The following is a 57,671-nucleotide window of genomic DNA, read 5'->3' as shown; positions in this document are numbered from 1 at the left end:
TGTTGGCCGCTTCCTTGGCCGCACTCGTACCCGAATTCATGGCCACACCCACATCCGCGGCTGCCAAGGCCGGCGCATCATTGGTGCCATCTCCTGTCATCGCCACCAGACGCCCGGACTCCTGCTCCGCTTTGATGACGGCCAGCTTGTCCTCCGGGGTGGCTTCGGCAACAAAGTCATCCACGCCAGCCTCGGCCGCAATGGCCGCTGCCGTGATCTTGTTATCGCCGGTGATCATGATGGTCTTAATGCCCATGGCCCGAAGCTCGGCGAACCGTTCCTTCATACCGGGTTTGACCACATCCGCCAAATGAATAACACCCAAAATTTGGGCGCGCTCGCCGTCGTAGCTGGCCACCAGCAGCGGGGTGCCACCGGTTCCGGAAATATTTTCCACCGCCTGGTGGATTTCCGCCGGCAAGGATCCACCGCGCTCACTGACATAGCGTTCGACGGCGGATCCGGCACCTTTGCGGACCTCCCGGACGGTGCTGCCCGGGTTGGCCAAGTGGCCTACAGGCAGGTTGAGCCCGCTCATACGGGTGGTGGCGCTGAACTCTATAACTTCAACATCGGCACTGAGCGCCTGCATGGCGCCGAGTGCACCAGAGTCAAGCCTTTCAGATCCGCCATCAGTTGGGAAGTCGGCCAGTTCCACAATGGAGCGGCCCTCAGGGGTTTCATCGGCCAAAGAAGATAATCTGGCGGTTTCGATCAGCTGGTTGGCGCTGATGCCGTCAGCCGCAATGAATGCCACGGCCCGGCGGTTTCCGTACGTGATGGTGCCGGTCTTATCCAGCAACAACGTGGTTACGTCCCCGGCTGTTTCCACAGCCCGTCCGGAGGTAGCCAGCACATTGCGCTGGATAAGCCGGTCCATGCCAGCGATGCCAATGGCCGGCACCAATGCCCCAATAGTGGTGGGAATCAGGCAGACCACCAGGGCTACCAAGACCACGGGGCTGGGCAGGGCGTTGGCGAACGCGGACATGGGTGCCAGGGTCATGATGGCCACCACAAACACGATGGTCAGTGAGGCCAACAGCACGTTCAGCGCAATCTCGTTGGGTGTTTTTTGACGGGTGGCCCCCTCGACGAGGGAGATCATCCGGTCCAGGAACGTTTTGCCACTGGCTGCAGTAATACGCACCACAATCCGGTCCGAGAGCACCATGGTCCCGCCCGTGACCGAGCTCCTATCCCCGCCAGATTCGCGGATGACAGGTGCTGATTCGCCCGTAATGGCGGATTCGTCAACGCTGGCCAGGCCTTCGATGACGTCGCCGTCGCTGGGGATCAGTTCCCCGGCAACAACAATCACCACGTCCCCCACCACCAGGTCGGTGCCGGGAACCATTTCTTCGCTGTAGCGCTGCTGAGTATCTGCGAACTGGCCGGCGGGCACCAAGGCCGCACTCCGGCGTCGTGCCATGACTGAGGTGCGGGCTGAACGCAGGCTGTCCGCCTGGGCCTTGCCACGGCCTTCGGCAATGGACTCGGCCAGGTTCCCAAACAGTACAGTCAGCCACAACCAGACTGTGACACTGACAGAAAAAACTACTGTGGAGGACCCCAGGATGAGCTGTTGGATGCTCACAGCTGTGCACAGGATGGACCCGATCAGCACGGTGAACATGACAGGAGAATGGATCATGAGACGCGGGTTGAGTTTGGACAACGCCAAGGGCAGCGCCGCACGGAGAGTGGTTAGATTCATTTGAGCAGTCCTTCGGCAGCCGGGCCCAAGGCGAGCGCCGGGAAGTAAGTGAGTGCGGTGAGGATCAGCACAACTGCGCCAAGTAGCACCGCAAAGAGCGGACCGTGTGTGGCGAGGGTGCCGGCAGTATTGGGGATCTTGCGTTGCTTGGCAAAGGAACCGGCCAGGGCCAGCACCAGGGCGATCGGCAGGAACCGGCCAAAGAACATGGCTAGTGCCAACATTGTGGCCAGCGCCGGACCGGAGCTGGTGATGCCACCAAAGGCGGAACCGTTGTTATTCGCTGCCGAGGTGAAGGCGTACAGTACCTCGCTGAAGCCATGCGGGCCTTGCGCCGGGGCGGCAGCGGCGAGCGCAGGAATCGAGACGGTGATGGCCGTTCCAAGCAGCACCAGTGTTGGGGTGACCAGGATATAAATGGCGACCAGTTTCATTTGCGCGGCGCCCACCTTCTTGCCCAGCATTTCCGGGGTTCGTCCCACCATGAGCCCACCGATGAAGACGGCCACTACTGAGAGCACCAGCAGCCCGTAGAGACCCGAGCCCACGCCGCCAGGAGCAATTTCGCCCAGCATCATGTTCACCATGGCCAGTCCACCTGCCAAGGGCGGCAGGGAATCGTGAGCGGCGTTGACGGCTCCGGTTGAGGTCAGCGTGGTGGCGGTGGCGAACAAAGCAGTTCCGTTGGCACCGAACCGTTGCTCAAGGCCCTCGCCCAGACTGGTTCCGGTCCCGGCGAATGCGGCAAGCGCCCAGCCCATCAGTGCCGTTGATATGATCCAGAACGCGGCCATGACACTAAGAAGCGTGTAGCCCTGGCGTTTGTCACCCACCATCCGCCCGTACATGGCGGGTAAGGAGAACGGAATCAGCAAGATCAAGAACACCTCAAAGAGGTTGCTAAGAGCGTTGGGGTTTTCAAAGGGGTGGGCGGAGTTGGCGTTAAAGTAGCCGCCACCGTTGGTGCCTAGGAGCTTGATAACTTCCTGGGAGGCAACGGGACCGCCGGGAACGGTTTGCTGAGCGCCCGTGACAAGGGTGTGGATGTCGGTGCCGCCCCAGTTTTGCACAACGCCGGTGATGATTAGTACCAGGGCGCCAATGATGCTGATGGGCAGCAGTACCCTCAGGGCCCCGCGGGTTAGATCAACCCAAAAGTTGCCCAGGTTAGAGGTTTGGGCGCGCACCAGCCCTCGGATCAGTGCAACCACGACAGCCAGACCCACGGCGGCGGAGAGAAAGTTCTGCACGGCCAGGCCCAGCATCTGTACCCCGAAGCCCAGGGTGGTTTCCGGTGCGTACGTCTGCCAGTTGGTGTTGGTCACAAACGAGACTGCCGTGTTCATGGCCACCCAGGGATCAACGGAGCCTAGGCCCTGGTTGAAGGGCAGCACACCTTGGAGCAGTTGGAACAAGAACAACACCACGATCGAGACCACACTAAAGGCCAACAGTGAGCGCAGATATACCTTCCAATGTTGGTCTGCTTGAGGATCTACACCTGAGAGTCTGTACAGACCGCGCTCCACGGCCAGGTGCTTGTGGCTGCTAAACGTTGCGGCCAAATATTTGCCCAGTGGTTGATGCAGGGCACCGAGAGCCACTATGAGCACAGCGATTTGGGTGGCCAGCGCGAAAGCGTTAAGTTCCATGGCCGCGTTCACCACTTCTCGGGCCGGATGAGGGCCGTGAGCAGGTACACCAGCAGCCCCAGTCCCACCAGCCCCAAAATAATCCATGTAACCAATTCCACTTTTCAGTTCCCCTTTTGCAGTGTGCGTTGATGTCTGCATCTATCGCACACCCAAGGAACGCTCCCAGCGCCTGTTTTTACGGGTTCTTAACACCGTCCCGAGGATTCTTGACGGCTTCCTGATCATCCCCGCTTTGCAACTGCACCCCATATGCCTAGCAATGGTGCGCAGCTCCAATAGTGGCGCACCATTGCCAGGCAAACGGCACGCACCAGTGGTGGTGAGCTACGCCGAGAACCCGCCGTCAGCCTTAATCAGCTGCCCACTCACCCAGCGCCCGCCCGGGGAGAGCAGAAATGCCACGGTGGGCGCCACATCGGCGGGAGTCCCGAGCCGGCCACCGGGCTGCATCGCAGTGAGACTGTCCTTGGTGGCCGCATCCATCCAGCCGGTGTCCACGGGGCCGGGGTTGAGCACATTGGCACTGATCCTCTGCCCGCCCAACTCCCGTGCGGCAGCAATGACAATCCGGTCCAGAGCCCCCTTCGAGGCGCCGTATGGCAGGTTGAACGCTGTGTGGTCGCTGGTCAGCGCCACGATGGCACCGCCGTCAGCTGTGGCTTGGCGGGCAAATGCCGCAATGACCTGCCAACCGGCCCTTGCATTGACGGCGAAGTGACGCTCAAAACTCTCCAAACTGGTGTCCAGAATCCCGGAATCCACCGACTCGCAGTGTGAGAGCACCAGACCAGCCAACGTCCCCACGTCTTGCGCAATCTGCGCCATGAGAAGCCCGACGGCGGCCGGCTCCCCGAGGTCCGCCGGCAGGGACCACACAGTGGCTCCCGCGGCTTCGAGCTCGGCGGTTAGCGCGGTCACGTCATCGGTCTGGACACCCCAGGGCATGCGTTCGTCGTAAGGCTGCCAGTAGTTCAAGACCAAGTCCCAGCCGTCCGCCGCGAGCACCCGGGCAATGGCTGCACCAATCCCGGCGGTTCGGCCAACACCGGTAATGAGCGCTGTTTTCCTTTTCATCCCGATAGCCTACGCTGGCTGCGGTGTGCCCCGGCGTGTGCGAAAACAAACGCGATAGCTTGTAAGTAGTCCACTATTGGTATGCGAAAGGCAGTCATGAGCAGCTCACAGCCCACCCCCAACCCCGGTTTCGTCCCTGGCCGTGTGACGCGCAGAGCTGCCGCTCCCGCAGGGAAACCAGGCTCGGTTCCGGTGCGGCCCGCCACAGGAGTTGGGGCCGGGAAAGCTGGGAAGGCTGGGCAGAGGCCTGTTCCCGCCGCGGCGAAGAAGCCGGATACGGCGTCCATCAGTGCCGCCATCCGCACGGCCGCTGAAGCTGCGAAGAAACGTGTCCTGGCAATCACCAACGCCCATGTGGTGCCGGTGGAAGGCGAGCCTTTTGATGGCACCTTATTAGTTGAGGGCGGGAAGATTTTGGCCTTGGGCGCCTCCCTCCAGGTGCCAGAAGGCGCCGATGTGGTGGACGCCAAGGGCCAGTGGCTGCTGCCCGGCTTTATCGATGCGCATGTGCATCTGGGCATGGACCCCGAAGGCGAGCTGGGCGCCACAAGTGACGTCAATGAGATGACCAACCCCGTCATGGCAGGAGTCCGCGCCGTTGACGCCGTGGATCCCTTTGACCCAGGCTTTGATGACGCTCTAGCCGGTGGCATCACCACCGTGAACGTGAACCCGGGCTCCGGCAATCCGATTGGCGGACTAGCCGTGGCCCTCCACACGCATGGGCGTTACATTGAGGAAATGGTGCTGCGCTCCCCCAGCGGCCTGAAATCTGCGCTCGGGGAAAATCCCAAGGGCGTGTACGGGGAGAAGAAACAGACTCCCTCCACCCGGTTGGGTACGGCGTTGGTCATCAGGCAGGCGTTTATGGAGGCGCAGAACTGGCTGGCCAAGCCGGAACCGCGCCCCCGCGACGCCCACCTAGAGGCCTTGGCCATGGTGCTGCGCCGCGAGATTCCTTGGCGTCAACATTGCCACCGCACGGACGACGTTGCCACCGCGATCCGGCTGGCCGATGAGTTCGGCTACGAACTTGTCATTGACCATGGCACCGAGGCGCATATTTTGGCTGACGTGTTAGCCGCCCGCGGTACGCCCGTGTTGATTGGCCCGTTGTTCACCAGCAAGTCCAAACCGGAATTGCGCGCCCGCTCCCTTGCCAATCCGGGAAAGCTGGCGGAGGCTGGCGTGGAGATTTCCATCATTACCGACCACCCCGTGGTCCCCATCAACTTTTTGGTCCACCAAGCCACCTTTGCGGTGCGTGAGGGCCTGGACCGTGTCACCGCACTGCGAGCCATCACTATCAACCCGGCGCGCGTGTTGGGCTTGGCGGACCGGATCGGCTCGCTGAAGGTGGGCAAGGACGCGGACCTGGTGCTGTGGAGCGGTGACCCCTTGGACGTCATGGCGCGTGCCACGGCCGTGTTCATTGCCGGTAAACCCGTCTACACGTACGACGCCGTCACCCGGGTAGCTGCCGTGGCCTCCCGCGGGTAGCCGGAGCTGTAGGAGACGGCAGAGCTGTAGGGGACAGCAAACCTCTTAGGTCAGCAAAAAGCGCTGGCCCACACCCCAGGACGGGTGCGGGCCAGCGCTTTTTTACTGGGCCTGTGCCCGTTCTGGCACTTAGGCCGGCAGGTTCAGGACTGCACCGGTGAAGATCAGGTCGGGGTGGATCACAGTGTCCACATTGGCCTGGTACAGCTCTTCCCAACCGCCGGTGATATTCAACTTCTCGGCGATGATGCTGAGGGTATCGCCGGATTCAATGGTGTAGGTCTCACCGCTGAGCGCCACCTGGGCTACGGGTGCCTGCTCAAGGGGAGCCTGTTCCAGGGGTGCCTGCTGAAGTGGAGCCTGTTCCACCGGGGCCTGCTCAAGTGGTGCCTGCTCTACCGGGGCTTGCTGCAGGGGTGCAACGTCGGAGGATTGCGCGGCCACCGGAGCAGGGGCTGGCGGCACGGCTGCGGGCGAATACGCCGCTCCGCCGCCTCCGCTCAGACCAAGCTGGGCGGCGCACGCGGGCCATGCGCCCCAGCCTTGGCCGGCCTGTACGTTTTCGGCAACCGCAATCTGCTGCTCCCGGGAAGCACTTTCCGGAGCGCCTGAACCACCAAAGGCGGCCCAAGTACTAGGTGTGAACTGCAGCCCACCGGAGAAACCGTTGCCGGTATTGATGGCCCAGTTGCCACCGCTTTCACACTGTGCCAAGGCATCCCAAGTACTGCCGTCAGCAGCGTTCGCACCTGTTCCAGCTATGGCCAAACCACCGCCGGCAATGGCGCCAACGGCGAGCACACGGGCAATGTTGCGAGTAATTTTAGTATTCTTCATCGATGCGTTCTCCCGAAGGCCACCTGCGCTCCACCCGTCCCCGGACATCTACACGCCACCGTCCAACCTATAAATATGGAGGTTGTTTCCGTAGCCTTCCGCATGACGGTGTGCGGTGTAGGAAGGCCCGGGCAATCGTGGGGGCAAAGCTGCCACCCGCCCCGTAGGGCATAACCCACCATAAAACGATATGCAATCGATACGCAAATCAGGAAACTGTTACCTTTTCGACATACTTTCCCGCAGATAGTTAGTGTATTCAGGGATTCAACTCCTCTTGGCTGCCTGTGCCTGCCTGCCGATCATCCCGCCCACAACGGCAGAAACGCTCCCACACTTTTTAGGTGCGGGAGCGTCCCTGAATTAAGCCCCTAACCTGCGGGACCGTCTGGTGTGGTGGCTAGCGGACGGTGGCTAGCGGCTATCCCAGCGTGTTCAGTGCCTGCTCCAGGTCTGCGAGCAGGTCCTCGATGTCTTCTATTCCCACCGAGAGACGGATCAAGTTCACGGGCACTGCCAGCTCGGTGCCCTTGACGGAGGCGTGCGTCATCTCGGACGGGTAGTTCATCAGCGATTCAATACCGCCTAAGGACTCCGCGAGGGTGAACACGCGGGTAGCTTCGGCCACCTTCCGGGCCGCAGCTTCCCCACCCTTGAACTGCACTGAGATCATGCCGCCAAAACCCCGCATCTGCTGCGCTGCCAGCTCGTGTCCTGGATGTGAGGCCAGGCCCGGGTACAGCACGCGTTCAACCTCAGCCCGGGTGAGCAGCCATTCGGCAATGCTCTGGGCGTTGGAGCAGTGCCGGTCCATGCGCACACCGAGCGTCTTGAGTCCGCGCGTGGTCAACCACGCCTCCATCGGCGCGGAAACCGCACCTACCGCGAACTGCACAAAGCCGATCTTCTCGGCGGCCTCAGGATCGGAAAGAATGATGGCCCCGCCGGAAGCGTCCGAGTGCCCACCAATGTACTTCGTGGTGGAATGCACCACGATGTCTGCGCCCAGTGCCAGCGGATTTTGCAAGTAGGGGGACGCGAAGGTGTTATCCACCACCAGCAGCGCTCCGGCCTCGTGGGCCACCTGCGCAAGCGCGGCAATATCGGTGATTTTCATCATCGGGTTCGACGGCGTCTCCACCCAGATCATCTTCGTCGCACCTTCGGGGCCGCCGGCGGCAACAGCGCCAGCCAGCGCCCCGGCGTCGGACATGTCAACAGCAGCGTTGCTGATGCCCCACACGGACAGGACCTTGTTGATGAGCCGGTAGGTGCCGCCGTAGACGTCGTTGCCCATGACGATGTGATCCCCCGGTACCAGCAGTGCCCGGATCAGGGCGTCCTCGGCGGCCAATCCCGAGGCGAAGCTGAACGCGAACTCCCCGCCCTCCAGTGCTGCGAGCTGGGCCTGGAGCGCGTCACGGGTGGGGTTGGTGCCGCGGCCGTATTCATAACCATTGCGCAGCTTGCCGATCCCGTCCTGGGCGAACGTGGTGGTTTGGTACAGCGGCGGGATGACGGCGCCCGTGGTGGGATCGGGGGTCTGTCCGGCGTGGACGGCGCGGGTGTTGAAGCCTTCAGTCATGGTCTTGTTCCTTCGTCTGGAAATGGTCAGTCGTTGAGGTAGCTCAGCAAATCGTGGCGGGTCAGCACACCCACGGGCGCACCAACAAAGGTGACCATGAGCGCATCTACGTCCTGCAGTTTGGCCCGGGCAGCGGAGATGGGCTCCAAAGATCCGATGATGGGTAGTTGCGGCTGCATGTGTTCGGTGATTTTATCTGTCAGTTTGGCTTCGTGCCGGAACAATTTGCCGGTCAGTGTGCGTTCATCCACCGCGCCAAGCACTTCCCCCATCACCACGGGAGGTTCGGCCGAGAGCACGGGGATTTGGGAGACACCGTATTCGGCCATCAAGTTGATGACGTCACGGACGGTCTCGTTGGGGTGGATATGGACCAGATCCGGTAATTGGCCCGTTTTGGCTTTGAGCACGTCGCCGATAGCGGGTTCATCGGTGACTTTCAGGAAGCCGTACGACTGCATCCAGGCATCGTCAAAGATCTTCCCCAAGTAGCCGCGGCCACTGTCCGGCAGAAGCACTACGACGACGGACCCGGCTCCCAGCCCCTTCGCCACTTCCAGCGCGGCCACCACTGCCATGCCGGAGGAACCTCCCACCAGCAGGCCTTCTTCTCGGGCCAGGCGTCGGGTCATGGCAAAGGCGTCATTGTCGGAGACCGCGATGATCTTGTGCGGGACGGACGGGTCATAGGAGTCGGGCCAAATGTCCTCGCCCACCCCCTCCACCAGGTAAGGCCGTCCCGTGCCTCCGGAGTAGACGGAGCCTTCCGGATCGGCACCGATGATCTGGACCTCACCGCCGTCGGCCTCGGCACGGTGCGCAGAAACTTCGCGGAGAAAGCGGCCCGTTCCGGTGATGGTGCCGCCGGTACCCACGCCGGCCACAAAGTGGGTGAGCTTGCCTTCGGTGTCGCGCCAAACCTCCGGGCCGGTGGTTTCATAGTGACTCAACGGGCCGTTGGGGTTGGAGAACTGGTCAGGTTTGTAGGCTCCCGGGATTTCCGTCACCAAACGGTCGGAGACGCCGTAGTAGGACTGCGGGGAATCGGCCGCCACCGCAGTAGGTGTCACCACCACCTCCGCCCCATAGGCCGCCAAGACTGCGCGTTTGTCCACGCCCACCTTGTCCGGGACTACAAAAACGCACTTGTAGCCGCGCTGCTGCGCCACCATTGCCATGGCCACGCCCGTGTTGCCGCTGGTGGGCTCCACCACGGTACCGCCGGGCTTGATTTTGCCTTCCCGCGCAGCCTCATCCAGCATTTTCACGGCAATGCGATCCTTGGCCGAGCCGCCTGGATTCAGGTATTCCAGCTTGACCAACACTGTGGCCTCCAGCCCCGCTGTCACCTTGTTCAGTTTTACCAGCGGGGTGTTGCCAATCAGGTCAAGGACAGAGTTCGCGTACTTCATAGCTCCAACGTAGACCCCGCGGGAGGAAGCGGCCAAGGAACATTACTCCCGGGGGCATTTTGGATAATAAACTTGGCACTATGCTCTCCACCGCAGGCGCCCCCTCACCACCTGGAGTGAGCCGGGATGAGATCACCACGCTGACACTGCTGCGCCGGGCCCGGGATCTGATTGATAGGGACTACGCCCAGCCGCTGGATGTGCCCACGATCGCGGCGAAGGCGTTCATGTCACCCGCACACTTTTCCCGCAAATTCCGGGCGGCGTACGGCGAGAGCCCCTATTCATATCTCATGACCCGGCGTATTGAGCGGGCTTCGGCGCTGCTCCGTGCGGGCGTTTCGGTCACGGATGCGTGCATGGCCGTGGGTGCCACCTCATTGGGTTCATTCAGTTCCCGATTCACAGAGGTCATGGGCGAGACGCCCAGCAGTTATAAGTCCCGCGACCACAGCGCCATCGAAGCCTTGCCGCCCTGCTTCATGAGGGTGGCCACCCGCCCAGCTCGGAACAGTGGCACGGACGGGGACTCTCACGGTGCACCGCAAAGTGCTGCCCATGCCCTTGCTCAACCTGCTATCCAGTCGAGCAGAAATGAAGAAGCCCGGCCCCCGGCAAACGCCTAACGTGGGTGCCATGACCATTTCACTTCAGTTCACACATTTGACCGTTCACAACCCCGATGCGGCCATCGCCTTCTACCGCGACGCCCTGGGCCTTGAAGTCCAGAACGATGTCAGCAACGGCGATTTCCGTTGGGTCACCATGGGTACCAGTACACAGCCGGGCCTGGGCATTGTGCTCTCCGAACCGCATGCCGGACGGTCCCAGGAAGACGGCGATGCCATGGCTCGCCTGCTCGCCAAGGGTGTGCTGCCCATGCTCAACTTCAGCGCAAGCGATCTGAACGCAACTTGTGAGAAGGCAGTGGCTGCCGGGGCAGAAGTGCTCCAGGAACCCGTCGAACAGCCGTGGGGTCCCCGCGATTGCGCCTTCCGTGACCCCTCCGGCAACACGGTCCGCATCGCCCAAGCCTGATCCGCCAAGGCTCTTCAACACAATCCGCGCCCGTCTCCCACATATGCGCCCGGTCTACGGGGCGCATATGTGGGAGGCGGGCGCGGAGGTTGCACGGCCGGTCGCCGCGGATCATAGTGCCATCACAGTCAAAGTTATCCACAGGTCAGCGTCTCCCCACTTACATGTGGTGCCACGCTCTGGAACCCTTGAATGTATGAGCACACCACGCTTGATCCTCCCTTCCGATCTGGAGCTGGCCGGCCAAGATTCCCGCCTTCTCACCAGGCTCTGCAACAACGGCAGGTATTTTCGTGTCCGCCGCAGCGTCTACACCGAAGCAGTCGAGTGGCATGCGCTGGATGAGTTCGCCCAATACGGCTTGCGCGCTGCGGCGTTCACGCTGACCACCAAAGCGCCTCCGGTGTTTTGCTCCTCCACGGCTGCGCTTCTTTGGGGTTTGTGGATCACCGGAACACAGACGAATCTGCACGTTGTGACGGAACAGGCCGGTGGCGGCCGCAGCCGCGGGGACATCACACGGCATTTGGGTCGGCTGGACGAGGCAGTAGTGCGCTGCGGCCCGTTGCTGCTGACGGACAAACTCACCACCACACTGGAGCTGATCACCGCACTGAAATTTGAGCAGGCTGTGGCGGTATGTGATTCAAGCCTGCACCTGCCCAGATACCCCAAACGCGGCAATATTTTTCTGCCTGCTGACGTGCCCGCCGGCGATCATGATCCCGTGTGGAACCTCAACGAACCGCAAGGCCCTCCCCTGCTGAAATCCGACCTTCTGACTGCTGCTGAATCCTTGCCGTCTCGATCGGCGTTCAACAGGGCCGTGGCTGTGATTGAGTTCGCATCCGGGCTTTCCGGTTCTGCCGGCGAGTCTCTTAGCCGGGTGCGGATGGCCCAACTGGGGTTTGTTGCCCCGGAGCTGCAACATCCTTTCACCCTGCGTGATGGCAGGGAAGCATATGTTGATTTCTGGTTCGAGAAGCAGCGAAAAGCCGGGGAATTTGACGGCCGGGCCAAGTACTTGCGGCAAGACTGGGCCGGCGGAAAGTCCCTCGAAGAGCGAATCCTCGATGAAAAGAACCGTGAGGACCAGATCCGGGCTCAGAGTGCTGGCTTCTTCCGATGGACGTGGCGGGAAATGATGGACCTCCGGGGCTTCGAACGGCTGCTTCGTCAAGCTGGCATCCCGCAAAAGTAGCAATCTATCCAGTTCCGCGCCCGCCTCCCACATATGCGCCCCGTAGACGGGGCGCATATGTGGGAGGCGGGCGCCGATTTTAGCCGGTGGCTGCGGGAGGGCTGCGGGTGTCTAGATCAGCCCGTCCGAGAGGTGGTTTGGTGTGCCGAAGCGGTGTGCCGTTATGCTGACGGCCTGCTCGTGGAGGAACACCAGCATCTCCACGCGCCCGGCCTCAGTCACCGCACCGTGATAAATTGCCAGATCCGGGCGCCCGCCCGTTGCCTCATAAACGGCGCTTGAATCTCCTCCAATGAGGCGGATACGGCCCGCACCGAAGCGGCGCGCGGTGGTGAGCCAATCGGCGTCGTTCTCCACAGTCACCGGAATCCGCAGGCTGAGCAGCAGTGCCGCCACCTCACTGGGAAGCGCGTCAGCGCAGGAGACTTCCGGAGTTGCCCCGGCCAGGATCCCTGCCGCGAGCACGCGCAGCAGCTTCGAGAGGGACTCCCCCTCGGCGAGGCGGACCAGCGGGTTCAGTGGCAGGTAGCGGAACACGTTGCGCTCGGCGGTCAGGGCCGAGACGTCGCGGGCGGCGCCAAACTCGGCGGCCCAGGCAGCGGCGTCGCTGTGCAGCGAGCGGGTCAGGAACGCCTGCTCCTCGGCCGGCAATGAGGACGCGGCGGCGAGGACCTTGCGGGCCGCGTCACTCAGCGGCGCGGTGGCACTCGCTTCGGCAGGAACCCAGGATCCCAGACCCATGAGGTAGCTGGGACCGCCCGCCTTGGTGCCAGCACCCACGGCCGATTTCTTCCAGCCACCGAAGGGCTGACGCTGCACAATAGCACCGGTGATACCGCGGTTCACGTACAGGTTTCCGGCTTGCACGGTATCCAGCCAGAGCTCAATCTCCGCGGGGTCCAGTGAGTGCAGCCCGGAGGTGAGCCCGTAGTCAATAGCGTTGACCATGGCGATGGCCTCCTCCAAGGTCTCGGCCGTCATGACTCCTAGGACCGGGCCGAAGAATTCGGTCAGGTGGAAGTTCGATCCTGCCGCAACGCCGGTGCGCACGCCCGGCGACCAGAGCCGGCCGGTGGAATCGAGCTGGCGCGGCTCCAGGGCCCACGCTTCGCCGGCGTCCAGTGTGGTCAGTGCACCGAGCAATTTACCGGCGGCAGGCTCAATGACCGGCCCCATCTGGGAGGTGGCAACGCCGGGGTAGCCCACGTTCAGGCTGGCAGCAGCGTCCAGGAGCTGGTTGCGGAAGCGCGGCGACTTCGCCACGGAACCGACGATGATGACCAAGGATGCTGCGGAGCACTTCTGCCCGGCGTGGCCAAAGGCTGACTGCACCACGTCCTTCGCCGCCAGGTCAAAATCGGCGCTGGGCGTGACGATCAGCGCGTTCTTGCCAGAGGTTTCCGCCAGCAAGGGCAGGTCGGTGCGGAAGCTGCGGAACAGCTCGGCCGTTTCATAACCGCCGGTCAGGATCAGCCGGTCAACGGACGGGTTCGCCACGAGCGCCTTTCCGAGCTCGTTTTCGCCAAGCTGGACCAGCGCCAGGACCTCGCGCGGCACGCCGGCGTCCCACAGTGCCTGGACCATGATGGAGCCGCAGCGCTGTGCCTGGGGTGCCGGCTTGATGACAACGGCGGATCCCGCCGCCAATGCCGAGAGTGTGGAGCCTGCCGGGATGGCGACGGGGAAGTTCCATGGCGGGGTCACAACGGTGAGCTTGGCGGGGACGAATGTGGCACCGTCCACCGTTTCCAGATCCTTGGCGCGCTCGGCGTAGTAGTGGGCGAAGTCCACGGCCTCGCTAACCTCGGGGTCGCCTTGGTCAAGCGTCTTGCCGGTTTCGGCGGCCATAACCTCAAGGAGCTCGGCGCGGCGGGAGTTGAGCATATCCCCCGCCCGGTGCAAAATGGCGGCACGCCCGGACCCGCCCAGTGCGGCCCATTCGCCGGAATGTTCGACGGCGGTGTCCACGATGGTGTTCAGCTCGTGAAGTTCCGTAACGGTGGTGGCTGCGACGAGCTCGTTGCCAAGCGTGGAGGACGGAATACGGGCCAGGATCTCCCGTCCCCAGACACGGTTGGGTGCCAGTGCGGGGTCTGTGTCGGGGGTGTTGGTGAAGTGGTCAGTAGCGGCTCCGGCTGCGGGCTGGGTGCGGTCCTGCACCCGGTTGGTGGGCGGCACGCAGTCATCCAACTCTGCCAAAGAGGCGAGGAAACGCTCCTGCTCGCGTTGAAACAGCCCTTCATTTTCGGAGAGTTCAAACACGGCGGACATGAAGTTTTCCTGGCTGGCACCTTCTTCGAGGCGGCGGATCAGGTAGGCGATAGCAACGTCGAACTCGCCGGGATGGACTACGGGCGTGTACAGCAGCAGCGAGCCAACGTCGCGGCGCACGGCCTCAGCCTGGCCGGTGGCCATGCCCAGCAGCATCTCAAATTCGAGCTGGCGGGAGTCGGCGCTGATGCCGCGCTGCTGGGCGAGCAGCCAGGCGTGGGCAACATCAAACAAGTTGTGTCCGGCCACGCCAATGTGGACGTTGTTAATGTGTTCGGGGGTGAGCGCGTAGTTCACAATGCGCTTGTAGTTGGTATCGGAATCCAGCTTGCTGCCCCACGTGGCCAGCGGCCAGCCGTTGACGGATGCCTGCACCTGTTCCATGGGCAGGTTTGCCCCCTTGACGATCCGCACCTTCACAGGAGCGCCGCCGTCGGCCCTGCGCGCAGCGGCCCACTCCTGCAGGTCGATCATGGCGGCCAAGGTGTCCGGGAGGTAGGCCTGAAGCACAATCCCGGCCTCCAGGTTCTTGAACTCGGGATTGTCCAGGATGCGTTTGAACACGGCGATGGTCATGCCCAGATCCTTGTATTCCTCCATGTCCAGGTTGATGAACTTAGGCTTGGGGAAGGAGGCGGCCAGCGTGTACAGGGGCGTGAGTTTTTCCACCACATGGTTGACGGCGTCCTCGAACGCCCAGGGTGAATGCGGGGCCACCGTGGAAGATTCCTTGATGGAGACGTACTCCACGTCGTCCCTCGCCAGCAGGTCCAGGGTCCCCGTTAGGCGGCGGCTGGCTTCCTTTTCGCCCAGTACGGCCTCGCCAAGCAAGTTGAGGTTCAGGTCCACCCCGCCATCGCGGATCTTCGCGATGGCCGGGCCCAGCTTGGCGTCAGTGGCGTCCACAATCAGGTGGCCCACCATCTCACGCAACACCCTGCGGGCGATGGGAATGACAAGCTGTGGCAGCACTGGTGCCATGAGCCCGCCCAGACGAACCGCGGCGCGCATGTACCAGGGTAAAAATGCGGGGACCTTGGGGGCCAGCATAGCCAGGTTCCGTCCGGCCACAGCCAGATCTTCGGGGCGGATCACGCCGTCAACGAATCCCACCGTGAAGTCCAGCCCGTTCGGGTCCTTCAGCACACCGGCCAGGCGCTGGGCGGAGACGTCAGCGGGGAACTTGGCGGCCTCGGTGAGCCAGCGGCGGACCAGTGCAATGGTTTCCTGTGCCAGTGCATCACTGGGGACTGGGATTGCGGCGGAATGCGCCCCTATTGCGGAGGCGTAGTTACCTGATGTGGCCGCGTCGGAGCCGGCGGTGGTGGAACGTGTCATGGCTGCTGGTGCGTTCTTTTCTGTTGTTTGGGATGTCCTGAAATAATGGTTCTCACCACCAGTATGGAGCGAATGTTCATTTAGCAAAAGTGGTGATTTATGATGAATATTAATCATTTCTACTAAACTATTTGGAGGCGTCCGTGTTGGACCTCAAACGGCTGCGCATGCTGCGCGAATTGCACCTTCGCGGAACCCTCGCTGACGTTGCCGCGGCGTTGGCGTACAGCCCGTCCGCAGTCTCCCAGCAGTTGGCTCTCTTGGAGAAGGAAGCTGGGGCAAAATTGCTGCGCAAGGTGGGCCGGCGCGTGCAGTTAACCCCGCAGGCAGAGATTCTCGTGGCACACACCGCCGAAATATTGGAGACTCTGGAACGCGCCGAGGCTTTTCTCTCAGCGTCCCTGTCCACCGTGACAGGGACCGTGAGGCTGGCCGTGTTTCAATCTGCAGCCCTGGCGCTGCTGCCGAACATGCTCACCGCCATGGCGCAGGCCTATCCGGAGGTGCGCCTTGAAGTGGTTCAGCGCGAACCCGAGACGGCGCTGTATGAGACGTGGGCGCGGGACTTTGACTTGGTGGTCGCGGAGCAATATCCCGGCCACGCCGCCCCGCTCCACCCCGAGCTGGACCGCGTCACGCTCACCACCGATGCCATCCGCCTTGCCGTGCCGCACGAGGGGGTTGCAGGAGGCATGTCCCGCCTACTCACGGGGCCCATCACAGGCATTGCAGACACGGCCCGCCTGCCCTGGGTCATGGAACCGCACGGCGCCGCATCGCGCCACTGGGCCGAGCAAACCTGCCGGCAGGCCGGATTTGAGCCCGATGTCCGCTTTGAAACCGCCGATCTCCAAGCCCAGATCCGGCTCATCGAATCCGGGAATGCTGTGGGTCTCATGCCAGATCTTATGTGGACCGGACGCCCGCCAGCACTGACTCTGCTGGATCTGCCGGATCTGCCACGGCGCACAGTGTTTACCTCCGCCCGGCTGGCCAGCCGGCTGCGCCCAGCCATTATGGCGTGCCGGGAAATTCTCACCGAGACCGCACTAGCTCTCGGTGAAGAGGAAACTACCCATTATCTTGAGCCAAGGCGTCTGCTGGATTGACCGAGACGGGACAGGCTCCGTATTTTTCAAATTAGCAGGGGCCGCATTACGTCCCAACTCCTGTGCAAGGGTTCGTTCTAATTTGTCGACTCAGCAGTGGATACCCGAGCTCTCCTGCATCAAATGAGCCCTGCAGCGTCTTGTTGAATCTTGCTGAGAAGGCGGAACAGCTCGCTACGGCAACATCGAGAGGGCGTTGCACCCGCCTCACGTTCAACCCCCGTGCAACCATTAGAGAATGTCCGGCGCAGTCATAAAAAAGCTGGCGAGCGCCATTGTGCCGCCCGCCCTGTTTACCGCTGGGCTAATCCTGATTGCCAATGGGACTCTGAGCCGGGGATCTGCAGGAGAGCTTTTCGAACGCACGGTACCAATCCTGTTATTTGTTGCGGCCATGACTATTGTCACGGAGCTAGCCGATAACGCTGGACTGTTTCGCATCATCACCGCCTGGTTGGCACGCCTTGGTACCTGCCGTGGCCGTGGCCGATCACAAGCGCAGCGCTCACTCTCTGGCCGGGTCATGACACTGTGGCTGCTTGTAGTTGTTTTGGCCGCATTGAGTACGGTATTCCTCTCTCTGGACACAACTGCCGTGCTGGTCACCCCGGTGGTGGTCACGCTGGCCCGGCATGCCCGTATTCACCCGTTGCCGTTCGCACTGACAACAGTGTGGCTGGCCAATACGGCTTCGCTTTTTCTGCCTGTCTCGAACCTGACCAACTTGCTGGCCCGTCAGCAACTTGATATTGGTCCAGCGGGATTTCTGCAGTTGATGTGGGCGCCGGCGCTGGTTGGTATTGTGGCACCGTTGGCGTTCCTACTCGTTTGGTTTCGGAAGGATTTTAAAGGCTCGTATACCGCGCCCGAGATTCCTGCAGAGACAGACAAGCCACTGCTGCTAATCAGCGGGGCAACAGTTGCACTTCTGCTGCCAGCACTAGTCTCAGGCGTTCCCGTTGCTATCCCTGCCAGTATTGCTGCGTGTTTCCTGGTGGCCGTGTTTATTTTTCGACGGCGTTCTGCTTTGCGCTTGCGCATGATTCCGTTCCAGCCTCTGCTGCTGACGATGGGGTTATTTATGCTGGTTGCAGCCCTCCACGACCATGGCTTGGGTGCAGCCTTAGCCCGCATCTCCGGCTCAGGAAATGACTATCTGAGCCTGCTGCAACTCGCCGGGTTGGGAATGGCAAGCGCTAACGGGTTCAACAACCTCCCTGCGTATCTGGCGCTTGAGCCAACGGCCGGCTCCGCCGTGCGGCTGGCTGCCGTATTGATTGGCGTTAACCTAGGCCCGCTTGTCTCGCCCTGGGCCTCATTGGCTACCCTGTTGTGGCACGGCAGGCTCAAATCGATGGGAATCAACATTTCTTGGACTGGGTACGCACTGGCCGGCGCTGTCCTGTTGCTACCGCTGATCCCCGCTGCAGTATTGGCCTTGTGGCTCTCCTCAGGAATGCCCGGCTGACCCTCACTACCAACGCTCCTGCAGAACGAGTTCATTTTTTTAACAAACCCTCCCGCACTGCTGCAGCAGCGTTGTCTTAAAATACCCCGAATCTGCGGGAGCGTTTTTGGGGAAGCACACCCTGCTGTCAGACTCCCGTGCAACCATGGAATCATGAAAACCCCAGCCGACTCCGCACCCCCTGGGGTGTGGGATGTGGCTGGCCCGTACTCCCTGCCGCAGACGCTAGGCATCCTGGCCCGCGGCCCAGGCGACACCACCGTCCGGCTCACACCGCACGCTGCGTGGCTTGCCTTCAATACCCCTGCTGGCGCAGCCACGCTGGGCGTCACCACGCACGGCGCTGAACTGCACGTCCGAGCCTGGGGCCCAGGGGCAGAGGATGCCTTGGCTGGGGCTGCCGCATTGCTGGGACGCCACGATGACTGGTCAGCGTTTGACTCCCCCACGTTTGCTGCCACCCTGCCATCGCGTGTCAAAGAAGCACGACGTCGCAACCCGGCCGTGCGCCTGCCTTCCACCGGGCGGATGATTGATGCCTTGGTACCCGCTATTTTGGAACAAAAAGTCACCGCCCTAGAAGCCCGGCGCGGCTACTCCACGCTACTGCGAAAGTTTGGTTCTGCGGCTCCTGGTGCGGGTATTGACCCAAATGTCCCGGCTGATCTCAGGGTTGCCCCCACCCCGGAGCAATGGGCCGCCATCCCCTCTTGGGAATGGCATCAGGCGGGCGTTGGACCGCAGCGTTCGGCAACTGTGCAGCGGGTGTTACGTTCGGCGTCGGGCGTGGAACGGTTGAGCCAGCTGCCCGCAGACGAGGCGGGGATTAAGTTGCAAAGCATCCCCGGAATTGGCCAGTGGACTGCGGCAGAAGTCACCCAACGAACCCACGGATCTCCTGACCATGTAGCCGTAGGTGATTACCATCTGGCCGCTTATGTTGGCTGGGCGCTGGCGGGAAAACCTGTGGATGACGCCACGATGCTGGAATTGCTTGAACCGTGGCGAGGTCACCGCCAGCGCGTGGTGCGGATGCTGCAACTGAGCGGCTTTCGCAAACCAACCTTCGGGCCACGCATGAGCATCCAGGACCACCGCGGGCACTGAACCGCAGGCACTGAACGGTACCCTGTCAGGTGGCTAAGCGAGGTTCACAGTGCGGAACCGCTTCTCTTCCCCGAGGCAAGATCGCCTAGGCTGTTTTTATGAGCGAGATTATCAACCTAAAAGCCACCTTCATTCCCAATGAGGACGAGTACTTCCGTGTGAAGCTCGCCCTCGAGATCGCCATCGAGCAGGTCGTTGAAGAAGCCGGCTGCATCCAGTACGAAATCACTGAGGACTCCGAGGAAAAGATCGTATTGACAGAGCAGTGGGCTTCAGACGAGGACCTCGTCAAACACAGCAAGGGAATCGCTGTGCAGGATCTCAACGAATCCCTGAGCGCACTGCTGGCTGAGCCCGTGATACTGGAACGATCCTAAACAAAAAAGAAAAGGGGGCACCACACCAACTTCGGTGAGGTGCCCCCTTTCTCGTTTGAGGTAGTTACTCCGCGGCGCTGGATTCGTCTTGCTTAGCGGCAACAGTTGCATGAACTTCGCTCATGTCAAGGGCCTTAACGGCGTCAATGACAGAATCAAGCTGTGTTCCGTTCAGGGCGCCGGGCTGTGCAAACACCAGCACCTTTTCACGGAACGCCATCAGCGTCGGGATGGAGGTGATATTTGCTTCTGCGGCAAGCTGCTGCTGGGCTTCGGTGTCTACCTTGGCGAACACAACGTCGCTGTGCTTCTCGGAAGCAGCCTCGAAGGTCGGTGCGAAGCGCACGCAGGGCTGGCACCAGCTAGCCCAGAAGTCAACAATCACAATGTCGTTGCCTTCAATGGTGGGACCAAAATTTTCCGTGGTGATTTCAACTGTAGCCATGCCTTAACCGTACGGGATAGCCCACACTCATGCCCAAGGTTTCGCTCACCGCGTGAGGAAGGGCGCCTGCGCCTTTGCTGCGCCCATGGTGCGGACCGCCTGCACAAAGACAGTGGAGACCTCTCCTTATTCTCTGAAATTTAGGAGCAAAGACACACCAAGTTAACAGAGAATTCACCTTGAGCACGCAGGCTGGCGATGTTGAGTTAGCAGACAAGGAAGCAGCGATGACTTTCACACCAGGAGATCCCATGACACGCCCACTTCATCACCGAGCTTTTATTGATCCCGAAAATAACGAGGTGTGGCCGGCCCTGACCCACAATGAGCCAATAACTCTTGTCAACAACCGCGGCTGGCGCCTCGCAGGCCGTGTGGAGACGCTTTCTAACGACCGCCAGTGTCTTTGGATCCAACTGGACTCCGGCATGGGCCGCCAACTGATCCACCATCAGGACGGCTTCGTTTTGGAAAACGACCAACAGTCAAACTGATTCTGCCTGCTCCATCAGTGATTCTGCAGGCAAAAACAGCAAGCACGCAGTCCTAAACTTTGGACTTGCGGTATCCGGCATTCTTGGCAGCAGTCTCGGTGCTGAAGCAGATCTCAGGCGTGGTCTTTGTATAGAACTTCTGATTCTTGAGGTGGTAGATCTTACTGGGTGCGTTGCCCTTGATCGGCGCCCATGATGGGCAGTTCCACTTGCTGGCTGGCTTGGATGAGGTGGGTTTGGCGGCAGCCACAACCTTGATGCCTATTGCCCCTGTGGATGACGCCTTGTATTGACCCTGAGCGGGCACCAGCGCAGTCCACTTACCTGAAACACTTGCCGCAGCACTCGCCTTGAAGGCACCCGCTGAGTTGGTTTTCAAGGTTCTCACCAAAGCCTTCGGGGCCGAACCATCCGGATCGAAGTAAATCTTGACTGTGATTGCGCCCGTGTTGGCCCAAGAATTCCCCTTGGCCTGCTGCACTTGGCCCGAATAGCTGAGTGTTTTCCCTTTGGTCACGGTGGCGGGCCCCACCACAAATTTGGTAGTGCGAGTGGCAGTAGAGGCGGCAGCCTGAGCAGAGGTAGGAGCCACCCTCAAAGGAAGCAACAAGGCCAAGACCGCAAAAATCACAATCAGAAAATAACGCGGCTTACGCGAGCCGAGGCGCATAGAAAAGTTCAAGCACTCCCCCAGGGCACTAGCCGGACTCACCATCCGGACACAAAGTTGACTGGCGAAGCATATCGAGAGTTTGAGAGGTTTGTAGCGCCTGGCGAGAATATGACGGCCGTGGCGGCACGGCTCAGGTTGCAGCTGTGTGCTTGAGCCTAGTCTTCCGGACTGATCATAGAAACAAACTCTTGGGCGTCTGCCACACCAATTTCTGCGTGGTTCCGCAAGAGGTGGGCTGCGCCGTCGTAGTTTCCCGAGAGAGCCAACTGGCGAATCTGAGCATAAATCTCCGCGTTGAGCCGGGTGCTGGCAACCTCCCGCACCTCATCGCCTTGGGAGACGATGGCCCGGTAGCGGTAATGCCCCTTGGCGGCAGCAGGCTTAACGTGCAAGTCTGCCGCCAGTTCCGCGGCCGGACGCTCAGATTTTGGCGCCTCTACTGAATCTTCAGCTGCCGGGCCAGCATTGATAATGTCAGCCACGGTCAACGGGCCTCCCGCCGCGGCGGGGCTTGGAGCCGGGCTAGTTATTCCTTGGTCTTTGGAAGCTGGCTCAGGAGTGGGCTGTGGGAATTGAGCCAGGGCCGCAACGGCAGCCGCGGCTTCTCCGAGTCCGGTCCGCGTTGCCTTGCGGTATTCCTTTACCGCATTGAGTACTTGGTGCTGGGCTATCAACGAGTACACACGCCGGTGAGTTTCCGGAGTCAGCCGCACGCTGGCTTCCTTTGCATCCTCGCGGGTGATATCGCGCCCATGCCTCGTTTTCTTGACGCCGGGCTCCTTGGCAGCGGGCCCCTTGGCGCCGGGCTCTGCCGAGGATTCGTTCAGCGTGGAGTCCTGCTCTGGCCGGTTTCGGCTTCCTATGAGCCGGGCACCCACAACCACAACAATGACAACAACTAACAAGATGATCAAGGGCACGACGTATTCCATGACTTAACTGTAGTTCGCCCGCGACGCACAACAGCAAAAAACCCGGAACCTCGCACTCAGTGCGCTGTTCCGGGTTTCCCGTTTGGTGGCAGATACTGGATTCGAACCAGTGAAGGCGTTGCCAGCTGATTTACAGTCAGCCCCCTTTGGCCACTCGGGTAATCTGCCAAGGCCAGCCATACCCAAACAACAGGTCTGACTTTCGCTCCCAAGAAGTGGAAGCAGTAAAACAATACAAGGAATTTGCTCAAGAATCGAATCGAGAGTGCCAAATCACCAAAATTGGTCAAAATTTCCTAAAATTACGCGCTTCTCCCTACTCTCAGTGCACTGTCAGGCGTCGCCATGGATCCTCTTGACCAATTGGCTCTCCATGAAGGCGGCCTGTTCGGGGGTCAACTGTTGCAACTGGACCGCCCTGGCCATGTCTTCGTGAACACCGGCGATCCTCGAGGACGCAGAATTGGGCGGTGAGCCGATAATGCTGCCCGGTTCAAAAGCTGCCATAGATCCACCAACAAGGGCCGGACCACTCAAGACAGTCACTGCAGCTAACGTGACGGCCGCGACGGCGGTCCCCACAGTTTTCTTCCGGCCCGCTGCCGGTTTGGTGCCAGAACGATGCGCCACAGCACCCCTGCCCACGTTTGCATCCACGTTCATACCGGCCTTTGCACTGCCGTCTGCGCCGGCAACCGGAATCGCGTTTCCAACCGTGGCCATGGATCCTCCTGATACTGGTTCTCTCAACAACTTCCAGTTTGCCTAGAACAAATGTGCACATACCCAACAAACCCTTGAAGGACACTGTGAGCGCCCACCGCCCTCCCAAACCCCACTTCGTACGCTTTGGGCCCCTCGGGCGCTAGCGCCCACCGCCCTCCCAAACCCCACTTCGTACGCTTTGGGCCCCTCGGGCGCTAGGCTTAGATTCAAATCAACCATTCAGCTTTTTAGGTATGCGGAGGAATCATGGCCAGTGAGTCAACGTTCGACGTCGTCAGCAAGGTCGACAAGCAAGAGGTCGCCAACGCCTTGCACCAGTCCCAGAAGGAAGTAGTGCAGCGCTATGACTTCAAGGGCGTCGGTGCCGAAATCGATTTTAGCGGCGAGAAAATTATGATCAAGGCCAACTCCGAAGAGCGCGTCATGGCAGTCATGGATGTCTTCGAGTCCAAGTTGATCAAGCGCGGCATCTCCTTGAAGTCCCTTGACGCCGGCGAGCCCTACGCCTCCGGTAAGGAGTACCGTCTGGAAGCCGAAATCAAGGAAGGCATTGCCCAAGACATTGCTAAGAAGATCAACAAGCTGATCCGCGACGAAGGGCCCAAGGGTGTCAAGTCCACCATTCAGGGCGATGAACTGCGGGTGAGCTCAAAGAGCCGTGATGATCTTCAGGAAGTCATGGCAATGCTGCGCAAGTTCGAGGACGCGGACCTGCAGTTCGTCAACATGCGCTAAGCCGAACTCCCCCTCTGCGGCCACCGCTTAAAGCACGGTTGCACTAAAAAGCGCTCATCGCTGAACTCTCCGCAAATCTGCGGAAAACTTTCAGACGGTGAGCGCTTTTTCCCTTGCCCGCATGACGGGTCAGGCATAGTGTTCCAGTTACCTCACAAGATCAACCGACTTTGGAGCCGCCATGAACCCTCAAAGGTTCCCCGCAGGAGCGCCGTGCTGGATTGATTTGATGACCTCAGACATCGCCAAGTCAAGAGATTTCTATACCGCTTTGTTCGGCTGGAGCTACGAGGTGGGGGATGAAGAAAAGTACGGCGGCTACGCCACGGCCTTCAAGGATGGCAGGAGCGTTGCCGGCCTCATGCAGAGCCGCGAGGACGGCGAGGGCTACCCCGATATGTGGACCACCTACCTGCGCGTGGATGACATTGGCGCAACCATGGATGCCGCCAAGAACGCTGGCGCACTGATCTATATGGAAGCCATGGAGGTCCCGGATCAGGGGAAAATGGCCATGCTTGGCGACCCCTCGGGAGCCTCGATTGGGCTGTGGGAGTTTGGCGGGCACACGGGATTTCAGGCCCACGAAGTTGCTGGCGCTGCGGCTTGGCATGAACTGCACAGCAAGGACTACCCCACTGCCGTAGCGTTCTACCGCGATATTTTTGGCGTGCAGACCTCCGTCATGAGCGATTCCCCCGAATTTCGTTACACCAACATCGTCAGCGGTGAGCAGCCCCTTGCCGGCATTATGGACGCCTCGGGCTTCCTCCCGGATGAGGTCCCGTCAAGCTGGCACGTGTACTTCCAGACGGACAACGCCGATGCCGCCATCGCGCTGGCCCTTTCCTTGGGTGGCACCATAGTTAATCCTGCCGAGGACTCTCCCTTTGGAAGGATTGCCGGGCTCACCGATTGCACCGGTGCCATGTTCAAGCTGGTCCAGCCACTGAGCTGATCCTGTCAAAGCTGATCCGGGTAAAAACAAGATGGCCCACAGTAACCGTTGAGAATTCACTAGAAATCGTAGATTCTCAACGGTTACTGCGGGCCCGTTGCGCGGCGGAAAGTTAGAGCCCCAAGCCGCCCAACACCTTCAAGGATGAGGCATCAAGTAAGGCCAGCGCGGGTACACCGCTTTTGCTCAGGCCCACCCATTTCTGGTTCCCGCCACCATTGTTCTGGTAGAGGATAGGCAGACGGGAGTCCCTGTTCAAATCGAGTGAATTGCCAGGGGACGCCACCGAGTTCAAATGCCCATCAGCCTGATAAACCCACTGTTGCGCCACGCTCGTGGCATCACAGTTGGTGGGCCTGCTGGGGTTTCTGCTGGTCAGGCACAGATCGGGCCGGGCTGCGTTATGTACCGCCCCGCGGGCATCCATGACCCACTTCTCATTGCTCGCCCCGGCACATTCGGTGCTGACCGTGGATGCTGTGGGCACCCGGGCTTCCAGCGAACCGTCAGCGTTGGTGTAAAGCTTTAGGCAGTAACCAGCAGCGATTCCGCTGTTGCCGGCGTCGACCTTGATCCCTGCACCGGCGGGAATCACCGCAGTGCCCGCCTCCGGGACCAGCCCGGTACTGTGCAAGAGCTCCTTGAAACGGTTCTGTGTAGCCACCGTACCGAGTGTGTCTGCGTAGTAGCGCAGGAACTTGTCAGCATTTTTTGCCGCCGTGCCACTGGCCAGGATCTTCTCAGCAACGGCCTTTGCTACGGGGCTTAGCTCCGTCAGGTCCGCCTTCCACGTGTTGAGGGTAACGGTGGCCGCGGCACTTAGCCGGGGCAGCTCGCTGCCGGCCAATCCTTCCAACTCAGTTTGCAGAGCCGGCAGCTCGGCCTCACGCACCGCTGTGTAACCAGCGTCCTGGCCAATGGTCACGGCAGCAGGCATGGCCGGCAAATCAGTGGCAATCTCTATGTGGTTGCCGTACTGGCGGCTCACGCCGTCGGTCTTGCAGAACAAGTCAGCGCCAGTGGGCTTATCAGCCTGGGCAATGTTGATATTGAATTGCAGTGCCGTTGTGGCCGAAGCCCCTGCCATACCCCCACTGAGTGCAAATGTCTTGGCCGTTCCGTCCTGAAAGTCCACATCCATCCAGCAAACCCGGGTGGTTGCGGGTGCGTTCTGAGCCGGGGCCGGGTAGCCAAAGGTGTTACCCCAGTTGGAGCGGAAAGCCGGGTACAAAACAGCCTTGGCAGGATTGGCCGGCACATAGCCGCCCAGCAATGTCACCACGGGCACACCCGTAGCCTTTGGCCGCAGGTAGTTAAAGGAGGCGTTGGCCGCCTTCGCATCAACATAGCCCTGAGCCCCGGCATCCCAGGCCCGGTAGCCGCTGGGGTAGGACAGGTCAGGAACCACGGAGGTCAAGTATTCCTGAATACGATCGGCACTGTAGCCGGTGTGGAAGGTGTACTTCGAGTAGTTTGATTCAACCCACCCACCGGACATGGCATCCACCAAATAGTTGTAGGAGCCCCCGAAGGTCTGTTTGAATGCCAGACCGTTCAGGTCCACGCCCTCCGGCCGGTACGTTCCCATCTGCAGATTTGTGCGCATGGCATCACGGTAGGCATTCCATCCCCAGCCCGAATCAGCATGGTGTGTGGCGTTGATGGTTGCCGCATCCCCTGGCAGGGACCCATTCTGCCCGGGGTAGTGACCCAACCCGTAGGAATGCCCCAACTCGTGGCTGAGTTCGTTGCCGCTGGAGGAATAGATGGTAGCCATGCCGTTGCCGCCGGACAGCCCATGTTCGGCCCGTCCATTGGCGTACAGTCCCGCCGAGTGGTGGATGATCCGCTGGTTGAACAGGCCCGGCTGGTTCTGGTTCATGAGAGCGGATGTCATGCCAAAGTTCGCTAGGTTAATGCCTGTGGAAACCTGAGCCTTGCCCACACTTTCGCGCATATCCCCCGAATAGACGTCCCCCGTGGTGACAGACGGGCTTTCCGGCGTATATATGTTGCCATTGGCCACGATCACCTTCTCCAACTGCACACTCTCATACTTCGCCATGATCAACTTTGAGACAGGGACGGTCTGGAAATAGTCCGCAGCCGATTGCGCCGGCTGGTTGATAAACGCATGATCCCCATTCATATTGGGGGTTGTCAGCATGCCCAACTCAATATTGTTGATGACCAGTTCCGTGGCCGGTGCCATGGTGATGTTCGACGCCGGCAGGGTCCCGGTTGCGCTGTTGGCGTTGCTGAACGTCAGTTCAAGCCCGCGGCGAACCACATTCCACGGCAGTTCCACGCTCCAGGCACGCTTTGAGTAGACCGCTGCGGGGCGGTTGGCTGGAAAAGTGGCGTCTGTATCCGGTAGTTCCTCAGGTTTTTTCATCTCAAACTGGCCCGCGGCAACGCCCTTGATCTTCGCCGTGACGCTGACCTTGGTAGTTGCCGCGGAAGGGGTGAACAGCAGCAGGGCCGCACGTTCTGCGACAAGATCAGGCATGTCCACGGCGTCATTGCCGGCAGGGTTGATGGTGTGGGTTTGCGCGAATTCCACCATGCCCGCGAGCTCACCCGCAGAGAGGTCATTGCGGATAGCTCTCGGTGCCCCATTCTTGTCCACATCATGGAAGCCCACCCCCTTGTCGGGGCCGGGACCATCAAGATAGCCGGCGAAGGGGTCCGCCAGTGGTGTTCCCAGTTTGACGGGGTCTGTTGCAATTGTTTCTTGCATTCCACCGGCACTCCAGGTGGTTCGCGGCAGGAAGTAGCCTGCATCGCGTTCTTCCTGCGTCACGGTGTGCTGGGGCGTGGTGCACGTGTAGCCGGCACCGGCAGCAAGGTTGAGCCGACGGCAATTCTCTGCGCCGTCAGATCCGGTGAAGGGGGTGAATGCGCCGGATTCCGGAACGGCGTCTACTGCTGTGGCGCCCGTGTTGGTAACGGTGAAGCTGTAGGAAAGTGCCTCACCTACCTCATACGGATTTGCCGCAGTGTCACGTTGCGGATCGCTGGGAGTGCCAGAAATACTCAGCGCGCCCACCTTTGTTGGCACACCTGCTCTCAGGGCAACGGGCGGGCTGGCCAGTTCCTTGGTTTCAGAACCAACCTGCCATGTTGTTGCCGCGGCAAAGAATCCGGCGGCAAGGTCCGCTTCCGTCACGGTATGTTTGGGGGCTTTACAGGCATACTCTGCCCCTGCGTTCAGGTTCATCCAACGGCAGTTTCCAGCACCATGGGCGGGGATGAAAGGTACAAATTTGCCGGAAATGGGCACCACTGTTGCACTCTGGGCCCGGTTGTTTTTGACCTTGAAATGGTAGGGGATCTGCTCCCCCACCGCGTAAGGGTTGCGAAGGACATCACGGGTGACATCACCTAGCTGGCCGGTGACGGTGATGCCACTGATGTTCAGCTCCGCCGTTCCGGCGGCGAGTACAGAAGCGGATGCGTCAAGTGGGATGGACGGTGCCCCCACGGCTGGAACTGTAATGGCTCCTCCCGTTACAACCGCCACAGCCAGGACCGCTCCGGCCACTGCTGAAATTTTTCGCTTAGTGCCATTAGATGGCGAGGTTCTCTTCACTGAGTTCCTAGGTGTCAGGGGTGCTCAATGCCTTCCGGCATTGCACCCGGCGTAGAAAGTTGTGGCCCGAAGGCACACCGTCCAAGACAGGACATGGCATCTATCGCGGGCGCAAGGACACCGCCCACAGCTGCTGACTACTCAGCGGCTGTGAAGAAAGTAACACCTTAGAAAGGTCACTGCGAGCAAAATTTCGAATTTAGTTATGCATAACAAAGCTATTGAACCTTTTGGCCTATCTGCAGCGCCAAATTACCCAAAAGGACAGGGCACGCCTGTAGCCTGTTCGGGTTCTACGGTGAGAGCCGCTGCCTCAACTCCCGGGTTGCACCAAGCCAGTGTCATAGGCCAGCACTACCGCTTGCACCCGGTCCCTGAGCTCAAGTTTGGCCAGGATCTTACTGACATGGGTTTTGACTGTTTGTTGTGCAATGAAAAGTTCGGCAGCTATTTCCTGATTGGACCATCCTCGCCCCAACAATGTCATCACCTCGAGTTCCCGTTCGGTGAGCCCGTCAAGACGTTCCCGGGAGAGCTGTGGCCGGGCACGTGAGAGCGCGAATTGCTCAATCAAACGCTTCGTCACTGATGGTGCCAGCAGCGCCTCCCCGGAGGCCACAATGCGCACAGCAGCCACCAACTCCTCCGCGAGCGCATCCTTGAGAAGAAAGCCGCTGGCCCCCAGCCGGAGCGCATCGTAGACGTAGTCATCCACATCAAAGGTTGTCAGCATCAACACATGCGTCACCCCGGCCGGAGCACTGGAGATATCTGTGCCATCTGGGCCAGGCCCGGCCGCGGCGGGATCACCGAGCCTAGCCGGGCTGGCATCGGCCAGGATCCTGCGCGCAGCTTCTAAGCCGTCCATGACGGGCATGCGCACGTCCATCAGAACAACATCGGGGCGGTGGATGGCCGCCATCTCCACGGCAATGGCGCCGTTCTCGGCCTGGCCCACCACAGCAATATCATCCTGAGCACCGAGCAGAGCGGCAAATCCTTCTCGGACCATGGCTTGGTCATCTACTACTAATACCCTGATGGTCATGGCTGTGCGTTTCCCTTGCTGCTGTTTGTGCCCTTGGCACCCGCGGCGCTCAAGGGGAGTTTTGCTGTGACGGAGAAGCCGCCGGCGGGTGTTGGTAGGCACGTAACAGAGCCACCCACAATGTCAGCCCTTTCTCGCATTCCAATCAACCCCTGACCCACATGGCCGCCTTTATCCAGCTGCGCCATGACTGCCCCTACATCCGAGCTCGAGTTGACTACGGAAATTAGCAGCGCACCGCCCTTCACCACGAAATTTGTTTTTACGCTGGCCCCGGGAGCGTGCCTGATGACGTTGCTCAGCGCTTCCTGCACAATTCTGTAGGTAGTTAAGGCGATGACCTCACCAATGTCATAAGTTTCCACGTCAGAAAGCTCAGGTTCAGCGATCTGAATTCCTGCGGACCTCACCGATGCGAAGAGTTGAGGTAGGTCCGAGAGTGTGGGTTGGGGCCCCAGGACGCGGCCCGCTTCAGAGTTACGCAGTGAACCGAGCATGCTGCGCATTTCGGTCATGGCACGCCGGGAATTCGCCGCGATATCATCAAATTCTTGCTTGAGTTCGTCGCTGAGCCCGGGGTGCCGGTAGCTGGCCGTAGTTGCCTGCACCACCACAACAGACATCCCGTGCGCCACCACATCATGAAGTTCCCGGGCTATGCGTGTACGTTCTTCAGCCAGCCGTCGCCGGGACTGTTCATCAGCACTGACTGTGCGCTCAGCGGCCAGCTCCGTACCCAGATGCTGCCATTGCTGGGCAACTACGGCGGCCACCATAAGTCCACCGGATACCCCAGCGAAGATGACCACATTGTTTTGGGCACCTTCTGACTGGCTAAGGGGCATGGTCAGATAGTTGGAAATGACACCCACGCCCACGCTGGCCAGCCACGCGGCCGAGGCAACCATCCAATGCGTGCGCAACCCGGCAACAACAATCACCAAGACTTGGGTGATCATGGCAACCACGCTAAAAGGCATGGGTGTTGCACCCACCGGGTTGGACACCAAGGGCATAACAATCATGGGCACCAGCGACACAATGACACCAGCCACCGGACGTGCCGCAGTCAATCCCAGCGAAGCCGAATGCAAGATGGCCATGCCCAGCGCGAAGGGCAGCGCCATGTGGTACAAACTTCTGTTCAGCGGCGCTCCAACAGCAAGCAGGGCTATACAGATAACCGCAGTTCCTAGCCACACCCAGCTGATCCCCCGCATCCGCCAAAGGTTCACCGTGTTAAAGGGTGTGAGCGCTTCCGTGCCGGAGCCCGCCTGATGAGCTGTTGCTACTGGCCCAGTTGCGTGCTTGTTCGCGGAAATCTTGGCCGGATCAGAGTTCTTAGTTGTTTTCATGCCCGGCGTCTATATTCTCCGTGGTGAGTTCAGCAGTGGGTCCGTCAGTATCCAAGCCGTTCAGGCCGCCTGCCGGTGCGCCGTGCCAGGACGCAAGCCGCCATCCGCCAGGAGCGGTGCTGCCCGTTGGTTCACCGTCCAGCGTGACTATGCCCGTGTTGGAAAGATCGTAATATTTGGGGTCTGACCAATCCAAGTTCACACCGCGGTGCCCTGCCCAAAAACGAATCATGGCACCGTGGCTGACCATGGCAACGCTCTGGTGAGCTGCTGCCGCTTCCTCAACCACTGCGTCGAAGCGCTCAAGAACATCAAAGCCGGTGTCTGCGCCGGGCATCCGGACGGAGAGATCTCCGCTCAACCAAGACTTCAGAGCACTCAGATACGCTTCAACCGACGCCTTGTCACCCTTCATTTCCAGGTTTCCCGCACTAATTTCCCGCAACCCGTCACGCACCACCGGGGAGAGGCGCCGAACTGCAGCGAGCGGGGCCGCTGTCAGGGCCGTACGGGTCAGATTGGAAATGTAGAGGGCGTCAATATTGTGTTTGGCCACCGCCTCCGGAACGGCTGCCGCCTGCAGCTCCCCCAGCTGTGTCAGGCCAGGCCCAGGAACAGCAGTGTCTAGTAGGCTGCGCACATTGTTGGGAGTTTGTCCGTGCCTAATCAAAATCAGTCGCATGTTCCTATTCTGTCCTATTGCTGCACTGAGTTCTCCCCCGCGAAGGCGTGCGGCTCTCAGCGGAACTCCCTGTGGAACTCTTAGCGCAGCTAGTTCAGGGTTCTGGGTGGCGGGCGTCGTAACGGACAAATCCGGGCTGCCAAATAGCCAGCAACCACACGGTTATGATGCACAGCAGACCACCCATGACTGCCGCCCATCCCTCACCTAGTGCGGATCCTGTGGCCCCCGAGAATACATCACCCATACGCGGCCCGCCCGTCACCACCACAACAAAAATTCCTTGCAGCCGGCCTCGCAAGTGATCGGGTGTGGCGGCTTGCAAAATAGTGGATCGAAAAACCGAACTTACGGAGTCAGCTACACCGGCCACCACCAGCGCCGCCACAGCGGCAACAAGCCAAGGCGAGATGACGCCGTCGTGCGTGTGCCCTCCCGCCAAAACAGCACCGCCTAAGCACGCCACCGCCCCACCCCAGACGGTGATAGACCACACCACCGCTAACCCTTGACGGCGTACGTGCCCTAACGGTCCGGAGAACAGGGCTGCCAAGAAAGAGCCGGCGGCAATGGCCGCCAGCAGCAGGCCCGCGGTCTGGTCTGCGCCGCCTAGCCACACTGCTCCGATAGCCGGTAATAGTGCACGGGGCAGGGCAAAGACCATGGCGCACATGTCCACCAAAAATGTCATGCGCACGTTCTTTCGGCTGCCCAGAAAGGAAAACCCTTCTAGGACGGACCGCACTCCGGCTCGCTGCACGGTGCCACCATCCGCCAGGGGCAGCGGAGGCAATGGAGGGAGCCGGAACAGGGCCCACAAGGAGGCGGTGAAAGTCAACACATCCACTGAATAGGTCCAGGCGTACCCCACATTGGCTACCAGCACCCCCGCCAATAAGGGACCCACCGTGGTTCCCAAACCCATCACGATCATGCTCAACGCGTTGGCGGCGGGCAGGAGTTCCAACCGCACCAGGCGCGGGACAATGGCACTGCGGGCAGCCCCATTCATCCCTGCCGCGGCCGATTGGATAGCAATGAACCCGTACAGTAGGCCCACATTGCCCAGCCCCAGCCATGCCTGAGCGGCAATGCCGATCGTCACCAGCCACAACACGGTAGAAGAGGCCAGCGCCACTTTGCGGCGGTCATGGGTATCGGCCACGGCTCCTCCGTAGAGCCCGGCAATCACGAGAGGGACCAATGCCACCAGTCCCAGCATCCCCACAGCGAGAGTGGATCCGGTGAGGTTGTACACCTCGAGGCTGACGGCAACCACTGTCAACTGCGTACCAATTGAGGAGAGGCCGTTGCCGATCCATAGCCGCAGAAACGGGCGGCTTTCACGCAACGGAGTAATGTCCGCAAGGAGTTTTGGCACGGGTTCAGCTTATCCCCGCCGTAGCTGGGCTACGCTTTCTGTACATGCCTATGGTCAGGGAGGCCAGGTGCCAACAGCACGGGAACAATTGCTTGCGTCAACAATTTGGGGCATTCGCCGGCCCAAATTCGCCCTGACACCCGGACACTTTCTGCTGCGTCTAAATGACCCGGCCATACCCTTTGATCACCAATCTGCCACAGATTTACTGCACTGTTATGGGCATTTGCGCCGCGCACTGACCGAACTCACCGGCGCCACTGCCGCCCAACTGCACCTGTCTTTGAATTGGCAGCCGGTGGGCAACGCCATTGGCGAACCACTGGCGGAAACTTCCACCCCTACGCTGCACACCTTCTTCGCGTGGCCGGGAAGCCGGGCTGCCTCTGCCGTACTGGCCCTGCCCGCCCATGAACGGTCCGCTGTCAGCAATAACCGCGAACTTGATGGCCAGCTCCGGGACTGGCGCGGTGGCCGGCTCCAAGCGCCCCCAGCTGCCCCCGTTGAGTCCCCGAGCGTGCTGACCCATGCCCCCCTTGCCAATGAATCACTATCTGAGGCGGCTCACTCATGGGAGCCGGAAGGCTGGGCGGAGCGACCCTTTCACGTGGAACCGGCCCATCCTGGTCCTGGTCTGCCCTTTCGCGGAGGGCACTGGACGGCGGTACCTCGCTTCAGCGCTGGGCCATTAGACACTTTAGATCCGGACTCCTTAGTGGTCTTGGCAGAGACCATGACAGGGCTGGGAACCCACTCACAGCCACCTTTTCAAGGCATGACCTTCTGGGCCACGGATGTGTGGAGCTCGCCCGCACCATCAACCATCCACCTCTTTGGCCGCCAGCATGGTGGCGCACCTTCGCTGCTTTCTGAATTCGTCACCCGCGGCGGACTTGAGCTTCCAACAGACATGCCATAACCACCATGTCTTAACCGGCATGTCTTAACAGGGCTACGAGTTCCCCCGTTGCGTCTTAAACTTGTCGTCTCTTAGTGCTGGGGAAGATCAGGGGTTCATCGCATATTGTGGATAAATGACCAACAACCCTTCCTTCAACGAAGAACAGACTGCACAGCTGATATCCATCGCCATGGACCTGGCCCGTGAGGGCACAAATGCTGAACTGGCCGAATTCCTTGACCATGGACTCTCCATTGATGTCCAAGACCCGGACGGCAACACTTTGTTGATGCTGGCAGCATATAAAGGTGCCAGCGAGACGGTGTCCTTGCTGATTGGCCGCGGTGCCAACGTAGACATCCGCAATAATCGTGATCAGTCACCACTGGCAGGCGCCTTGTTCAAGGGCGAGGACGCCGTGGTGGGCCTTTTAGTATCCGCCGGTGCAGACCTCGACGCCGGAACCCCCTCGGCACGCGCCACCGCCGTAATGTTCGGCCGCGAACACCTCCTGGGCTAACCAGCCGCGCCCCGTCCGCCACTCCTTCACATAAACCGCGCCCGCCTCCCAAATCTGCGCCCGGTCTACAGGGCGCATTTGTGGGGAACGGGCGCGAAAACCGCCGGAACCCGAAGAGGGACAAGCTCGCTCAACGGCGTAGCCCCTTTAGTTAACCAACAACAGCGGCATCTACCTTCCGCCGAATGCGAATGGTAGATGCCGCTGTGGTGCTTTATGCAGGTGTTACTTGGAAGCCTGGTGGGCTTCGATTGCCTTGCGAACACCCTCACCGTAAGCCGGATCGGCCTGGGTGCAGTTGTAGATGTGGCGCTCGATGGTGGCCTGTGAGGCACCGTCGATGGCGCGGGCGGTGTTCTCGAAGAGCACCTGGCGCTGCTCTTCGTTCATCTTCTCGCGGAACAAAATACCGGGCTGCTCGAAGTAGTTGGCATCATCTTCGCGGAAGTTGAAACGGTCTGCGGTAGCGCCGATAGCCTGTGCGGGATCGGCATATGCGGGCTGTTCCGGCCAGCGGCCGTAGGAGTTCGGCTCGATGCCGGGGGTGCGGCCCTGGTTACCATCTACACGGCCCTGACCGTCACGGTGGTACGTGTTGGCCGTGGCGTTCTTCGGTGCGTTTACGGGGATCTGGTGGTGATTCACACCGAGGCGGTAGCGCTGTGCGTCACCGTAGGAGAACAGACGGCCCTGGAGCATGCGGTCCGGGGAGAAGCTAATGCCGGGGACAACGTTGGCCGGAGCGAAGGCTGCCTGCTCAACATCGGCGTGGTAGTTCTCAGCGTTGCGGTTCAGTTCCCACTCGCCGACCTCGATCAGCGGGTAGTCCTTCTTGGACCAGACCTTGGTGAGGTCAAACGGGTGGTACTTGTAGGTCTCTGCATCGGCTTCAGGCATGATCTGAACCATGAGCTTCCACTTGGGGAAGTCACCGTTCTCGATCGAGTCGAAGAGGTCGCGCTGGCTGGACTCGCGGTCGGCAGCAACCAGCGCACCGGCTTCTTCATCCGTCAGGTTCTTGATGCCCTGCTGGGTGATGTGGTGGAACTTGACCCAGAAACGCTCACCTTCGGCGTTGATCAGGGAGAAGGTGTGCGAGCCGAAGCCGTGCATGTGGCGGTAGCTGGCGGGGATGCCGCGCTCGGACATGACGATCGTGACCTGGTGCAAGGACTCGGGCAGGTTGGTCCAGAAATCCCAGTTATTCTCGGCGCTGCGCATGTTGGTGCGCGGATCGCGCTTGACGGCGCGGTTCAGGTCAGGGAACTTCAGGGGATCGCGGAAGAAGAACACGGGGGTGTTGTTGCCCACCAGGTCCCAGTTTCCCTCGTCCGTGTAGAACTTCAGCGAGAAGCCGCGGATGTCACGCTCAGCATCGGCAGCGCCACGCTCACCGGCAACGGTGGAGAAGCGAGCGAACATTTCAGTCTGCTTGCCAACCTCGGAGAAGATGCTCGCCTTGGAGTACTTGGAGATGTCATTGGTGACCGTGAAGGTACCGAAGGCGCCTGAACCCTTGGCGTGCATGCGACGCTCCGGGATGACCTCGCGGCTGAAGTGGGCCAGCTTCTCAAGGAACCAAACGTCCTGCAGCAGCAAGGGACCGCGGGGGCCGGCGGTGAGGCTGTCTTGGTTGTTGGCAACCGGCGCGCCTGCGGCAGTTGTCAGTGGCGCGGTGTTTTCAATAGTCATTTTTGCTATTCACTCCTAGTACTCGTGAGATCGTTTTCAATGCGAAGTCGTTTACTTGCGCAGTCCGGACAAGTGCCCCAATAGATGACCTCGGCTTCATCAATGCTGAAACCATGGTTATTGGAGGCGTGCAAACAAGGTGCGTGGCCAACAGCGCAGTCGACATCGGCGATGTCCCCACAGGATCGGCACACAACGTGGTGGTGGTTATCCCCCACCCGCGTTTCAAAACGTGCCGGTGACCCTGCTGGTTCAATGCGGTGCACCAGGTTTGTCTCCACCAGAACTGCCAAGACGTCATAGACGGCCTGTTTGGAAACACTGCCCAATTCATTCCGAACTTCACCAATAATGGTGTCGGCATCGGCATGCGGATTGGAGCTGACTGCTTCCAAAACAGCGAGGCGGACTCGAGTCACACGCAGCGACGCTGCCCGTAACATCTCTTCCGACTGCTCTTTGGTGACCATGTGTCAATCATGCTCTCTGTTCTGGACTCAGTCCAGTTAGGCCGACCTAAGGTGTCGGATCTAATCCCTCACAGGTGCCGCTAGGTGGCGAGCTATCCACGGCCTACGGTCCTGCTCTGGCGCTGGCACCGCTGCCTCCCTACGCTCAAACCATGGACACTTTCACCGGAATCCCCGAGGCCGCGCTTGGTTTTTATGCCGCGTTGGAAAGTAACAACAACGCTCAGTGGTGGCTTGAGAACAAAGACAAGTACGACGCCGATGTGCTGGCACCGCTGTTGGCGCTTAGCAGGTCTCTGGAACCTAGGTTTGGGCCCGGTAGGATCTTCCGCCCGCATCAGGACATGAGGTTTTCACGCACTAAAGAGCCTTATAAAACCGCCCAAGGCATGTTCATCTCACACTTTGAAGACGTGGGGTACTACCTCCATCTCAGCTCCTCGGGGCTGACCTTGGCTGGCGGCTACACTTCTGCCTCTGCGGCCCAACTCTCCCGGTACCGGGCAGCCGTGGATGCCTCGGCCAGCGGCACGAGCCTCGTGGGGATCGTTGAGCAGTTAGTGGCAGCCGGTTTCACAATTGGAGGTCAAAAACTGAAAACTGTGCCCCGAGGCTTCCCCAAGGACCATCCCCGTCCTGGACTACTGCAGCACAAGAGCCTCAACGCCACGCTGGATCTTGGTCAGCCCGAATGGCTAGAAAACAACGGAGCAGCAGAACGCATTACCGAGTATTTGGAACAGCTCCGGCCTCTCATTGACTGGGTGGTCCGCCATGCCGCACCTTAGACGATTACCCCGAGCTCCGGCTCTTCGACGCCCACTGTTTCCGGCGCTCCCTAAAAGTTATCCGGGGATCCGCTTGAGGTAGTAACGCATGGGAGCGTGCCGGATCCACTGCGGGGTGAAGGGAATCAGCACGCGCATCAGCCCAAGGCCACTGTTTAACCACCGCTCCCGGGCAACCGACCACGGCAAATCAAACATCTCTCTGACCGTGGCCGGCAACAGCCCTGCCGTAAGAAACCTGGCCAGTGGCATGGCCGCTCGAATCCACAGCGGCGCGCTCCGGGCCGCAAGTAATTGTGCTGCCACATTTTGGGTGGTCTCATCCACGCCCAGACGCGCCAGCTGTTCATCCCAATAGCTCTTGAAGTCTTCTGTGGTGGCGGGCCACGCTTTCGCGGGCATGCCCAGAGCCGTACCGAGCGAACCGTAGTCCCGGTAGATAGCTTGTGCATCCTCTTCAGCCAAAGCCGGGAACATTTTGTTGTAGATCTGCATCCCGGAGTCATACAGGGTTGCCGCAACCCATAACTGAAGTTCGCCGTCCTGGGCATGGTAGTGATGTGGAGAATCACTACCGGCAGAGCTTACGGGGCGGTGGGCTCTATGCACTTGGGACACCATGGAGGCTCGTTGTTGCGGGGTCCCGTTTGTTATGGCGTAAATGTAGGCCAGTGTGCCGTGGAATCGCTTGAGCGGATCGAGGGCAAAGCTGGAATGCCGTGCTACTCCGTAACCAATGGCCGGATTGGCAAGTTGTAAAAGGATGGCCCGGCCCGCACCAGCCAACATAATTGCTTCGGGCGCTATATCTTTGATGCCGCGGCCAAAGACCATTGCAGAACCCTTCTTTAGCCCTGGCCGCGGTCAGCTCTGTGCTCGCAGTGGCAGGTATATTGATCGGCGCAATCCCCAACCATGGCGCCCGTGATGTTACTTCTTGGAAATGTTCACCATGTGTTCACGGTCAACTACCTTGACACGTTCGCGTGACACTTCGAGCCCGGCGGGGTGGGTGTAGCTTTCGCCGAGGTGCTTCTCGTGGGCGTCAAGCTTGTTCCACCCTTCCCACGTTGTGTATTCAACACCGCGGGACTCCAGCAACTTCACTATCTCTTCTTCACCTGGGTGCTCCACAACGGGCAGGTTGAGCCTGTCCTCAAGCAGGCAACCAACGGTTTCCAAGGCATCACCCTTGGTGCTGCCGATCAGCCCTACCGGGCCACGCTTAATCCACCCTGTCGCGTAGAGACCAGGCACGTGACTGCCGTCGGCTGCCAACACACGTCCGCCGTCGTTCGGGATTACGCCGCGGCGGGAATCAAAGTCCACCTCGGGCAGCTCGGAACCGAAGTAGCCCACCGCGCGGTACACGGCCTGGAACGGGTAATCGATGAACTCGCCGGTGCCCCGCACGTTACCCGTACCATCAAGCTCATTGCGCTCAAACCGCATGCCGGTCACGTGCCCCTGCGCTCCAAGGATCTCCACCGGAGTGTGCAGGAAGTGCAAGTGCAGGCGGCGTGAGGCCGGAACGCGGGTTTCGTCGTGTTCCTCAGCTAACCAGTTAGTGAGGGTATTGACCATGATCTTGACCTGATTATTGCTCTTGATAGCGGCATCGGAGGCCGTATCAAAGTCGAAGTCTTCCTCGTAGAGGACAATGTCCACATCGCGGGAGTGGCTGAGTTCACGCAATTCCAGCGGCGTGAACTTCACTTGAGCGGGGCCGCGGCGGCCAAAAATGTGCACATCCGTGACAGGGGAAGCTTTCAGCCCCTCGTAGACGTTGTCCGGGATCTCGGTGACGAGCATGTCATCCGCGTGTTTGGAGAGGACCCGTGCCACGTCCAGGGCCACATTGCCATTGCCAATGACGGCAATTTCCTTGGCATTCAAGGGCCATTCGCGCGGCACATCGGGATGCCCGTCATACCAGGAGACAAAGTCCGCGCCGCCGTAGGAGCCTTCAAGGTCCACCCCGGGGATGTCCAGCATGGCGTCCTTGGTGGCACCTGTTGCGAAGATGACGGCGTCATAGTGGCTTCGCAACTCGGCCAAGGACAGGTCCCGTCCATACATGACGTTGCCAAAGAATCGGATGTCACCCCGGTCCAAAACTTTGTGCAGGGCGTTCATGATGCCCTTGATGCGGGGGTGATCGGGGGCCACGCCGTAACGGATCAGACCGTAAGGGGCCGGCTGCGATTCAAAGAGGTCGATGCTCAGCTGCACGTCGCCGTCAGTAACTTCCTGGGACTTCGTGAGAATATCCGCGGCATAGACGCCCGCAGGACCCGAGCCGACGACAGCAACGCGGAATGGGCGGGTGACACTGAAGTTTGCCAAGAAAGAAGTCCCTCCGAACCGTGAATCGCAACATCCCTAAAGCAACTGTTGCATATGGAAGCGCACATTGCGCGCCGCTTTTTCAGTCTAATTGTGTTCGCATATACCTAACAGGGCAAAGTGAGCAAACCCTCACTAAGGCACGCTCTCTGCCACCTGTGGGCGGGCTGACGTGGCATTTCTGCCGTATCGGTGTTCTTATGGAGTTTGTGACAGTAAGCGAACCCCCACTTGAGAACACATCGCCCACCAACAAAAAGGCAGGCAGGCCCGTACGATCCGAAGCTGCCACGGGAGTGTTGTACGGCGTTGGAGCCTACGGCCTCTGGGGTTTGCTGCCCATTTATTTCATCTTGCTTACGCCCGCCAACAGCATTGAAATTGTGGCCAACCGTGTTCTCTGGTCAGCCATTTTCTGCGCCCTCATCATTACCGTCAGCCGCGGTTGGGGAAAAATTGCCGCCGCCCTGAAAAACAAGCGCATCATGGGCACCCTCTCCGTGGCTGGGGTCCTGATCCTGATCAACTGGCTCACGTACGTCTATGCGGTGACTAGTGGCAGCGCGGTTCAAGCCTCTCTGGGCTACTTCATCAACCCCCTGGTCTCGGTGTTGCTCGGAGTCCTGGTGCTCAAGGAAAAGCTCCGGCCTATGCAATGGTTGGCCGTGGGTGTGGGCTTCGCCGCCGTTGTGGTGCTGACATTTAGTTATGGCAAGCTTCCCTGGATTGCCCTGCTGCTGGCCTTTAGCTTCGGCACCTATGGATTCGTCAAGAACCGGGTTGGCGGAAGGGTCGACGCCGTCACGAGCCTCAGCATTGAAACCGCCGTCTTGGCCCCCTTTGCCATTGCCGCCATGGTCATTCTGACGCTCGTGGGCCAGGCAACCCTGACAGGGATGGGCCCCGGACACTTTTGGCTCATGGCCTCCTCCGGCATCATCACGGCGGTCCCGTTGCTGTTCTTTGGAGCCTCGGCCAGCCGCTTGTCCATGACAGGGATCGGGCTGTTGCAATTCATGACCCCGCTGGTCCAATTCGTCATCGCCATCACCATCCTTGGCGAACCCATGAGTACCGAACGCTGGATTGGCTTTGCCATTGTGTGGATTGCCTTGGCCATCCTGATCACCGACATGCTCATCAGTTACCGCCGCACCGTGCGGCTGCGCTAAATCCCCTGAGATTGGAAGTCCCGCGGGACAACCACCATGGGCACCGGCAGCGAGCGCAGAATCTTGTTCGCGGTAGATCCGAGGAAGATCTTGTGGCTCTCGGCCAGCCTGCTGGAACCAACAATGACCAGCTCACCTGATTTCCAGCCGATGCCGTCAATGGCTTCTTCAATGTTGCGTCCGTGGGCAAGCGTGAGCGTGACCTTGTTGTTGGGCAGTGTGGCGGCAGCCTGGGCGAGGACGGTATTGACATGCTGCTTGGCCGGGCTCAGCGCATTGTCTTGGTCAAAGCTGGACTGCGTGTTCTGGTCGATTTCAACTACGGAAACCAGCCGCAGCGGGACGTGACGGCGCCCTGCGGCGATAGTTCCGACGTCGAGCACGGCTTGCCAACCCGTCCGCATGCCCGTCATGACGGTCAGCCGGGTGAGCGGGTCTCTGCGGTTGTAGCCACGCGGGGCCAGCGCCACGGGGACGGGTGAGGCGTGTAGGAGACCGTTGGCCACCGAGCCCACTGTGAAGCGTTTAAACAACCCGTTACTGGCGGCTCCCACAATGATCAGGGCGGCGTTGTCCTCCTTGGCGGCGTCAATAAGACCGTGGACAAAGGAATCGGCAACACGCAAGGAAAAGCTCGCCTCGACGTCATCCGGCACCAATGCCAGAGCACGCTTCTGAACGTCCTGCCCTGGTGTCTTGGCGCTGTTGACCACGTAGACCAGGTGCAGTTGTGCCCCCTGTGTCCTGGCGATGACCCCGGCAAGCGCAATGGCATCCGCGCCCCGCTCATCAGGCCTGTATCCCACTACATATTTCATGCCACGCCTTTCGAGGGGCCCCGGAGACTTCTTTGTTCCCGCAGAGGTTTGTAGCCTCGACTGTACATCGCAGAGCATCCGGCGAACAGCTTTTGCACCAAGCTGCTGTGCCCTTATTCGAGGGCACCTATTCGCGGGTGCTTATTCGAGGGAGCTTGCAGCTTCCAGCGCATCCTGCTCTCGCGGGCCCCGCAGGGCCAGCAGCAGCACACCCCACAATAAGACACCAGCACCCACCATCACCAGAGAGCCACCTGTCTCCGCAACGGTCATGGGCCAGGGAGTTTGCGAATACTCCTGCCCGCCGATGATCTGGATTTCCTGACCCAACGCAAGTGGGTATAGCTGCGAAGCAAACCAGGACCATACTCCTGCCGCCGTCAAAAACACACCCACCACCACGGCACGTTTGCCGGAGGGAATACCGGGCGTGCCATTGCGTCGGGGAGGCGCCACGGTTGCGATGGCAAGGATGATGAGTCCAAGGACAATGAAGGCGGCAGTAGCCCGTTGCAGAGCCGCTGGCCATGGGATAGCCCGGGGGTTGTTCCACCGGCTCGGATCATAATATATTTCAGGCATCAAGGTGGCACCAAAGAGGGCAAAAATTCCGATGCTCAAAGCCACTAGCCCCACAATTGCCCCACCGGCCCACAGCGGGATAGCTTGGCGCCGGTGCTGCCTGGAACCGAGAAAAAGAATGCCCGCCAGCAGGGCAAGTGCGGCCGCTAAAAGAGCCGGGGCACCTGGGATGATGGCATACCCCCACGCGATCACCATGATGCCATGAGAGGTGCTCGGATCAACGCTGCTGGCCGATGGAATCAATGCCACTGCCACCAGGCAAAAAGCGGCCGCAGCAAAAGTTATGGCAATGGCGCCAAGCCCAACTGCCCAGGTCCTCGCAGTCCAACGTGACTCCGAGACGGTACCTTCAATGTCCGCACCAAGCACAGCGTCGCTAGCATCCGTCTCCGGAGTGTCCGTTCCCGGGGCTTCCGCTTGGGCCGGCCCTGGGTTGGTAAGTCCAGTGCCGGCATACTCAGAGAGCGTCCTGAGGGGCTGTTGTCCGCTACCGGCGGGATCTGGCGCGTTTTTCTGTGGCTCTTCCGGATCCACAAAGTTGGTGGCATGGTCCACGCCCCCGGGCTGGAAGATGACCGGATAACGTCCATCAAAGTTATTACCCGCCATGCCACTCCACTACGCCTATCCGGACCGAGAATATTCTGCCCCAGCCTACCCATTACCAGCTTTTGGAGCTAGTACCCCACGGCCGCCGCTTCTTCCGGTGGTGTGGCTGTGGCCGCACGCCTCTGGTAAATCGCTCTAATTACCGGGTACAACAAGGCACCAGCCATGACCAAGCCGGCAGCCGCCACCAAGGCTGGCGCCAGCATGGGAGCCAAGATTGTCCACGCCGGCATGCTGGGGTAGGCGCCCTGGAATCCTTGGGTAGTTGAGACCTGGGGGAACAAGAGTTGGGCATACTGCGCAAAAACTGCGGCAGCCAGTAAAAGCAGGCCAACAGTATGGAGTCGACGACTTGAGAAATTATGGCTAATGGCCAGCGCGGCAAACATCAACAACCCCACCAGCAACGGGCCGAACGCCATGCTTTCCAAGATGATAGCAATGTCCGGTGCCCTCGAATAGCTATGTGTAAACCCAGTGTCGGTACTGGTATCTACGTGAATTACCGGCGGAATCAGGTATACCGAGAACTGGGCATAAGCTCCCCCCGCCACCACGGCGGCTGCCGCCAAGGCGAAAACCCGCCGCAACCCGGTGCGGCGGGTTGGGTGTTGCTGGGAGTAGAGAAAGAGCAATGTTGCAAGGACTCCCAGCCCTCCTGCGATCATCGGCGCCGCCAACTGTGCCGTGAGGTAGGTCCACATTTGGTCCGACACGATAGCGGAGTCATCCCCTTCGGCAGCTGTCATCCACACTGGCACCAGTGGAGCAATGACACCCAGCGCCAGCAGCAGCGCACCGGCAACCGCCGGCATCCCCCAAAGCCGCCAGGAACGCTGCGCCGTGGAAGCTCCCTCCGTGGAGCCGGTGGGCGTTTCAACGATTGATGAGCTGGCAACATCGTCTTGCGGCGCTATTTTTCCCACAGGTTCAGGCAACGGATCGTGGCCGGCCTCTGGCCCTTGGACGAGTTTGGCTGGCACGGTGGCTGCAGGCATAGAAGGGACAAGCTTAGAAGGGACAGTGGCGTCTGGCGCGGGCCAGTGCATACTGGCAGGCAAATCCTCGTTACCGGGCTGAAATATGGCCGGATATCGTTCATCAAAGTTCTTAGCTGCCATGCCACTCCACTACGCCGGTACGGAGACGAAAATATTCTCTCCACCCTACCCATCGCCTGCTTCCGCACGCCAACAAGACGCAGTCGTAGTGGTAAGACACAGACATGCTGGCGGGCTTGGACCTGGCTGCGCTCCCCGCTCCCCAACAAAAACGGCACTCGAGGCGAGCCAAAAAGGCTCGGCTTGAGTGCCGCCGTCGTTTGTTCCCTACCCGCTCCCCAGAGTCATTCTCTTAGCCGGGGATCCTTGCGTGTGTGGGCTTATTCTGATTTTTTGCTAGAGCGCCGCGCGGATGGCGTCGCATAGGACGTCGAGACCGTCGTTGAGCAACTCATCGCTGATGACCAGCGGCGGGAGCAGACGGATCACGTTGCCATAAGTGCCGCAGGTCAAGATGATGACACCGGCTGCCAGGCAGGCGCCGGCGATGGCCTTGGCTGCTTCAGCGTTGACTTCCTTGGTTGTTGTGCCTGTGCCGGGCTGAACCAATTCAATGGCCATCATGGCGCCTCGGCCACGGATTTCACCGATGATGTTGTTGGCGCCAAGCTCCTGAACCAGAGCCGTAAACCGGTCAGTGACGATGCGTTCAATGTTGGCGGCACGGCCGTTGAGGTCGTGCTCCTTCATGGTCTTGATCGCTGCCAAAGCGGCGGCGCAGGCAATAGGGTTTCCGCCGTAGGTGCCGCCGAGGCCGCCGGGGTGGACGGCATCCATGAGATCGGCGCGGCCCGTGATGGCGGACAGCGGCAGGCCCCCAGCGATTCCCTTAGCCATGGTGATGATGTCCGGAACAACGCCTTCGTGCACCGTGGCGAACCATTCACCGGTGCGGCAGAAACCGGACTGAACTTCGTCAGCGATGAAGACAACGCCGTTGTCCTTGGCCCAGGCGGCCAGGGTGGGCAGGAAGCCGTCGGCGGGGACAATGAAGCCGCCCTCGCCCTGGATCGGTTCGATCAAGATCGCAGCAACACTGGAGGCGCCGATCTGCTTCTCGATCATGGTGATGGCGCGTCGCGCGGCCTCTTCACCCTTGATGTCGCTCTCTTCGCGGTACGGGTAGCTCATGGGGACGCGGTAGATTTCCGGCGCGAACGGGCCGAAGTTCGTTTTGTACGGCATGGCCTTGGCGGTCAGGGCCATGGTCAGGTTGGTGCGGCCGTGGTAGGCGTGGTCGAAGGCCACAATGGCGTCGCGGCCCGTAGCTAGGCGGGCCACCTTGACGGCGTTTTCCACGGCTTCGGCACCGGAATTGAACAGCACGGTGCGCTTCTCGTGGGTGCCGGGGGTCAGAGCATTGAGTTCTTCGGCAACCTGAATGTAGCTTTCGTAGGGGGTCACCATGAAGCAGGTGTGCGTGAAGTGGCCCACCTGCTCCCGAACCGCTTCAACAACGTTGGCGTCAGAGGCTCCAACGGAGGTTACGGCGATGCCGGAACCCAAGTCAATGAAGGAGTTGCCGTCAACATCGGTGAGAATGCCGCCGTCGGCGTCTGCCACATAAACCGGCACCGTGGAAGCCACTCCGCCAGCAACAACTGACTTGCGGCGTTCGTTAAGTGCCTGTGACTTGGGGCCGGGGAAGGCGCCGAGGATCTCGCGTTTTTGGGCAAGGCGGTACTGAATATCACTCATGGAAAATTCCTTTCAATTTGGTGCTGGCGGGACTGTGGCCGCGCCTAAACATTGTTGGACTACGCGTCCAGGTTGCTCATGACGTGCTTGATGCGCGTGTAATCTTCCACGCCGTAGATCGAGAGATCCTTGCCGTAGCCGGACTGCTTGAAACCGCCGTGCGGCATTTCGGCCGTGAGCATGACGTGGGTGTTAATCCACACCACCCCAAAGTCCAGATCGCGGGAGAGGCGCATGGCCACGCCATGGTTAGAGGTCCAGACGCTGGAGGCCAGGGCAAAGTCGACGTCGTTTGCCATCTCGAGCGCCTCTTCCTCCGTTTTGAAGGTTTGGACGGTGATGACAGGGCCAAAAGTTTCTTGCTGCACAATGTCATCGCTCTGCTTGACGCCGTCCACCACGGTCGGAGCGAAGTAGAAGCCCTTCTCGCCCACCTGCTTGCCACCGGTGACAACGGTGGCGTACTCGGGGATGTTCGCCACTACCTTGACCACGGCGTTGAAGTGGTTGATGTTATTCAGCGGTCCAAAGTAGTTCTTGGAGTCGTCGGCGTTGCCGGTTTCCAAACCCTCGGACGCTGTTGCCAGTGCTGCCACAAATTCCTTGTGAGCTGACTCTTCAACCAGCACGCGGGTGATGGCCGTGCAGTCCTGGCCGGCGTTGAAGAAAGCGTACTCGGCAATTTCCTGCGCCGTCTTACCCAAGTTGGCGTCAGCGAAAACGATGGCCGGGGCCTTTCCACCCAGTTCCAAGTGCGCACGTTTGAGACCTTCCGCGGCTCCCTTGGCTACGGCAATGCCGGCCCGCACTGAACCAGTGATGGAAACCATGGAGGGGATCTTGTGGTCAACCATGGCGGCGCCTGTTGCCCCGTTGCCCAAGATAAAGTTCAGAACGCCGGCGGGGACAATGTCTTTGGCAATGTCGGCGAAGACCAGCGTGCTTTCAGGTGTGGTGTCACTGGGCTTGAGTACCACGGTGTTACCGGCGGCCAGAGCGGGGCCAATCTTCCAAATGAGCATGAGGAACGGGTAGTTCCAAGGAGTTACTTGGGCAATCACGCCAACAGGTTCGCGGCGCACATACGAGGTGAAGTTTTCCATATATTCGCCAGCGGAACGGCCTTCCAGGAGGCGTGTTGCACCAGCAAAGAAGCGCAGCTGATCGGCTCCGGCAGCTACTTCCTCATCTGCGATCATCGTCTTAACCTGACCGGTGTTGCGGTGCTGAGCCTCAACGATTTCCTCACTACGAGCCTCAACGGCGTCGGCGAGCTTGAGCAATACACGCTGGCGCTCACCCGGAGTGGCGCGCTTCCACGTTTTGAACGCTGCCGCTGCTGCTTCCATGGCCGCATCAATATCTGCCTGGCTGGAGATGGGAGCCTTGGCCACAACCTCGCCGTTAGTGGGATTGACAATGTTGAGGGCGTCCGTGCCGGTGACGGGCACAAATTCTCCATTGATGAAGTTCTGCAAGGTCTGGACCACAGTGTTCAACCTCTTTAGCTTGGTGTGGGAGTTTTAGCTCGGAAGGGAAATCGCGGCCTACACACACCGCATATGCGAAATCCTAAGCCCGAAACCACATTCAAGCGAATAGCCAACTGCACCACTGTGGGCATTAGCTGTAGTGCGTTTGTATAGTTATTGCATGGCACTTTCCTTGGCAGACCTTTTGGGCACACCCGGCCTGCACCTAAAAAACTTGGGTTCAGTGCGAACCCCGCTCACCTCTGCGATCGACTGGGTTGCGGTGACAGAGCTGGAAAATCCACAGGGGTTCCTCAGTGGAGGCGAACTGGTCCTCACCACGGGTGCCCGGCAGGGCACTGCCGATGCCCAGCGTTCCTTTGTTCGCCAGATCAAGCAGGCGGGCGCCGTCGGAATTGGTTTTGGCATCGGATTTGAGCATGATTCTGTGCCGGCTGCCCTACTTGCCGAGGCAAACCGTTGGGCGGTTCCGGTAGTTGAGGTTCCCTACAGCACTCCTTTCATCGCCATCGGAAAGCTGGTTGCGGATGCGCGCTCCTCCGATCACTACATAAAATTGGAGCGGCTCCTTCGGGAACACCAGGTGCTGGCACGCGCGCTACTGACGGGCGGTGGGCTCCCGGCCTTGCTCATGAAACTCTCGTCCATGGTGGCAGCCGATTTGGTTATTACTCAGTACGGCGGGGAAGTGGCCGCAACATCTGCCGGCGCCGCCCCTGACGACGACGCTTGGCATGCCGTGGCGCTATCCACTGGAAAGCGCGATTCCAGCACGCTGTGGCTCCGCCGCCCCTTTCACGACGACGGGATTGTTGACTACGCCCGCGGGTTGATCAGTATTGAGCTGAATAACTTGGTGCAGCGGCGCCAAAGTGCGCGGCAGATCGCCGGACAGGTCATTTCCGACATAGTCCGGGGAACCCTTGAAGCGGCAGATTCGTCCGCCCGTCTTGAAAATCTGGGTATCGCCCCCGCCAGTAAGAACTTTGTTCTGCTAGTGAGCACCGAGACGAACAAATTCCCCACTCTTGCAACCATCACGCTGCCGGCAGGTCTGGAAAGTGCTGTTGCGGCAACCATCAGCTCCGAAGGCAAGCAGGAATTGCTGCTGGTGGTCCCCACGCAGGCCGGTGATCCTGCCGCATTGGGCCGGGCGTTAAGTCATCAAATGCACAACATCAAGATCACTGCTCCGGTGGGAATTGGCGGCGCATACTCCCAGGCGAATGGACTGCGTTGGAGCTATTTTGAAGCACGTGAAGCAGCCACACGCGGCTTAGAGGTCAACGTTCCGGAACGGCTGAGCCTGACCTCCCTCCTGCTTGCCAGCGAAGACGTACCGATGGCAGATATGGCCGCTGAAGCGCTGGGACCGCTCGCCGCGTTCGATGCTGCCCACGGGGCCGAACTTGTAGATACCTTGGAAAGCTATCTAAGACTCAACGGTTCTGTGGCAGCTGTTGCCGATGCTCTTGCCCTGCACCGCAACACCGTACGCTACAGGCTCACGCAAATCACTGAGTTGACTGGATACGACCCCGCGCTGACGCCGGATCGTGTGCAACTGTGGCTTGCATTGGCCGTGCGCAGGCTGTCCCCTCCGGCCTGAACCGGTTGGGGTGGTTCTGCTTGAAAAAGGCTGTGCCCGGACGCTAGCCGGAGTCTTCGGCTCATCGCTGCAAACGAGCCGTGAGATATGGCGGCTTTGAGGCTTCAAAGCCGCCATATCTCACGGGTCAGTTCGCGGATCTAGTCGCGTTTTCCTGGCAACTGCTCGCTAGACCCCGGGGTTCACCCGGCGCATCACCAACAGGAGCAGCCCAACACCGGCCAACAGAATGGCAGTTGCAGGGTAGATGGGCCACAGACCGGTGCCGGTGTAGGCCAGCTGAGCAGGTGCGGCTTCTCCCCATGCCTGAACATTGGAGCTCTCCGGCTGGATGTGACTGGCAATCGTTAGCTGAACGGCGGAGTTAGCCGTCGTTTCGGGAGTTGATGTGGCTGGTGTAACCGGGGTAACCGGCGTAACCGGCGTAACAGGTGTAACAGGGGTAACCGGGGTTACAGGCGTTACAGGCGTAACCGGCGTAACCGGCGTAACCGGGGTAACCGGGGTAACCGGGGTAACTGGGGTAACTGGGAGTTCCGGAGTCACGGTGTTCGTTGCCTGCGAATCAGAGGAAACCGCATTACCCACAACACCCACCGCGTTCCCGGAAACATTCACCGGAACCGTCACAGGAACAGCCACCTGAACATTCTCCAGAACGTTGCCAACAATGCCTCCAAGGAGGCCACCGTTGCTGGCAGAGCCCTGGTTGGAAGCCTGCTGACCCGCAGGTACCACCGTGGTGTTCGTGGCCTGCGAATCAGAAGAAACCGCATTACCCACAACACCCACCGCATTCCCGGAAACATTCACCGGAACCGTCACAGGAACAGCCACCTGAACATTGTCCAGAACGTTGCCCAACAAACCACCCAAGAGGCCACCGTTACCGGCAGAGCCCTGATTTGAACCCTGGTTGGAGGTCTGCTGACCCGCAGGTACCACCGTGATGTTCGTGGCCTGCGAATCAGAAGAAACCGCATTACCCACAACACCCACCGCGTTCCCGGAAACATTCACCGGAACCGTCACTGGGACGGAAACTTGGACGCTGCCTACAACATCACCGAGCAGGTCACCGAGAATGCCTCTTCTTGGCGAGGCATCGTGGCTGCTGTGGTTGCTGGAGAGCTGGGATACGGCGCTCTGGACCGCGGGGACAAGATCCGAGGTTCCTGAACTTGACTGATCGGCAGCACTCGCTGCACCCGTGCCGAGAGCAAGAAGACCGCCGGCAAAGACCGCTGCACAAAGCGATCGACGAAAAATTGCATGCATGATGAACAACTCCTGAATAAGATTTTTTGACCCTGGTTGCGACCGCAAGCAAGGAAACACCGTGGCTTTTCCCAAATGTCGGGAAGAGGCTCAACGGTTATCTATCCGGGTGTTGATCCGGGGTTTGAGGGCATGGAGGCAGGCAGGGACCAGCTGACATCTCGCAGGGTTGAACCCTGGACCGCGATGCTGAAGTGCCCTGCAAAGTTTTCCTGTGCTGCCCCAGATCCTGATGGTCCACCGGCGCCACTGGCGCCACTTCCGGAACCGGTCGCTGAGGCAGGGCTGGAACTTACAGCCGGCGCACAAGGCCCCACGGCTAGGCCGCTGGTATCCGAGTCACACGAGAAGTAAGCGCTACTTCCAACAGGGAGGCTGGGCACAGCCATGGCCGCGGGATTTACTGCCCCGGATGATCTAGGCACCGCCCCTGAAGCCAAGTATTGCGCCAGAGAGCCAAGACCCCCTGACACGGACAATTTTAGTCCTGAACGCTCTGTTCCAAGCAGCTGAGCTCCGAGAGGCGCCTTCGCGCCTAAGGACTTCTCTGTGCCGTCAGCAGCAGACGTTGCATTGCCAGGAGTGGCGGAGGTCCCGCTCTGTTCAAGGTCCGCGCCCGGGGTTGCAGGCGTGATGGGCGTGCCCGGCACTACCGATCCGGGGGCGCCGGGAGTCCCCGGAGTGCCGGGCTTTACCGGGGGCAGAACTTGATCAATGACATCCTTCACACCGTCGCCCACAGGTACAACAGTCCCTGTGACGCCGTCAACAACCGGCTTCAAGGTCCCGGTCACCGGGGCAACAACGGGAGCCAAAACCTGCACTACCGGAGCCGTGACGTGGTCAACGGTGCCAAGTACAGGCGCAGTAATTGAGTCCACAACGTTGACCATTGGCGGAACCACGGAGGTGGTGAGGTTCCGAACCGGGGCAATAACTTTTTCCACCACGGGAATCGATGAGGCCGTCTGTTCAGCCCTGTCGGTGATTCCCGAAACAGGTGCAACAACCTTGGAAACGGTGTTGTTCCCGACAATGTCCTTGACAACGGGAACCTGCGAAACGCTCTTATCCACCACGTTAACCACGGGGGAGAGAATTCCTGAGATCAACCCCTTGCCCTTGGCCGGAGACTGGTCGGAGGATGCCGGAGCATCCGGAGCATCGGGAGCAGCAAACGCTCCTGATGACCCTAGAAAGAAGAAAAGAGCGGCGAACAACGCCACTCCAAAAGCTATACGCACCAGGCGCACTGGGGTGCCGTCAAGCATCAGCGACTTGGCGTCAGTATGCACAGCATTCACCCCCAGTGAAGAAAGTACTACGAGACCGTTTTGCTCCAGATGACCCTTCAAGGTGTCACCAGTCACAATAACTACTACAAACAGTACGTTGCCCGGCCTGCAAACTCCAGCAAAAACGAAATAATCATCTTTGCTACGTTTGCGGACCGGGCACCGAAGTGTTCAACTATCCAGGATGTGAGCCTCAGCCGAGGACGGATGCTCCGCGCGAGAGCTCAACCATGTCCTCGCGCGGAACAACCTTCACGCGTTCGCGCTGCACCGGTCCGGCCTCGGATGCCGCTGCACCGAGCGCCTTTTCATGGGCGTCGAGCTCCAACCAGCCCTCCCAGGAAGTGAATTTCACTCCGCGTGAATCAAGCAGCTCCACAATTGATTCCGGGGCAGCAGACGTAGCCAGGGGCAGAGAGTCGCGGTCGGAAAGTAGGTGCGTGATGGTTTCCAGGGCGTCGCCCTTGGTACTGCCAATCAGACCCACCGGTCCGCGCTTGATCCAGCCGGTCGCGTAGACACCCGGCACGTGGGTTCCGTCGGCGTCCAGAACCCGGCCAGCCTCGTTCGTGACAACGCCGCGCTGGTGGTCAAAGCCAACGTCAGGCAAGGCGGAACCGAAGTAGCCCACCGAGCGGTACACGGCCTGGACCGGGTAGTCAATGAACTCGCCCGTGCCGCGGGCATTGCCTGTGCCATCGAGCTCGGTGCGCTCGAACTTGATACCCGTGACCACGCCGTCTTGACCGGTAACCTCTACGGGGTTGTGCAGGAAGTGCAAGTGGAGACGGCGGGAGGCACCCGTGGTGGGGTCAGCGGCGTCGTCCTCCTGCTCAACCAGCCAGTTGGTGAGCGTATTGACCATGGTCTTGACCTGGTTGTTGGTCTTGACGGCGTTATCCGAGGCCTCGTCGAAGTCGAAGTCCTCCTCATACAGGACAATGTCCACATCACGGGAATGCGAAAGCTCACGCAATTCCATGGGCGTGAACTTCACCTGTGCCGGGCCGCGGCGCCCGAAGATGTGCACATCCGTGACGGGTGAGGATTTCAGACCCTGGTAAACGTTGTCCGGGATTTCCGTGACGAGCATGTCATCGGCATGCTTGGACAACACGCGCGCCACATCGAGGGCCACATTGCCGTTACCAATCACGGCAATTTCCTTGGCGGTCAGCGGCCATTCGCGGGAGACGTCGGGGTGACCGTCATACCAGGAGACGAAATCAGCGCCGCCGTAGGAGCCCTCCAGCTCAATGCCGGGGATGTTCAGGTCCGCATCGTTGATGGCGCCGGTGGCGAAGATGACGGCGTCGTAGTGCTTTTGCAGGTCCTCCAGCGCAAGGTCAGTGCCGTAGTCAACATTGCCGAAGAAGCGGATATCCCCGCGGTCCAGCACCTTGTAGAGTGCGTTCACAATGCCTTTGATGCGCGGATGATCCGGCGCTACGCCATAGCGAATCAGTCCGTACGGGGCGGGGTAGCGGTCAAAAAGGTCAATGCTGACAACCAACCCTTCCTTCACTTCAGTGCTCTTAGTCAGCATGTCCGCTGCGTAGACACCGGCCGGACCGGACCCGATGACGGCAATACGCAGCGGTCGCTCGGCAGTTCCTGGCGCAGCTGAAGTGTGTGATGACACGGAGGTGCTCATTTCTATATTTTCAAAAAGGGCTTATGGATAAGTCTAAGAGAGAGAACTGATAGTTTCCCGCGTGCCGTAATTGGCGGTGGCCAATTCAATGGGCGCCAGTGGGCTGACCCGCACCACATCACCAACGACGACGACCGCTGGGTTGCGTACCCGGCCCGCCTGGGCGAGAGCCACGATGGTGCCCAGGGTGCCGATGGTGACCCGCTGATTTTTGGCGTATCCATTCTCAATGATGGCGACGGGGCAGTCCGGCCCGCGTCCAGCAGCTTCGAGAAGGGGGATGGACCGGTTCAAGGTGCCAACACCCATCAGAAGGACTACCGTATGATCACTGCCCTGCGGAACGTTTTCCAGTTCCTCATGACCGCTGATCATGGTGAATGCTTTGGCCAGGCCACGGTGTGTGACGGGGATACCAGCGGCTGCGGGAACGCTGACGGCGCTTGTGACACCGGGGACAACTTGAACATCAACACCGTTTTCACGGCAGGCGATGGCTTCCTCACCACCGCGGCCCAGCACGTAGGGATCCCCGCCCTTGAGCCGGACCACCCTGTTGCCCGCCTGCGCCTCCCGGACCAGGATCGCATTGATTTCGCTTTGCGTTACGGGGTGGTGGCCGGGTGTTTTACCAACCTCTATGATTTTGACGTCATCACTGAGGGTGCTCAGCAGGCCGCGCGGGCCGAGCCTGTCAGCAACCACCACGTCCGCCTCGGCCAGGAGCCGCCGGCCACGGACAGTGATGAGATCTTCTGCTCCGGGGCCGCCACCAACAAGGGCAACCGAGCCGCGCTGGCCGGCAGTCCGGTAACGCCGCAGGGGCAGTTCACCAATTTCCAACGCCGCTGAAATGGCGTTGCGGATGGCCACTGCCCGCAGCGGGTCTCCCCCAGCGTTGACGGCAACCTTGATGTCCTCAACAGTAGCCACGGCAGGTGTCCATGCCGCGGATTCTTGCGCATTTGAGTGGTTCACGCACCAGGTGCGGTTCGCTTCGGCGTCGAGAGCCACACGGGAGTCCACGGCGCTGTTGTTAGTGGCGGCCACAACATACCAAGCCTGTGTCATGTCAGTGCTTTCATAACCGCGGGCATGCCAGCGCAGCAGCCCGGCATCCGCCAGCTCCTGCGCCGGGACGCTGAGAACCGGGGCAACCAGCGTCACTTGGGCTCCGGCGTCTAGCAGGGCCTTGGCGCGGCGGGCCGCAACGGTGCCGCCGCCCACCACCAGGACGGGACGGCCCAGCAGCCTCAATGAGGTGGGGAAGAGATCAACAATAGCCATGACACAAAACCTTAGAGAGGAGCGATATTTGCACACAAGGAACGCGTTACACCTGTTCACGTGGAGTCACGGGAGGACACATTTTACGTAGTGTCAGGGGCTCAACAAAACAGCTCCGCTCCGGGGTCAGGCTAGCGGGTGCTCCCTGCGAGGAGGCCGCGTCCGCGCAGCAACCGCTTTTCCACGGGGGCAAAGATCAACAGTTCAACGGCGATGCCCACGAACAAAATGATCAAGATTGCGGACATCACGATCCCCATGTCAGAAAGCTGCCTGCCCTGCTCAAGGAGCGAGCCGAGGCCGAATCCCAAAGAGCCGCCCATGGCGATGATCTCCGCTGCCATGAGCGAGCGCCAGGAGAATGCCCAGCCCTGTTTCAATCCGCCCACATAGCCGGGCAGTGCTGCCGGGAGTACCACGTTCACAGCCATTTCCCACCGTGAGGCACCCAGAATCTGGCCCACGCGGCGGTATTGCGGCGGGATTTGGTCCACGCCGGCGATGAGCCCGTTGATGATGGAGGGGATGGCGCCCATGAACATGACGAAGTAGACGGTGGCATCAGTCAGCCCGAACCAGATGATGGCGGCCGGCACCCACGCCACGGAGGGCAGCACCTGCAGCCCTGAAATCAGCGGGCCAAAAGCGCGACGCAACAGCTTCACTTGGGAGAGCAGCAGGCCAATCGGTGTGGCCACCACAATGCTGATGGTGAAGCCCATGATGCCGCGCTGCAATGAGGTCCACACCGCTTCCTGCGCGGTTCCGTTCTGCCACAACGCACCGAGTGAGCCCAGCACATCCAGCGGTCCAGGTACCAAATCCCGGCGTCGCAGGCCCAGCGAAACATAAAACTGCCACGCCAGCAACACCACAATAAAGGCGGCCAACGGCAATAGCACGCGGGAGAAATCGAACCCTCTCCGCTCAACTGACTCTGATTGCAGCGAATCCAGCCCCGCTTCGAGGGAGCGCATCTCCTCTTCAGTACCACTTTTTATCAACGGTGACGTTACTGTTTCAGGCATGTTTACGGATCTCCTGGCGTAATCGGGCGGTGATGTCCGCGGTCAGCTCTCCGGCCGCGCCTGCATCCGTTCGGTGTTCCTCGGAGACGTTCCACTGCGCAACCACCTTGCCGGGCCGGGAGGAGAGCAGTAGCACGCGCTGCCCCAACCGCACGGCTTCGCGGACGTTGTGGGTGACAAAAATGATGGTGCGCCCGGTTTCCTTCCAGACCCGTTCCAGCTCATTGTGCAGCAGGTCCCGGGTGATGGCGTCCAGTGCGGCAAAAGGCTCATCCATCAGCAGCAGTGGCTTGTCCTGCGCCAGCGCCCTGGCCAGCGCCACACGTTGACGCATACCGCCAGAGAGCTCATGCGGACGCTTGGCCACCGAATGGCTCAGATTCACCAGCTCCAGCAACTCCGCCGCGCGGATCCTGCGTTCAGCCCGGCCCACACCGCGCAGCTTCAGCGCCAGTTCAACGTTTCCGCGTGCACTGAGCCACGGGAACAGGGCCGAGTCCTGAAACATGAACGCCGCCCCGTCCTCGGGCACTTCCAAGGCGCCGGCGCTAGGTACGTCCAGACCTGAAATGATGTTCAGCAGGGTCGATTTCCCACAGCCCGACGCGCCCAGCAGTGCCACAAACTCGCCTTGGCCCACTGTCGCGTTCACGTTATCAAGCACCGGCGCGCCGTCCCCAAAGCGCTTGCCCAGGTTTTCCAGGACGACGGCGGGTGCCCGGTTTGCGCCGCCGGCCTCCCGTGTACTGGGCGTGCCAGTCGTGGCGTCAGCAATCAGTAGCTCTGTCATTGTGTTCCTAATCCTGCCGCCGTGACGGGTTGTCCGCCGGCTGCTTTGAGTGCTTTGTTCAACAACGTCAGCTCGAAGAGGCCTTTGAGGTCAGCCGGCTTGGAAACACCAACACTGACCCCGTGGTCCAGCAGCGTGGGGAATGTGGCCGCCAAAGGATCCGCAGTGAATGTCAGTTCCGAGAGGGACCGGGCAATCACCTTGTTTTCCAAAGGCTTTCCAATGGCCACCTTCAGCGCCTCGTTGATGACGGTGCCAGACTCGGTTGGGTGCTCATCGAGCCATTTGAGAGATTCCATATGTCCCCTCAGCAACGCCTCCACCGTTTGCGGGTGTGCTTCTAGGAATGTTTTATTGACGGCGAGCACGGTGGTGCTGAACTCGCCGTTGTCCCAGAGGTCAGCCTCATTGACTAGGACTTTGGCCCCTGCCTGGAGCACCATGCGGGAGGTCCAGGGCTCGGCGACCCATGCGCCGTCGACCTTGCCCTCCTGGAAAAGCTGCAATGTTTGGGCATTGGTGGTGGGGTTGATGGTGACGTCACCGCCGCCTGTGGTGTTGGTACTCAGCCCCCGCTCTCCCAGCCATTTGCGTAGCGCCACATCCTGGGTTCCGCCTAGTTGCGGGGTGGCGATGGTTTTCCCGCGCAGCTGTGCAACATCGGTAATGTCCGCCCGGACCACAAATTGGGCTCCACCCGAGGCGGCACCGGCAATGATGCGGATTGATTCGCCACCGCTTTGCACAAAGGAGTTCAGTGCGGGATTAGGGCCAAGGTAGGTGGCGTCGATGGCGCCTGCGTTGAGCGCCTCAACCGTGGCAGGGCCAGTGGTGAAGACCTGCGTTTTCAGTTGTGTTGCACCCAAATCTTTGGCGAAGATACCTTTTTGCACACCCACCAGTGCCGGTCCGTGGGTGATGTTGCCAAAGTAGCCAAGCTTGACGACGGCCGCCGGCGCGGTTTCCGGGACGAGCGCAGCAGAATCGGTGCCCTTGGCGTGCACGCTGGCCACGGCCGCCCCTGCCCCGATCAAGGCAATGAGTGCAGCGAGAACAAAAACTTCCACTCCGCGAAGCTTGTGCTGGGGCTTCTCACCGGCAACGATGCGCCGCAGCCGCAGCACGGGAACGTTGTGCACGGAATCGGGGCTCTGCGGTTTTTCAGGGCGGTTGCTTGCCGTCATGGGACAGATCCTTCGCATGGGTGGGGTGGCAGCCGGGAAGACTCTCCTGCCGGTCGTCATGGTTAAACGTTAGGGACTGCCGGTGCGCCGGTTCAATGACGGGACTCCTTGGGTCATACAAGGTCATTGAGCGTCATAAAATGTTGGTAGCCGACGGGCCTGGCTGCCCGTGTTCAGCCCATGCCTGCGGCAGATACCGCGGGCTGGCCATTCTTCTCCAGTATCCGGTTCAGCGGATGCAGCTCGAAGATGCCTGACAGGTTCGCTGGCTTGCCAACCCCCGCATTTACCCCGTCAGCCAACAGTTTGGGGAACGTGCCGGCCTGCGGATCGGCGGAGAACGAAAGTCCCGCCAGGGAACGGTCCAGGACGTCACTGGGCAGTTCTTTCCCAGCTGCCGATTTCAGCGCCGCATTGACTGCCGTGGCGGCATCTTTTGGATGAGTGTTGAGCCAGTCGATGGCCTCGGTGTTGCCGGCCAGCAGGGCCTCAACAGTTTGTGGATGCTCTACCAGGAACTGCTTGCTAACGATCAAAATGGTGGTGGCGAACTTACCCTGGTCCCACAAGTTCGCTTCATTGACGAGCACTCTTGCCCCGGCCTGGAGCACTAGGCGCGAGGCCCACGGCTCAGGCAACCAGGCACCGTCGAGCTTCCCCTCTTGGAAAAGTTTCAAGGTGCT

At 60.3% G+C, this 57,671-nt stretch carries 50 protein-coding genes and 1 tRNA gene (2 of these 51 running past the window's edge); 16 read left to right on the top strand and 35 right to left on the bottom strand.

Translation table 11 applies throughout. From position 1 onward, the window contains the following. From kdpB to RY113_RS15150, 4 genes are all read right to left on the bottom strand, one after another. A protein-coding gene (gene kdpB, locus RY113_RS15165) for a potassium-transporting ATPase subunit KdpB (RefSeq protein WP_315915231.1) crosses the window boundary here: on the bottom strand, positions 1 to 1,717 show its 5' portion. 410 nt of this gene lie to the left of the window's left edge; the window shows 1,717 of its 2,127 coding nt (coding positions 1-1,717); its start codon is at positions 1,715 to 1,717; its stop codon lies off the left edge, out of view. Beyond that, positions 1,714 to 3,369, bottom strand: coding sequence for a potassium-transporting ATPase subunit KdpA (gene kdpA, locus RY113_RS15160; protein ID WP_315915230.1), 1,656 nt, complete (start codon positions 3,367 to 3,369; stop codon positions 1,714 to 1,716). The genes kdpB and kdpA overlap by 4 nt, the downstream gene beginning before the upstream one ends. Positions 3,370 to 3,377: 8 nt before the next feature. Continuing rightward, complete coding sequence (gene kdpF / locus RY113_RS15155; RefSeq protein WP_315915229.1) at positions 3,378 to 3,470, bottom strand: K(+)-transporting ATPase subunit F; 93 nt, start codon at positions 3,468 to 3,470, stop codon at positions 3,378 to 3,380. 226 nt (positions 3,471 to 3,696) lie between these two features. Next, positions 3,697 to 4,446, bottom strand: coding sequence for an SDR family oxidoreductase (locus RY113_RS15150; protein ID WP_315915228.1), 750 nt, complete (start codon positions 4,444 to 4,446; stop codon positions 3,697 to 3,699). 96 nt (positions 4,447 to 4,542) lie between these two features. On the opposite strand from RY113_RS15150, the gene RY113_RS15145 reads away from it, so the two are divergent. Next, positions 4,543 to 5,946: an amidohydrolase gene (locus tag RY113_RS15145; protein WP_315915227.1), complete on the top strand. Its 1,404-nt coding sequence runs from the start codon at positions 4,543 to 4,545 to the stop codon at positions 5,944 to 5,946. Positions 5,947 to 6,075: 129 nt separating this feature from the next. Here RY113_RS15145 and RY113_RS15140 read toward each other — a convergent pair whose 3' ends face one another. The 3 genes from RY113_RS15140 to RY113_RS15130 all read right to left on the bottom strand — a co-directional run bounded on the left by RY113_RS15140 (position 6,076) and on the right by RY113_RS15130 (position 9,780). After that, the gene (locus RY113_RS15140) at positions 6,076 to 6,783 is read right to left on the bottom strand and encodes a transglycosylase family protein (protein WP_315915226.1); all 708 of its coding nucleotides are present in this window, start codon (positions 6,781 to 6,783) and stop codon (positions 6,076 to 6,078) included. A gap of 421 nt (positions 6,784 to 7,204) precedes the next feature. Continuing rightward, positions 7,205 to 8,392, bottom strand: coding sequence for a cystathionine gamma-synthase (locus RY113_RS15135; protein ID WP_315915312.1), 1,188 nt, complete (start codon positions 8,390 to 8,392; stop codon positions 7,205 to 7,207). A gap of 2 nt (positions 8,393 to 8,394) precedes the next feature. After that, positions 8,395 to 9,780 carry a cystathionine beta-synthase gene (locus RY113_RS15130; RefSeq protein ID WP_315915225.1) on the bottom strand — a complete coding sequence of 462 codons (1,386 nt, stop codon included), beginning with the start codon at positions 9,778 to 9,780 and terminating at the stop codon, positions 8,395 to 8,397. Between the two features lie 80 nt (positions 9,781 to 9,860). Here RY113_RS15130 and RY113_RS15125 point away from each other — a divergent pair, with 80 nt between their 5' ends. From RY113_RS15125 to RY113_RS15115, 3 genes are all read left to right on the top strand, one after another. Next, positions 9,861 to 10,406 (top strand): helix-turn-helix transcriptional regulator, encoded by a 546-nt coding sequence (locus tag RY113_RS15125; protein ID WP_179442481.1) that lies wholly within the window; start codon positions 9,861 to 9,863, stop codon positions 10,404 to 10,406. Between the two features lie 10 nt (positions 10,407 to 10,416). Continuing rightward, positions 10,417 to 10,818, top strand: a complete 402-nt coding sequence (locus RY113_RS15120; RefSeq protein WP_315915224.1) for a VOC family protein — start codon at positions 10,417 to 10,419, stop codon at positions 10,816 to 10,818. Between the two features lie 196 nt (positions 10,819 to 11,014). Further along, entirely contained in the window at positions 11,015 to 12,019 is a 1,005-nt protein-coding gene (locus RY113_RS15115; protein ID WP_110105484.1) for a hypothetical protein, read from the top strand. A gap of 111 nt (positions 12,020 to 12,130) precedes the next feature. Here RY113_RS15115 and RY113_RS15110 read toward each other — a convergent pair whose 3' ends face one another. Continuing rightward, the gene (locus tag RY113_RS15110) at positions 12,131 to 15,628 is read right to left on the bottom strand and encodes a bifunctional proline dehydrogenase/L-glutamate gamma-semialdehyde dehydrogenase (protein ID WP_315915223.1); all 3,498 of its coding nucleotides are present in this window, start codon (positions 15,626 to 15,628) and stop codon (positions 12,131 to 12,133) included. 143 nt (positions 15,629 to 15,771) lie between these two features. On the opposite strand from RY113_RS15110, the gene RY113_RS15105 reads away from it, so the two are divergent. The 4 genes from RY113_RS15105 (at position 15,772) to RY113_RS15090 (ending at position 19,689) form a co-directional block, all read left to right on the top strand. Next, entirely contained in the window at positions 15,772 to 16,737 is a 966-nt protein-coding gene (locus tag RY113_RS15105) for a LysR substrate-binding domain-containing protein (RefSeq protein ID WP_110105482.1), read from the top strand. 238 nt (positions 16,738 to 16,975) lie between these two features. After that, the gene (locus tag RY113_RS15100) at positions 16,976 to 18,205 is read left to right on the top strand and encodes an SLC13 family permease (protein WP_315915222.1); all 1,230 of its coding nucleotides are present in this window, start codon (positions 16,976 to 16,978) and stop codon (positions 18,203 to 18,205) included. 153 nt (positions 18,206 to 18,358) lie between these two features. After that, a complete protein-coding gene (locus tag RY113_RS15095; protein ID WP_245932091.1) occupies positions 18,359 to 19,312 on the top strand; it encodes a DNA-3-methyladenine glycosylase in 954 nt (317 codons plus the stop codon). Positions 19,313 to 19,410: 98 nt separating this feature from the next. Continuing rightward, entirely contained in the window at positions 19,411 to 19,689 is a 279-nt protein-coding gene (locus tag RY113_RS15090; protein ID WP_315915221.1) for an antibiotic biosynthesis monooxygenase, read from the top strand. A gap of 64 nt (positions 19,690 to 19,753) precedes the next feature. Here RY113_RS15090 and RY113_RS15085 read toward each other — a convergent pair whose 3' ends face one another. Next, positions 19,754 to 20,134: a co-chaperone YbbN gene (locus RY113_RS15085; RefSeq protein WP_110105479.1), complete on the bottom strand. Its 381-nt coding sequence runs from the start codon at positions 20,132 to 20,134 to the stop codon at positions 19,754 to 19,756. 227 nt (positions 20,135 to 20,361) lie between these two features. Between RY113_RS15085 and RY113_RS15080 the strand changes: the two genes are divergently transcribed. Further along, positions 20,362 to 20,628 (top strand): hypothetical protein, encoded by a 267-nt coding sequence (locus RY113_RS15080; RefSeq protein ID WP_315915220.1) that lies wholly within the window; start codon positions 20,362 to 20,364, stop codon positions 20,626 to 20,628. 52 nt (positions 20,629 to 20,680) lie between these two features. On the opposite strand, the gene RY113_RS15075 is transcribed toward RY113_RS15080, so the two are convergent. The 4 genes from RY113_RS15075 to RY113_RS15060 all read right to left on the bottom strand — a co-directional run bounded on the left by RY113_RS15075 (position 20,681) and on the right by RY113_RS15060 (position 22,956). Next, positions 20,681 to 21,259 carry a hypothetical protein gene (locus RY113_RS15075; RefSeq protein WP_315915219.1) on the bottom strand — a complete coding sequence of 193 codons (579 nt, stop codon included), beginning with the start codon at positions 21,257 to 21,259 and terminating at the stop codon, positions 20,681 to 20,683. Positions 21,260 to 21,456: 197 nt separating this feature from the next. Further along, positions 21,457 to 22,233 (bottom strand): hypothetical protein, encoded by a 777-nt coding sequence (locus tag RY113_RS15070; RefSeq protein ID WP_315915218.1) that lies wholly within the window; start codon positions 22,231 to 22,233, stop codon positions 21,457 to 21,459. An 83-nt stretch (positions 22,234 to 22,316) separates the two neighbouring features. Next, positions 22,317 to 22,401, bottom strand: a tRNA-Tyr gene (locus RY113_RS15065). Positions 22,402 to 22,566: 165 nt separating this feature from the next. After that, a complete protein-coding gene (locus tag RY113_RS15060) occupies positions 22,567 to 22,956 on the bottom strand; it encodes a hypothetical protein (protein WP_110105475.1) in 390 nt (129 codons plus the stop codon). A 249-nt stretch (positions 22,957 to 23,205) separates the two neighbouring features. On the opposite strand from RY113_RS15060, the gene RY113_RS15055 reads away from it, so the two are divergent. Continuing rightward, positions 23,206 to 23,694 carry a YajQ family cyclic di-GMP-binding protein gene (locus RY113_RS15055; RefSeq protein ID WP_110105474.1) on the top strand — a complete coding sequence of 163 codons (489 nt, stop codon included), beginning with the start codon at positions 23,206 to 23,208 and terminating at the stop codon, positions 23,692 to 23,694. A 181-nt stretch (positions 23,695 to 23,875) separates the two neighbouring features. Next, positions 23,876 to 24,652, top strand: coding sequence for a VOC family protein (locus tag RY113_RS15050; RefSeq protein WP_315915217.1), 777 nt, complete (start codon positions 23,876 to 23,878; stop codon positions 24,650 to 24,652). A 112-nt stretch (positions 24,653 to 24,764) separates the two neighbouring features. On the opposite strand, the gene RY113_RS15045 is transcribed toward RY113_RS15050, so the two are convergent. The 5 genes from RY113_RS15045 to RY113_RS15025 all read right to left on the bottom strand — a co-directional run bounded on the left by RY113_RS15045 (position 24,765) and on the right by RY113_RS15025 (position 32,710). Continuing rightward, the gene (locus tag RY113_RS15045) at positions 24,765 to 28,196 is read right to left on the bottom strand and encodes a M66 family metalloprotease (RefSeq protein ID WP_315915216.1); all 3,432 of its coding nucleotides are present in this window, start codon (positions 28,194 to 28,196) and stop codon (positions 24,765 to 24,767) included. A 361-nt stretch (positions 28,197 to 28,557) separates the two neighbouring features. Further along, positions 28,558 to 29,292 carry a response regulator transcription factor gene (locus tag RY113_RS15040; protein ID WP_315915215.1) on the bottom strand — a complete coding sequence of 245 codons (735 nt, stop codon included), beginning with the start codon at positions 29,290 to 29,292 and terminating at the stop codon, positions 28,558 to 28,560. Next, positions 29,289 to 30,647, bottom strand: a complete 1,359-nt coding sequence (locus RY113_RS15035; RefSeq protein WP_110105470.1) for a sensor histidine kinase — start codon at positions 30,645 to 30,647, stop codon at positions 29,289 to 29,291. Before RY113_RS15035 ends, RY113_RS15040 begins: the two co-directional genes overlap by 4 nt. Next, positions 30,634 to 31,329 (bottom strand): histidine phosphatase family protein, encoded by a 696-nt coding sequence (locus tag RY113_RS15030; RefSeq protein WP_110105469.1) that lies wholly within the window; start codon positions 31,327 to 31,329, stop codon positions 30,634 to 30,636. Before RY113_RS15030 ends, RY113_RS15035 begins: the two co-directional genes overlap by 14 nt. A 94-nt stretch (positions 31,330 to 31,423) precedes the next feature. Beyond that, positions 31,424 to 32,710, bottom strand: a complete 1,287-nt coding sequence (locus RY113_RS15025; RefSeq protein ID WP_110105468.1) for an MFS transporter — start codon at positions 32,708 to 32,710, stop codon at positions 31,424 to 31,426. Positions 32,711 to 32,777: 67 nt separating this feature from the next. Here RY113_RS15025 and RY113_RS15020 point away from each other — a divergent pair, with 67 nt between their 5' ends. Further along, positions 32,778 to 33,629: a hypothetical protein gene (locus RY113_RS15020; protein ID WP_110105467.1), complete on the top strand. Its 852-nt coding sequence runs from the start codon at positions 32,778 to 32,780 to the stop codon at positions 33,627 to 33,629. Between the two features lie 115 nt (positions 33,630 to 33,744). After that, positions 33,745 to 34,131 carry an ankyrin repeat domain-containing protein gene (locus RY113_RS15015; protein WP_315915214.1) on the top strand — a complete coding sequence of 129 codons (387 nt, stop codon included), beginning with the start codon at positions 33,745 to 33,747 and terminating at the stop codon, positions 34,129 to 34,131. A gap of 225 nt (positions 34,132 to 34,356) precedes the next feature. Here RY113_RS15015 and RY113_RS15010 read toward each other — a convergent pair whose 3' ends face one another. After that, positions 34,357 to 35,823 (bottom strand): catalase, encoded by a 1,467-nt coding sequence (locus tag RY113_RS15010; protein ID WP_110105465.1) that lies wholly within the window; start codon positions 35,821 to 35,823, stop codon positions 34,357 to 34,359. 5 nt (positions 35,824 to 35,828) lie between these two features. Beyond that, the gene (locus RY113_RS15005) at positions 35,829 to 36,293 is read right to left on the bottom strand and encodes a Fur family transcriptional regulator (protein WP_179442483.1); all 465 of its coding nucleotides are present in this window, start codon (positions 36,291 to 36,293) and stop codon (positions 35,829 to 35,831) included. Positions 36,294 to 36,445: 152 nt separating this feature from the next. Between RY113_RS15005 and RY113_RS15000 the strand changes: the two genes are divergently transcribed. Then, positions 36,446 to 37,081 (top strand): DUF2461 domain-containing protein, encoded by a 636-nt coding sequence (locus tag RY113_RS15000; protein WP_315915213.1) that lies wholly within the window; start codon positions 36,446 to 36,448, stop codon positions 37,079 to 37,081. A gap of 57 nt (positions 37,082 to 37,138) precedes the next feature. On the opposite strand, the gene RY113_RS14995 is transcribed toward RY113_RS15000, so the two are convergent. After that, the gene (locus RY113_RS14995; protein ID WP_315915212.1) at positions 37,139 to 37,915 is read right to left on the bottom strand and encodes an oxygenase MpaB family protein; all 777 of its coding nucleotides are present in this window, start codon (positions 37,913 to 37,915) and stop codon (positions 37,139 to 37,141) included. Positions 37,916 to 38,011: 96 nt separating this feature from the next. Continuing rightward, the gene (locus RY113_RS14990; protein ID WP_110105463.1) at positions 38,012 to 39,427 is read right to left on the bottom strand and encodes an FAD-dependent oxidoreductase; all 1,416 of its coding nucleotides are present in this window, start codon (positions 39,425 to 39,427) and stop codon (positions 38,012 to 38,014) included. A gap of 209 nt (positions 39,428 to 39,636) precedes the next feature. Here RY113_RS14990 and rarD point away from each other — a divergent pair, with 209 nt between their 5' ends. Continuing rightward, positions 39,637 to 40,599, top strand: a complete 963-nt coding sequence (rarD, locus tag RY113_RS14985) for an EamA family transporter RarD (RefSeq protein WP_315915211.1) — start codon at positions 39,637 to 39,639, stop codon at positions 40,597 to 40,599. Here rarD and RY113_RS14980 read toward each other — a convergent pair. The 5 genes from RY113_RS14980 to RY113_RS14960 form a co-directional block, all read right to left on the bottom strand. Beyond that, entirely contained in the window at positions 40,596 to 41,417 is an 822-nt protein-coding gene (locus RY113_RS14980; protein ID WP_110105462.1) for a universal stress protein, read from the bottom strand. The two genes, rarD and RY113_RS14980, sit on opposite strands and share 4 nt — an antisense overlap. Before the next feature lie 141 nt (positions 41,418 to 41,558). Then, positions 41,559 to 42,611 (bottom strand): hypothetical protein, encoded by a 1,053-nt coding sequence (locus RY113_RS14975; RefSeq protein WP_315915210.1) that lies wholly within the window; start codon positions 42,609 to 42,611, stop codon positions 41,559 to 41,561. A gap of 68 nt (positions 42,612 to 42,679) precedes the next feature. Continuing rightward, positions 42,680 to 43,609: a hypothetical protein gene (locus tag RY113_RS14970; RefSeq protein ID WP_315915209.1), complete on the bottom strand. Its 930-nt coding sequence runs from the start codon at positions 43,607 to 43,609 to the stop codon at positions 42,680 to 42,682. Positions 43,610 to 44,008: 399 nt separating this feature from the next. Further along, complete coding sequence (gabT, locus tag RY113_RS14965) at positions 44,009 to 45,370, bottom strand: 4-aminobutyrate--2-oxoglutarate transaminase (protein WP_110105459.1); 1,362 nt, start codon at positions 45,368 to 45,370, stop codon at positions 44,009 to 44,011. A gap of 59 nt (positions 45,371 to 45,429) precedes the next feature. Then, positions 45,430 to 46,860 (bottom strand): aminobutyraldehyde dehydrogenase, encoded by a 1,431-nt coding sequence (locus tag RY113_RS14960; protein ID WP_110105458.1) that lies wholly within the window; start codon positions 46,858 to 46,860, stop codon positions 45,430 to 45,432. 163 nt (positions 46,861 to 47,023) lie between these two features. On the opposite strand from RY113_RS14960, the gene RY113_RS14955 reads away from it, so the two are divergent. Continuing rightward, entirely contained in the window at positions 47,024 to 48,472 is a 1,449-nt protein-coding gene (locus RY113_RS14955; protein WP_315915208.1) for a PucR family transcriptional regulator ligand-binding domain-containing protein, read from the top strand. 168 nt (positions 48,473 to 48,640) lie between these two features. Here the strand turns inward: RY113_RS14955 and RY113_RS14950 are convergent, their stop codons facing one another. From RY113_RS14950 to RY113_RS14915, 8 genes are all read right to left on the bottom strand, one after another. Continuing rightward, a complete protein-coding gene (locus RY113_RS14950) occupies positions 48,641 to 49,750 on the bottom strand; it encodes a hypothetical protein (RefSeq protein ID WP_315915207.1) in 1,110 nt (369 codons plus the stop codon). A 101-nt stretch (positions 49,751 to 49,851) separates the two neighbouring features. Beyond that, positions 49,852 to 51,120 (bottom strand): hypothetical protein, encoded by a 1,269-nt coding sequence (locus tag RY113_RS14945; RefSeq protein WP_315915206.1) that lies wholly within the window; start codon positions 51,118 to 51,120, stop codon positions 49,852 to 49,854. A gap of 118 nt (positions 51,121 to 51,238) precedes the next feature. After that, positions 51,239 to 52,699, bottom strand: coding sequence for an FAD-dependent oxidoreductase (locus RY113_RS14940; RefSeq protein ID WP_179442487.1), 1,461 nt, complete (start codon positions 52,697 to 52,699; stop codon positions 51,239 to 51,241). A 33-nt stretch (positions 52,700 to 52,732) separates the two neighbouring features. Next, positions 52,733 to 53,986, bottom strand: coding sequence for a uroporphyrinogen-III C-methyltransferase (gene cobA, locus RY113_RS14935; RefSeq protein WP_110105454.1), 1,254 nt, complete (start codon positions 53,984 to 53,986; stop codon positions 52,733 to 52,735). A gap of 131 nt (positions 53,987 to 54,117) precedes the next feature. Then, positions 54,118 to 55,014, bottom strand: a complete 897-nt coding sequence (locus tag RY113_RS14930) for an ABC transporter permease (RefSeq protein ID WP_110105453.1) — start codon at positions 55,012 to 55,014, stop codon at positions 54,118 to 54,120. After that, positions 55,007 to 55,804, bottom strand: coding sequence for an ABC transporter ATP-binding protein (locus RY113_RS14925; protein WP_315915205.1), 798 nt, complete (start codon positions 55,802 to 55,804; stop codon positions 55,007 to 55,009). The genes RY113_RS14930 and RY113_RS14925 overlap by 8 nt, the downstream gene beginning before the upstream one ends. Further along, on the bottom strand, positions 55,801 to 56,988 hold the full coding sequence (locus tag RY113_RS14920; RefSeq protein ID WP_315915204.1) for an ABC transporter substrate-binding protein: 1,188 nt from the start codon (positions 56,986 to 56,988) through the stop codon (positions 55,801 to 55,803). Before RY113_RS14920 ends, RY113_RS14925 begins: the two co-directional genes overlap by 4 nt. A gap of 173 nt (positions 56,989 to 57,161) precedes the next feature. Next, positions 57,162 to 57,671, bottom strand: partial view of an ABC transporter substrate-binding protein gene (locus tag RY113_RS14915; RefSeq protein ID WP_315915203.1) — the 3' portion only. It continues 669 nt past the right edge of the window; 510 of the gene's 1,179 nt are visible here — the last part of the coding sequence; its start codon lies off the right edge, out of view; the stop codon is at positions 57,162 to 57,164.

Source organism: Arthrobacter sp. lap29, from assembly GCF_032458965.1.
Taxonomy (GTDB): Bacteria; Actinomycetota; Actinomycetes; order Actinomycetales; family Micrococcaceae; genus Specibacter; species Specibacter psychrochitiniphilus.
Note: the sequence above shows the minus strand (reverse complement) of the source record. Positions and strands in the feature narration are given on the sequence as shown.

What these genes read in the sequence shown, in the direction of transcription:
- kdpA (WP_315915230.1), bottom strand. Translation starts at nt 3,369, where the DNA reads ATGGAACTTAACGCTTTCGCGCTGGCCACCCAAATCGCTGTGCTCATA.
- RY113_RS15150 (WP_315915228.1), bottom strand. Translation starts at nt 4,446, where the DNA reads ATGAAAAGGAAAACAGCGCTCATTACCGGTGTTGGCCGAACCGCCGGG.
- RY113_RS15145 (WP_315915227.1), top strand. Translation starts at nt 4,543, where the DNA reads ATGAGCAGCTCACAGCCCACCCCCAACCCCGGTTTCGTCCCTGGCCGT.
- RY113_RS15140 (WP_315915226.1), bottom strand. Translation starts at nt 6,783, where the DNA reads ATGAAGAATACTAAAATTACTCGCAACATTGCCCGTGTGCTCGCCGTT.
- RY113_RS15130 (WP_315915225.1), bottom strand. Translation starts at nt 9,780, where the DNA reads ATGAAGTACGCGAACTCTGTCCTTGACCTGATTGGCAACACCCCGCTG.
- RY113_RS15125 (WP_179442481.1), top strand. Translation starts at nt 9,861, where the DNA reads ATGCTCTCCACCGCAGGCGCCCCCTCACCACCTGGAGTGAGCCGGGAT.
- RY113_RS15120 (WP_315915224.1), top strand. Translation starts at nt 10,417, where the DNA reads ATGACCATTTCACTTCAGTTCACACATTTGACCGTTCACAACCCCGAT.
- RY113_RS15115 (WP_110105484.1), top strand. Translation starts at nt 11,015, where the DNA reads ATGAGCACACCACGCTTGATCCTCCCTTCCGATCTGGAGCTGGCCGGC.
- RY113_RS15110 (WP_315915223.1), bottom strand. Translation starts at nt 15,628, where the DNA reads ATGACACGTTCCACCACCGCCGGCTCCGACGCGGCCACATCAGGTAAC.
- RY113_RS15100 (WP_315915222.1), top strand. Translation starts at nt 16,976, where the DNA reads ATGTCCGGCGCAGTCATAAAAAAGCTGGCGAGCGCCATTGTGCCGCCC.
- RY113_RS15095 (WP_245932091.1), top strand. Translation starts at nt 18,359, where the DNA reads ATGAAAACCCCAGCCGACTCCGCACCCCCTGGGGTGTGGGATGTGGCT.
- RY113_RS15090 (WP_315915221.1), top strand. Translation starts at nt 19,411, where the DNA reads ATGAGCGAGATTATCAACCTAAAAGCCACCTTCATTCCCAATGAGGAC.
- RY113_RS15085 (WP_110105479.1), bottom strand. Translation starts at nt 20,134, where the DNA reads ATGGCTACAGTTGAAATCACCACGGAAAATTTTGGTCCCACCATTGAA.
- RY113_RS15080 (WP_315915220.1), top strand. Translation starts at nt 20,362, where the DNA reads ATGACTTTCACACCAGGAGATCCCATGACACGCCCACTTCATCACCGA.
- RY113_RS15070 (WP_315915218.1), bottom strand. Translation starts at nt 22,233, where the DNA reads ATGGAATACGTCGTGCCCTTGATCATCTTGTTAGTTGTTGTCATTGTT.
- RY113_RS15060 (WP_110105475.1), bottom strand. Translation starts at nt 22,956, where the DNA reads ATGGCCACGGTTGGAAACGCGATTCCGGTTGCCGGCGCAGACGGCAGT.
- RY113_RS15055 (WP_110105474.1), top strand. Translation starts at nt 23,206, where the DNA reads ATGGCCAGTGAGTCAACGTTCGACGTCGTCAGCAAGGTCGACAAGCAA.
- RY113_RS15050 (WP_315915217.1), top strand. Translation starts at nt 23,876, where the DNA reads ATGAACCCTCAAAGGTTCCCCGCAGGAGCGCCGTGCTGGATTGATTTG.
- RY113_RS15040 (WP_315915215.1), bottom strand. Translation starts at nt 29,292, where the DNA reads ATGACCATCAGGGTATTAGTAGTAGATGACCAAGCCATGGTCCGAGAA.
- RY113_RS15035 (WP_110105470.1), bottom strand. Translation starts at nt 30,647, where the DNA reads ATGAAAACAACTAAGAACTCTGATCCGGCCAAGATTTCCGCGAACAAG.
- RY113_RS15030 (WP_110105469.1), bottom strand. Translation starts at nt 31,329, where the DNA reads ATGCGACTGATTTTGATTAGGCACGGACAAACTCCCAACAATGTGCGC.
- RY113_RS15015 (WP_315915214.1), top strand. Translation starts at nt 33,745, where the DNA reads ATGACCAACAACCCTTCCTTCAACGAAGAACAGACTGCACAGCTGATA.
- RY113_RS15010 (WP_110105465.1), bottom strand. Translation starts at nt 35,823, where the DNA reads ATGACTATTGAAAACACCGCGCCACTGACAACTGCCGCAGGCGCGCCG.
- RY113_RS15005 (WP_179442483.1), bottom strand. Translation starts at nt 36,293, where the DNA reads ATGGTCACCAAAGAGCAGTCGGAAGAGATGTTACGGGCAGCGTCGCTG.
- RY113_RS15000 (WP_315915213.1), top strand. Translation starts at nt 36,446, where the DNA reads ATGGACACTTTCACCGGAATCCCCGAGGCCGCGCTTGGTTTTTATGCC.
- RY113_RS14995 (WP_315915212.1), bottom strand. Translation starts at nt 37,915, where the DNA reads ATGGTCTTTGGCCGCGGCATCAAAGATATAGCGCCCGAAGCAATTATG.
- RY113_RS14980 (WP_110105462.1), bottom strand. Translation starts at nt 41,417, where the DNA reads ATGAAATATGTAGTGGGATACAGGCCTGATGAGCGGGGCGCGGATGCC.
- RY113_RS14975 (WP_315915210.1), bottom strand. Translation starts at nt 42,611, where the DNA reads ATGGCGGGTAATAACTTTGATGGACGTTATCCGGTCATCTTCCAGCCC.
- RY113_RS14970 (WP_315915209.1), bottom strand. Translation starts at nt 43,609, where the DNA reads ATGCCTGCAGCCACCGTGCCAGCCAAACTCGTCCAAGGGCCAGAGGCC.
- gabT (WP_110105459.1), bottom strand. Translation starts at nt 45,370, where the DNA reads ATGAGTGATATTCAGTACCGCCTTGCCCAAAAACGCGAGATCCTCGGC.
- RY113_RS14955 (WP_315915208.1), top strand. Translation starts at nt 47,024, where the DNA reads ATGGCACTTTCCTTGGCAGACCTTTTGGGCACACCCGGCCTGCACCTA.
- RY113_RS14950 (WP_315915207.1), bottom strand. Translation starts at nt 49,750, where the DNA reads ATGCATGCAATTTTTCGTCGATCGCTTTGTGCAGCGGTCTTTGCCGGC.
- RY113_RS14940 (WP_179442487.1), bottom strand. Translation starts at nt 52,699, where the DNA reads ATGAGCACCTCCGTGTCATCACACACTTCAGCTGCGCCAGGAACTGCC.
- cobA (WP_110105454.1), bottom strand. Translation starts at nt 53,986, where the DNA reads ATGGCTATTGTTGATCTCTTCCCCACCTCATTGAGGCTGCTGGGCCGT.
- RY113_RS14930 (WP_110105453.1), bottom strand. Translation starts at nt 55,014, where the DNA reads ATGCCTGAAACAGTAACGTCACCGTTGATAAAAAGTGGTACTGAAGAG.
- RY113_RS14925 (WP_315915205.1), bottom strand. Translation starts at nt 55,804, where the DNA reads ATGACAGAGCTACTGATTGCTGACGCCACGACTGGCACGCCCAGTACA.
- RY113_RS14920 (WP_315915204.1), bottom strand. Translation starts at nt 56,988, where the DNA reads ATGACGGCAAGCAACCGCCCTGAAAAACCGCAGAGCCCCGATTCCGTG.